The sequence below is a fragment of the Streptomyces sp. NPDC111744 genome (genome assembly GCF_055634995.1).
Window position 1 is genome coordinate 170,490 of the sequence record NZ_JBVKCG010000003.1, and the last position, 56,093, is coordinate 226,582.

The 56,093-nt window shown below is 70.3% G+C and carries 53 protein-coding genes, 2 pseudogenes and 1 riboswitch (3 of these 56 running past the window's edge); of the genes and pseudogenes, 17 read left to right on the forward strand and 38 right to left on the reverse strand.

Features of this window, described 5'->3' with window-relative positions; all coding sequences use genetic code 11:
* A pseudogene (locus tag ACZ7OO_RS07995) lies at window positions 1-20 on the forward strand (DUF4396 domain-containing protein) (its annotated part extends 256 nt beyond the left edge of the window); the annotation flags it as partial.
* Here the strand turns inward: ACZ7OO_RS07995 and ACZ7OO_RS08000 are convergent.
* On the reverse strand, window positions 1-616 hold the 5' portion of the coding sequence (locus ACZ7OO_RS08000; protein WP_352226300.1) for a sulfite oxidase-like oxidoreductase. Its footprint begins 17 nt before the window's first position; the window shows 616 of its 633 coding nt (coding positions 1-616); the start codon lies at window positions 614-616; its stop codon lies beyond the left edge, outside the window. The pseudogene ACZ7OO_RS07995 and the gene ACZ7OO_RS08000 sit on opposite strands and share 37 nt — an antisense overlap.
* A gap of 210 nt (window positions 617-826) precedes the next feature.
* On the opposite strand from ACZ7OO_RS08000, the gene bfr reads away from it, so the two are divergent.
* On the forward strand, window positions 827-1,309 hold the full coding sequence (gene bfr / locus ACZ7OO_RS08005) for a bacterioferritin (RefSeq protein WP_352226299.1): 483 nt from the start codon (window positions 827-829) through the stop codon (window positions 1,307-1,309).
* 211 nt (window positions 1,310-1,520) lie between these two features.
* Here bfr and ACZ7OO_RS08010 read toward each other — a convergent pair whose 3' ends face one another.
* Both ACZ7OO_RS08010 and ACZ7OO_RS08015 read right to left on the reverse strand, forming a co-directional pair.
* A complete protein-coding gene (locus ACZ7OO_RS08010; protein WP_471502656.1) occupies window positions 1,521-1,745 on the reverse strand; it encodes a (2Fe-2S)-binding protein in 225 nt (74 codons plus the stop codon).
* Window positions 1,746-1,903: 158 nt separating this feature from the next.
* The gene (locus ACZ7OO_RS08015; protein WP_471502658.1) at window positions 1,904-3,256 is read right to left on the reverse strand and encodes a class II 3-deoxy-7-phosphoheptulonate synthase; all 1,353 of its coding nucleotides are present in this window, start codon (window positions 3,254-3,256) and stop codon (window positions 1,904-1,906) included.
* A 106-nt stretch (window positions 3,257-3,362) separates the two neighbouring features.
* Here ACZ7OO_RS08015 and ACZ7OO_RS08020 point away from each other — a divergent pair, with 106 nt between their 5' ends.
* Complete coding sequence (locus ACZ7OO_RS08020; protein ID WP_471503386.1) at window positions 3,363-3,419, forward strand: trp operon leader peptide; 57 nt, start codon at window positions 3,363-3,365, stop codon at window positions 3,417-3,419.
* A gap of 89 nt (window positions 3,420-3,508) precedes the next feature.
* Window positions 3,509-5,389: an anthranilate synthase family protein gene (locus ACZ7OO_RS08025; RefSeq protein ID WP_471502660.1), complete on the forward strand. Its 1,881-nt coding sequence runs from the start codon at window positions 3,509-3,511 to the stop codon at window positions 5,387-5,389.
* Here the strand turns inward: ACZ7OO_RS08025 and ACZ7OO_RS08030 are convergent.
* From ACZ7OO_RS08030 to ACZ7OO_RS08050, 5 genes are all read right to left on the reverse strand, one after another.
* The gene (locus ACZ7OO_RS08030) at window positions 5,341-6,339 is read right to left on the reverse strand and encodes a 2-hydroxyacid dehydrogenase (protein WP_471502662.1); all 999 of its coding nucleotides are present in this window, start codon (window positions 6,337-6,339) and stop codon (window positions 5,341-5,343) included. The genes ACZ7OO_RS08025 and ACZ7OO_RS08030 overlap by 49 nt on opposite strands.
* A 121-nt stretch (window positions 6,340-6,460) precedes the next feature.
* Window positions 6,461-7,489, reverse strand: a complete 1,029-nt coding sequence (locus tag ACZ7OO_RS08035) for a 6-phosphofructokinase (protein ID WP_471502664.1) — start codon at window positions 7,487-7,489, stop codon at window positions 6,461-6,463.
* 134 nt (window positions 7,490-7,623) lie between these two features.
* Window positions 7,624-8,286 (reverse strand): response regulator, encoded by a 663-nt coding sequence (locus ACZ7OO_RS08040; RefSeq protein WP_471502666.1) that lies wholly within the window; start codon window positions 8,284-8,286, stop codon window positions 7,624-7,626.
* Window positions 8,283-9,497 (reverse strand): MacS family sensor histidine kinase, encoded by a 1,215-nt coding sequence (gene macS, locus ACZ7OO_RS08045; RefSeq protein ID WP_471502668.1) that lies wholly within the window; start codon window positions 9,495-9,497, stop codon window positions 8,283-8,285. The genes ACZ7OO_RS08040 and macS overlap by 4 nt, the downstream gene beginning before the upstream one ends.
* Before the next feature lie 32 nt (window positions 9,498-9,529).
* Window positions 9,530-10,264 (reverse strand): lysophospholipid acyltransferase family protein, encoded by a 735-nt coding sequence (locus tag ACZ7OO_RS08050; RefSeq protein ID WP_471502670.1) that lies wholly within the window; start codon window positions 10,262-10,264, stop codon window positions 9,530-9,532.
* A 198-nt stretch (window positions 10,265-10,462) separates the two neighbouring features.
* On the opposite strand from ACZ7OO_RS08050, the gene ACZ7OO_RS08055 reads away from it, so the two are divergent.
* Window positions 10,463-11,242, forward strand: coding sequence for an alpha/beta hydrolase (locus ACZ7OO_RS08055; RefSeq protein ID WP_352223422.1), 780 nt, complete (start codon window positions 10,463-10,465; stop codon window positions 11,240-11,242).
* Window positions 11,235-11,798, forward strand: a complete 564-nt coding sequence (locus ACZ7OO_RS08060; protein ID WP_471502673.1) for a hypothetical protein — start codon at window positions 11,235-11,237, stop codon at window positions 11,796-11,798. The genes ACZ7OO_RS08055 and ACZ7OO_RS08060 overlap by 8 nt, the downstream gene beginning before the upstream one ends.
* A gap of 7 nt (window positions 11,799-11,805) precedes the next feature.
* On the opposite strand, the gene ACZ7OO_RS08065 is transcribed toward ACZ7OO_RS08060, so the two are convergent.
* From ACZ7OO_RS08065 to ACZ7OO_RS08090, 6 genes are all read right to left on the reverse strand, one after another.
* A complete protein-coding gene (locus tag ACZ7OO_RS08065; RefSeq protein WP_471502675.1) occupies window positions 11,806-12,552 on the reverse strand; it encodes an endonuclease/exonuclease/phosphatase family protein in 747 nt (248 codons plus the stop codon).
* A 145-nt stretch (window positions 12,553-12,697) separates the two neighbouring features.
* On the reverse strand, window positions 12,698-13,651 hold the full coding sequence (locus ACZ7OO_RS08070; protein WP_352223418.1) for an ROK family glucokinase: 954 nt from the start codon (window positions 13,649-13,651) through the stop codon (window positions 12,698-12,700).
* A 137-nt stretch (window positions 13,652-13,788) separates the two neighbouring features.
* On the reverse strand, window positions 13,789-14,250 hold the full coding sequence (locus ACZ7OO_RS08075; RefSeq protein ID WP_471502677.1) for a DUF5304 domain-containing protein: 462 nt from the start codon (window positions 14,248-14,250) through the stop codon (window positions 13,789-13,791).
* Between the two features lie 63 nt (window positions 14,251-14,313).
* Window positions 14,314-15,468: an ArsA family ATPase gene (locus ACZ7OO_RS08080; protein ID WP_471502679.1), complete on the reverse strand. Its 1,155-nt coding sequence runs from the start codon at window positions 15,466-15,468 to the stop codon at window positions 14,314-14,316.
* 188 nt (window positions 15,469-15,656) lie between these two features.
* Window positions 15,657-16,097, reverse strand: a complete 441-nt coding sequence (locus ACZ7OO_RS08085) for an SRPBCC family protein (RefSeq protein WP_471502681.1) — start codon at window positions 16,095-16,097, stop codon at window positions 15,657-15,659.
* 134 nt (window positions 16,098-16,231) lie between these two features.
* Window positions 16,232-17,029, reverse strand: coding sequence for a metallophosphoesterase family protein (locus tag ACZ7OO_RS08090; RefSeq protein ID WP_471502683.1), 798 nt, complete (start codon window positions 17,027-17,029; stop codon window positions 16,232-16,234).
* A gap of 316 nt (window positions 17,030-17,345) precedes the next feature.
* On the opposite strand from ACZ7OO_RS08090, the gene ACZ7OO_RS08095 reads away from it, so the two are divergent.
* Entirely contained in the window at window positions 17,346-19,142 is a 1,797-nt protein-coding gene (locus ACZ7OO_RS08095) for an AMP-dependent synthetase/ligase (protein WP_471502685.1), read from the forward strand.
* Window positions 19,143-19,179: 37 nt separating this feature from the next.
* Here the strand turns inward: ACZ7OO_RS08095 and ACZ7OO_RS08100 are convergent, their stop codons facing one another.
* Complete coding sequence (locus tag ACZ7OO_RS08100; protein ID WP_471502687.1) at window positions 19,180-20,814, reverse strand: GMC oxidoreductase; 1,635 nt, start codon at window positions 20,812-20,814, stop codon at window positions 19,180-19,182.
* Window positions 20,815-20,905: 91 nt separating this feature from the next.
* Window positions 20,906-22,048, reverse strand: a complete 1,143-nt coding sequence (locus tag ACZ7OO_RS08105) for a glycosyltransferase family 4 protein (protein WP_471502689.1) — start codon at window positions 22,046-22,048, stop codon at window positions 20,906-20,908.
* A 111-nt stretch (window positions 22,049-22,159) separates the two neighbouring features.
* Between ACZ7OO_RS08105 and ACZ7OO_RS08110 the strand changes: the two genes are divergently transcribed.
* Together ACZ7OO_RS08110 and ACZ7OO_RS08115 are read left to right on the forward strand one after the other, a co-directional pair.
* Entirely contained in the window at window positions 22,160-23,395 is a 1,236-nt protein-coding gene (locus ACZ7OO_RS08110; RefSeq protein ID WP_471502691.1) for a glycosyltransferase 87 family protein, read from the forward strand.
* Window positions 23,396-23,416: 21 nt separating this feature from the next.
* A pseudogene (locus ACZ7OO_RS08115) lies at window positions 23,417-23,671 on the forward strand (PadR family transcriptional regulator); the annotation flags it as partial.
* On the opposite strand, the gene ACZ7OO_RS08120 reads toward ACZ7OO_RS08115, so the two are convergent.
* From ACZ7OO_RS08120 to ACZ7OO_RS08140, 5 genes are all read right to left on the reverse strand, one after another.
* On the reverse strand, window positions 23,656-24,852 hold the full coding sequence (locus tag ACZ7OO_RS08120; RefSeq protein WP_471502693.1) for a hypothetical protein: 1,197 nt from the start codon (window positions 24,850-24,852) through the stop codon (window positions 23,656-23,658). The pseudogene ACZ7OO_RS08115 and the gene ACZ7OO_RS08120 sit on opposite strands and share 16 nt — an antisense overlap.
* A 30-nt stretch (window positions 24,853-24,882) precedes the next feature.
* On the reverse strand, window positions 24,883-25,899 hold the full coding sequence (locus ACZ7OO_RS08125; protein WP_471502695.1) for a C40 family peptidase: 1,017 nt from the start codon (window positions 25,897-25,899) through the stop codon (window positions 24,883-24,885).
* Between the two features lie 433 nt (window positions 25,900-26,332).
* A complete protein-coding gene (locus ACZ7OO_RS08130; RefSeq protein ID WP_471502697.1) occupies window positions 26,333-27,367 on the reverse strand; it encodes a C40 family peptidase in 1,035 nt (344 codons plus the stop codon).
* Window positions 27,368-27,577: 210 nt separating this feature from the next.
* Window positions 27,578-28,921, reverse strand: a complete 1,344-nt coding sequence (locus ACZ7OO_RS08135; RefSeq protein ID WP_471502699.1) for an NYN domain-containing protein — start codon at window positions 28,919-28,921, stop codon at window positions 27,578-27,580.
* 40 nt (window positions 28,922-28,961) lie between these two features.
* On the reverse strand, window positions 28,962-29,201 hold the full coding sequence (locus tag ACZ7OO_RS08140; RefSeq protein WP_352223406.1) for a hypothetical protein: 240 nt from the start codon (window positions 29,199-29,201) through the stop codon (window positions 28,962-28,964).
* 152 nt (window positions 29,202-29,353) lie between these two features.
* Between ACZ7OO_RS08140 and ACZ7OO_RS08145 the strand changes: the two genes are divergently transcribed.
* Both ACZ7OO_RS08145 and ACZ7OO_RS08150 read left to right on the forward strand, forming a co-directional pair.
* Window positions 29,354-30,097 (forward strand): rhomboid family intramembrane serine protease, encoded by a 744-nt coding sequence (locus ACZ7OO_RS08145; protein WP_471502701.1) that lies wholly within the window; start codon window positions 29,354-29,356, stop codon window positions 30,095-30,097.
* A complete protein-coding gene (locus tag ACZ7OO_RS08150; protein ID WP_024882613.1) occupies window positions 30,094-30,375 on the forward strand; it encodes an Lrp/AsnC family transcriptional regulator in 282 nt (93 codons plus the stop codon). Before ACZ7OO_RS08145 ends, ACZ7OO_RS08150 begins: the two co-directional genes overlap by 4 nt.
* A 190-nt stretch (window positions 30,376-30,565) precedes the next feature.
* Here the strand turns inward: ACZ7OO_RS08150 and ACZ7OO_RS08155 are convergent, their stop codons facing one another.
* The 6 genes from ACZ7OO_RS08155 to ctaE form a co-directional block, all read right to left on the reverse strand.
* Window positions 30,566-31,927, reverse strand: coding sequence for an aminotransferase class V-fold PLP-dependent enzyme (locus ACZ7OO_RS08155; protein WP_471502703.1), 1,362 nt, complete (start codon window positions 31,925-31,927; stop codon window positions 30,566-30,568).
* A gap of 126 nt (window positions 31,928-32,053) precedes the next feature.
* Window positions 32,054-32,170, reverse strand: a riboswitch (SAM riboswitch).
* 122 nt (window positions 32,171-32,292) lie between these two features.
* Entirely contained in the window at window positions 32,293-33,357 is a 1,065-nt protein-coding gene (gene trpD / locus ACZ7OO_RS08160; protein WP_471502705.1) for an anthranilate phosphoribosyltransferase, read from the reverse strand.
* 132 nt (window positions 33,358-33,489) lie between these two features.
* Entirely contained in the window at window positions 33,490-35,127 is a 1,638-nt protein-coding gene (gene qcrB / locus ACZ7OO_RS08165) for a cytochrome bc1 complex cytochrome b subunit (protein ID WP_471502707.1), read from the reverse strand.
* A complete protein-coding gene (qcrA, locus tag ACZ7OO_RS08170; RefSeq protein ID WP_471502709.1) occupies window positions 35,124-36,182 on the reverse strand; it encodes a cytochrome bc1 complex Rieske iron-sulfur subunit in 1,059 nt (352 codons plus the stop codon). The genes qcrB and qcrA overlap by 4 nt, the downstream gene beginning before the upstream one ends.
* Window positions 36,179-36,991, reverse strand: coding sequence for a cytochrome bc1 complex diheme cytochrome c subunit (gene qcrC, locus ACZ7OO_RS08175; RefSeq protein ID WP_471502711.1), 813 nt, complete (start codon window positions 36,989-36,991; stop codon window positions 36,179-36,181). The genes qcrA and qcrC overlap by 4 nt, the downstream gene beginning before the upstream one ends.
* 77 nt (window positions 36,992-37,068) lie before the next feature.
* On the reverse strand, window positions 37,069-37,689 hold the full coding sequence (gene ctaE, locus ACZ7OO_RS08180; RefSeq protein ID WP_358921101.1) for an aa3-type cytochrome oxidase subunit III: 621 nt from the start codon (window positions 37,687-37,689) through the stop codon (window positions 37,069-37,071).
* Between the two features lie 187 nt (window positions 37,690-37,876).
* Between ctaE and ACZ7OO_RS08185 the strand changes: the two genes are divergently transcribed.
* Window positions 37,877-38,278 carry a response regulator gene (locus ACZ7OO_RS08185; RefSeq protein ID WP_471502713.1) on the forward strand — a complete coding sequence of 134 codons (402 nt, stop codon included), beginning with the start codon at window positions 37,877-37,879 and terminating at the stop codon, window positions 38,276-38,278.
* A gap of 77 nt (window positions 38,279-38,355) precedes the next feature.
* Here the strand turns inward: ACZ7OO_RS08185 and ACZ7OO_RS08190 are convergent, their stop codons facing one another.
* The 4 genes from ACZ7OO_RS08190 to ctaC all read right to left on the reverse strand — a co-directional run bounded on the left by ACZ7OO_RS08190 (window position 38,356) and on the right by ctaC (window position 42,851).
* A complete protein-coding gene (locus ACZ7OO_RS08190) occupies window positions 38,356-39,618 on the reverse strand; it encodes a L,D-transpeptidase (RefSeq protein ID WP_471502716.1) in 1,263 nt (420 codons plus the stop codon).
* A 148-nt stretch (window positions 39,619-39,766) separates the two neighbouring features.
* A complete protein-coding gene (locus tag ACZ7OO_RS08195; protein ID WP_352223397.1) occupies window positions 39,767-40,165 on the reverse strand; it encodes a cytochrome c oxidase subunit 4 in 399 nt (132 codons plus the stop codon).
* The gene (gene ctaD / locus ACZ7OO_RS08200) at window positions 40,162-41,892 is read right to left on the reverse strand and encodes an aa3-type cytochrome oxidase subunit I (protein ID WP_471502719.1); all 1,731 of its coding nucleotides are present in this window, start codon (window positions 41,890-41,892) and stop codon (window positions 40,162-40,164) included. The genes ACZ7OO_RS08195 and ctaD overlap by 4 nt, the downstream gene beginning before the upstream one ends.
* A complete protein-coding gene (gene ctaC / locus ACZ7OO_RS08205) occupies window positions 41,889-42,851 on the reverse strand; it encodes an aa3-type cytochrome oxidase subunit II (RefSeq protein WP_471502721.1) in 963 nt (320 codons plus the stop codon). Before ctaC ends, ctaD begins: the two co-directional genes overlap by 4 nt.
* 304 nt (window positions 42,852-43,155) lie before the next feature.
* Here ctaC and ACZ7OO_RS08210 point away from each other — a divergent pair, with 304 nt between their 5' ends.
* Complete coding sequence (locus ACZ7OO_RS08210; RefSeq protein ID WP_471502723.1) at window positions 43,156-44,532, forward strand: aminotransferase class V-fold PLP-dependent enzyme; 1,377 nt, start codon at window positions 43,156-43,158, stop codon at window positions 44,530-44,532.
* Between the two features lie 86 nt (window positions 44,533-44,618).
* Here ACZ7OO_RS08210 and ACZ7OO_RS08215 read toward each other — a convergent pair whose 3' ends face one another.
* Window positions 44,619-45,593, reverse strand: a complete 975-nt coding sequence (locus tag ACZ7OO_RS08215; RefSeq protein WP_471502725.1) for a carbohydrate kinase family protein — start codon at window positions 45,591-45,593, stop codon at window positions 44,619-44,621.
* Between the two features lie 133 nt (window positions 45,594-45,726).
* Here ACZ7OO_RS08215 and ACZ7OO_RS08220 point away from each other — a divergent pair, with 133 nt between their 5' ends.
* Complete coding sequence (locus tag ACZ7OO_RS08220) at window positions 45,727-45,936, forward strand: hypothetical protein (RefSeq protein WP_471502727.1); 210 nt, start codon at window positions 45,727-45,729, stop codon at window positions 45,934-45,936.
* A 105-nt stretch (window positions 45,937-46,041) separates the two neighbouring features.
* The gene (locus ACZ7OO_RS08225) at window positions 46,042-48,096 is read left to right on the forward strand and encodes a hypothetical protein (RefSeq protein WP_471502729.1); all 2,055 of its coding nucleotides are present in this window, start codon (window positions 46,042-46,044) and stop codon (window positions 48,094-48,096) included.
* A 65-nt stretch (window positions 48,097-48,161) separates the two neighbouring features.
* Here the strand turns inward: ACZ7OO_RS08225 and ACZ7OO_RS08230 are convergent, their stop codons facing one another.
* Window positions 48,162-48,518: an iron-sulfur cluster assembly accessory protein gene (locus ACZ7OO_RS08230; RefSeq protein ID WP_030951236.1), complete on the reverse strand. Its 357-nt coding sequence runs from the start codon at window positions 48,516-48,518 to the stop codon at window positions 48,162-48,164.
* A gap of 240 nt (window positions 48,519-48,758) precedes the next feature.
* On the opposite strand from ACZ7OO_RS08230, the gene nadA reads away from it, so the two are divergent.
* On the forward strand, window positions 48,759-49,955 hold the full coding sequence (nadA, locus tag ACZ7OO_RS08235; protein WP_471502731.1) for a quinolinate synthase NadA: 1,197 nt from the start codon (window positions 48,759-48,761) through the stop codon (window positions 49,953-49,955).
* 15 nt (window positions 49,956-49,970) lie between these two features.
* Here nadA and ACZ7OO_RS08240 read toward each other — a convergent pair whose 3' ends face one another.
* The 5 genes from ACZ7OO_RS08240 to ACZ7OO_RS08260 all read right to left on the reverse strand — a co-directional run bounded on the left by ACZ7OO_RS08240 (window position 49,971) and on the right by ACZ7OO_RS08260 (window position 55,775).
* Window positions 49,971-52,187, reverse strand: a complete 2,217-nt coding sequence (locus tag ACZ7OO_RS08240; RefSeq protein WP_471502733.1) for a protein kinase domain-containing protein — start codon at window positions 52,185-52,187, stop codon at window positions 49,971-49,973.
* 277 nt (window positions 52,188-52,464) lie between these two features.
* On the reverse strand, window positions 52,465-53,148 hold the full coding sequence (locus ACZ7OO_RS08245) for a response regulator (RefSeq protein WP_471502735.1): 684 nt from the start codon (window positions 53,146-53,148) through the stop codon (window positions 52,465-52,467).
* On the reverse strand, window positions 53,145-54,389 hold the full coding sequence (locus ACZ7OO_RS08250) for a sensor histidine kinase (protein ID WP_471502737.1): 1,245 nt from the start codon (window positions 54,387-54,389) through the stop codon (window positions 53,145-53,147). Before ACZ7OO_RS08250 ends, ACZ7OO_RS08245 begins: the two co-directional genes overlap by 4 nt.
* Before the next feature lie 287 nt (window positions 54,390-54,676).
* Complete coding sequence (gene pspAA / locus ACZ7OO_RS08255; RefSeq protein WP_471503388.1) at window positions 54,677-54,955, reverse strand: PspA-associated protein PspAA; 279 nt, start codon at window positions 54,953-54,955, stop codon at window positions 54,677-54,679.
* A 28-nt stretch (window positions 54,956-54,983) separates the two neighbouring features.
* Window positions 54,984-55,775 (reverse strand): PspA/IM30 family protein, encoded by a 792-nt coding sequence (locus tag ACZ7OO_RS08260; protein WP_471502739.1) that lies wholly within the window; start codon window positions 55,773-55,775, stop codon window positions 54,984-54,986.
* A 284-nt stretch (window positions 55,776-56,059) separates the two neighbouring features.
* Between ACZ7OO_RS08260 and ACZ7OO_RS08265 the strand changes: the two genes are divergently transcribed.
* Window positions 56,060-56,093: the 5' end (the start) of a DUF3043 domain-containing protein gene (locus ACZ7OO_RS08265; protein WP_471502741.1), read on the forward strand. Its footprint extends 641 nt past the window's final position; the window shows 34 of its 675 coding nt (coding positions 1-34); it begins with the start codon at window positions 56,060-56,062; its stop codon lies off the right edge, out of view.

Below are 56,093 nucleotides of genomic sequence, written 5' to 3' on the forward strand. Positions count from 1 at the left end.
CCCCCGGCCCCTCCTGGTAGGAGTAGCGCTGTTCCTTCCAGGGATCGCCGAGGTTGTGGTAGCCGCGCTCCTCCCAGAAGCCGCGGCGGTCGGCGGTCATGTACTCGATGCCGCGGACCCACTTGGGGCCCTTCCAGGCGTACAGATGGGGGACGACGAGACGCACCGGGAAGCCGTGCTCGGCGGTGAGGAGCTCGCCGTCCTTGTGGGTGGCGAAGATCGTGCGCTCGGCGGCGAAGTCCGTGAGACGCAGGTTCGAGCTGAAGCCGTACTCCGCCCAGACCATCACATGGGTGACGTCGGGGGCGGGGGGAGCGAGCTCCAGGACGGTCCGCGCCGGGATCCCGCCCCACTCCGCGCCCAGCATGCTGAACTTCGTCACGCAGTGCAGATCGGCGACCACGGTGGTGTACGGCAGGGCCGTGAACTGCTCGTGGTTCCAGGTGTGCGCGCCCGCGTCGGCGGTGGCGCCGAAGACCCTGAACTCCCAGCGCTCGGGACGGAACTTGGGCACCGGACCGTAGTGGGTGACCGGCCAGCCGCGCTGGAGTCGCTGTCCCGGCGGAAGCTCGGACCCTGCAGCTTCTCTGGACGCGCGCTCCACCGGATGACCCATGCTTTCCATCCTGACAGACCGCGGGTGGTGCGCCGGACCAGGCAAACCCTCCGAAGATCGCCAAAACGAACAACCGGCATCAAGCGTGCCCTTCCCTACTAAGTCCTCACTTACTGGACGATCTTCTATGCCGGTGCAATCATGCGCCGCAAACATCCCCGTCCGTCCCGTACGGAACCCGACGGCACCCATGCGGAAGGAGCCTCTGCGATGCAGGGCGACCCCGAGGTCATCGAATTCCTCAACGAGCAGCTCACCGGTGAGCTCACCGCGATCAACCAGTACTTCCTGCACGCGAAGATGCAGGAGAACTTCGGCTGGTACAAGCTCGCGAAGTACACCCGGCACGAGTCGTTCGACGAGATGAAGCACGCCGAGGTGCTCACCGACCGGATTCTGTTCCTGGAGGGGCTGCCCAACTACCAGCGGCTCTTCCATGTGCGGGTGGGTCAGACCGTCAAGGAGATGTTCGAGGCGGACAAACAGGTCGAGGTGGAGGCCATCGACCGCCTCAAGCGCGGGATCAAGGTGATGCGCGAGAAGGGCGACATCACGTCCGCGAACATCTTCGAGACCATCCTGGAGGACGAGGAGCACCACATCGACTACCTCGACACCCAGCTGGACCTGGTGGAGAAGCTCGGCGAGGCGCTCTACATCTCGCAGATCATCAACCAGCCCGAGAGCAGCTGAACCGGGCAGCCTGGTCCAGGGCTGCGGATCAAGTCGCAGGACATCAGCGGTGACTCATCGACGCTGGTGAGCGGGGTGTGGTGCGTGCGGTTGCAAGGCGGAGGAGGCGTGGACATCAGCCGCCGTCGCGACGGGCGGCGCGGTGGGGGCACCCCTCTGGGGGAGCGCGTGCCACACCCGGCGTCTGCGGCATGATCCGCCGGACAGGCCCCTAGGCCGCCTCGTCCAGTGCGGAGAGGACCGGGCGGCCCTGGTCGGCCAGCTCTCGGCGGGGGCAGTTGCCGCGGCCGAGGATCGCCTGGATACGGCGGACACACGACCCGCAGTCCGTCCCCGCCTTGCAGGCGGACGCTATCTGGCGAGGGGTGCAGGCCCCGTCCTCCGCGTGCTGCTTGACCTGCGCTTCGGTCACACCGAAACAGCTGCAGACGTACACGCGGATTCACCTCCCGCCCGATCGATCAGTGGTGCCGTCCCGATTGATCGGTGAGGCAAACCTAACCTTACCCATCCCACGCAGGTCGCAAAAGTGGAGGAGGCGTGGATCGTCTGTGATCCACGCCCCACTTCACGTCGCCGTAACAGCCGGACCCGTCACTGGTCCCGGTACATCTCCGCGACCAGGAACGCCAGGTCGAGGGACTGGCTGCGGTTCAGACGCGGGTCACAGGCCGTCTCGTAGCGCTGGTGCAGGTCGTCGACGAAGATCTCGTCGCCGCCGCCCACACACTCGGTGACATCGTCACCGGTGAGCTCGACATGGATGCCGCCCGGGTGGGTGCCGAGGGTCTTGTGGACCTCGAAGAAGCCCTTGACCTCGTCGAGCACGTCGTCGAAGCGGCGGGTCTTGTGGCCCGAGGCCGCCTCGAAGGTGTTGCCGTGCATCGGGTCGGTCACCCAGGCCACGGTGGCGCCCGAGGCGGTGACCTTCTCGACCAGCTCGGGGAGCTTGTCGCGGACCTTGTCGGCGCCCATCCGGACGACGAAGGTCAGCCGGCCCGGCTCGCGGTCCGGGTCGAGGCGGTCGACGTACCTCAGCGCCTCCTCGGCCGTGGTCGTCGGGCCGAGCTTGAGGCCGATCGGGTTGCGGATCTTCGAGGCGAACTCGATGTGCGCCCCGTCCAGCTGCCGGGTGCGCTCACCGATCCACACCATGTGCGCCGAGACGTCGTACAGCTTGCCGGTGCGGGAGTCGACCCTGGTCAGGGCGGACTCGTAGTCCAGCAGCAGCGCCTCGTGCGAGGAGAAGAACTCGACCGTCTTGAACTCCTCGGGCTCGGCGCCGCAGGCCCGCATGAAGTTCAGCGCGTTGTCGATCTCGCGGGCGAGCTGCTCGTAGCGCTGGCCCGACGGGGAGGACTTCACGAAGTCCTGGTTCCAGGCGTGCACCTGGCGCAGGTCCGCGTAGCCGCCGGTGGTGAAGGCGCGCACCAGGTTGAGCGTGGAGGCGGACGCGTTGTACATCCGCTTCAGCCGCTCGGGGTCCGGGACGCGGGAGGCCTCGTCGAACGCGAAGCCGTTGACGGAGTCGCCCCGGTAGGTCGGCAGCGTCAACCCGTCGCGGGTCTCGGTCGGCTTGGAGCGCGGCTTGGAGTACTGGCCGGCGATCCGGCCCACCTTCACCACGGGCACCGACGCCGCGTAGGTCAGCACGGCGCCCATCTGGAGGAGGGTCTTGAGCTTGTTGCGGATCTGGTCGGCCGACACCGCGTCGAAGGCCTCGGCACAGTCGCCGCCCTGGAGGAGGAACGCCTCTCCCTTGGCGACCGCCGCCATCCGGGCGCGCAGCTGGTCGCACTCGCCCGCGAAGACGAGCGGCGGATACGACTCGAGGTCCGCGATCACTGCGCGCAGAGCCTCGGGGTCGGGGTACTCGGGCTGCTGCGCCGCGGGCAGGTCTCGCCAGGTGTTGCCGGCGCTCGGGCCGGTCTTAGCGTTCACCGTCACCTCGTAAACATTACGGGGTCGTGTCCACGGTTTTTTCCCCTGGCTCGACTGGTGAGACGGAGAGATTGTCCTGTGGACGGAGAGTGGGGTGCGGTAGGGTTTCCGCATGTTCGCGCTTTCGAACCAGAACTGGTGGTGGACCGCTTCCCAGGCGGCCCACTGACTGCGCGTACGCAAGACTTCGCGAAGGCCGCCCGAGGGGCGGCCTTCGGCGTTTCCGGGGTCGTTCCTCCTTCATCAGGCAGAGGAACCATGGACCTGACCCAGCTGCTCCACGACGACCGCCCGTTCGCCCTGCTCCGCCGCCGTACCCCCGGCCACGACGAGAGCACGGTGGAGGTGCTGCTCGGCCCGGTCACCGCGTGTGACCGGCTCGCCGGCCTGCCCGAGGTGGGGCTCGCCCTGGTTCCCTTCCGGCAGATCCGCGAGCGCGGCTTCGACGTCCGTGACGACGGGACGCCCCTGCTGGTCCTCAGCCCCGAGGAGGCCCACACCCTGCCCCTGGCGGACGCCCTGGCCCAGCTGCCCGCGCACCCGGTGCGGGTCCAGGACGGCGGCTTCGACGTCGACGACGAGGAGTACGCCGAGATCGTCGGCCGGGTGCTGCGCGAGGAGATCGGCCGGGGCGAGGGCGCCAACTTCGTGATCCGGCGGACGTACCAGGGCCGGATCCCGGGCTTCGGCCGGGCCGACGCGCTCGCGCTGTTCAGGCGGCTCCTGGAGGGCGAGCGGGGCGCCTACTGGACGTTCGTGGTGCACACCGGGGACCGGACCCTGGTCGGCGCCAGTCCGGAGGTGCACGTCAGGATGGCCGGCGGCACGGTGGTCATGAACCCGATCAGCGGGACGTACCGCTACCCGGCCGAGGGGCCCACCCCGGAGCATCTGCTCGGCTTCCTCGCCGACGGCAAGGAGATCGAGGAGCTGTCGATGGTCGTCGACGAGGAGCTCAAGATGATGTGCACGGTCGGCGACATGGGGGGCGTGGTGGTGGGGCCCCGGCTCAAGGAGATGGCCCACCTCGCGCACACCGAGTACGAGCTGCGTGGCCGGTCCTCGCTGGATGTGCGGGAGGTCCTCAAGGAGACCATGTTCGCGGCGACCGTCACGGGCTCGCCGGTGCAGAACGCCTGCCGGGTGATCGAGCGCCACGAGGTCGGTGGGCGCGGCTACTACGCCGGTGCGCTGGCCCTGCTCGGCCGGGACTCCGGTGGCGCCCAGTCCCTGGACTCGCCCATCCTGATCCGCACCGCGGACATCGACGCGGACGGGCGGCTGCGGGTGCCTGTCGGCGCCACGCTGGTGCGCGGCTCGGACCCGGTGAGCGAGGTCGCGGAGACACATGCGAAGGCGGCGGGGGTACTCGCGGCCCTCGGGGTACGGCCGTCACGGCCGCGTGCGGAGGGGACGCGGCCCCGGCTTGCCGACGACCCCCGGGTGCGGGCCGCGCTGGACGGGCGCCGGGCCGCGCTGGCGCCGTTCTGGCTGCGGATGCAGGAGCGGACCGGGGAGCTGGCCGGGCACGCGCTGGTGGTGGACGGCGAGGACAGGTTCACGGCGATGCTCGCGCATGTGCTGCGGGCGGCCGGGCTCGACGTGACCGTCCGGCGCTACGACCAGCCGGGGCTGCGGGCGGCGGTGCTCGCGCACGAGGGGCCGGTCGTGCTGGGCCCGGGGCCCGGTGACCCGTCCGACCTGGACGATCCGAAGATGCGGTTCCTGCGCCGGCTGACGGCGACCGTGATCCGGGAACACCGGCACGGAGTACTGGGGGTCTGCCTCGGGCACGAGCTGATCGCGGCCGAACTGGGCCTGGACATCGTACGGAAGGAGGTGCCGTACCAGGGGGCGCAGACGACCGTGGACCTGTTCGGGCGTCCGGAGACCGTCGGCTTCTACAACAGCTTCGTGGCCCGCTGCGACGAGGACGCGGCACGGGAGCTGGCGGCGCGCGGCGTGGAGGTGTGCCGGGCGGCGAACGACGAGGTGCACGCCGTACGGGGGCAAGGGTTCGCCGGGGTGCAGTTCCACCCCGAGTCGGTCCTCACGCTGAACGGTGCCGCCGTGGTGCGCGAGCTGATCGGTCAGCTGCGCGGCACCAGCACGTTCCCCGAGCGGCGGCCGGCCCGGTAGTCCAGGACGTTGCGCACCGTGGCGTCGACGATCTGTCCGACGGCGTCCTCGGTGTAGTACGCCTGGTGGGAGCTGACCAGGACGTTCGGGAAGGTGACCAGGCGGGCCAGGATGTCGTCCTCGATGGCCTCCAGCGACTTGTCGAGGAAGAACAGGCCCGCCTCCGACTCGTACACGTCCAGACCGACACCGGTGAACCGGCCGGCGCGGAGTTCGTCGACGAGGGCCGCGGTGTCGATCAGGCCGCCGCGGCTGGAGTTGACCAGGATGGCGTCGTCCTTCATCGCCTTCAGCGCGCCGGCGTCGATCAGGCGCTGGGTCTCGGGCGTCAGCGGGACGTGCAGGCTGACCAGGTCGGACTCGGCGAGCAGCTGCTCCTTGGCGACGTACTTCATGCCCAGCTCGACGCAGGCCGGGTTCTCGGCGATGTCCCAGCCGAGCAGCTTCATGCCGAAGCCGTGGGCGATCCGGGTGAAGGCCTCGCCGATCTTTCCGGTGCCGAGGACGCCGACGGTACGGCCGTGCAGGTCGCGGCCCATCAGGCCGTCCAGGCGGAAGTCGAAGTCCCGGGTGCGGGTGGCCGCGCGCACCACCCGGCGGTTCACCGCCATGGCCAGGGTCCAGGCGAACTCGGCGACGGAGTACGGGGAGTAGGCCGAGACGCGGGCGACGGTGAGGCCGAGGCGTTCGGCGGCCGTGAGGTCGATGTTGTTGTAGCCGGTGCTGCGCTGGGCGATCATCCGCGTGCCGCCGGCCGCGAGGGCCTCCAGGACGGGGGCGGCGAGGTCGGCGTTGACGCTGGTGGAGACGGCTTCGTAACCGGTGGCGATGGGGGCGGTGTCCTGGTTCAGGAAGACGTCGAGGCACCGGATGCCGTGTGGGGTGGGGCGGAAGGCGCGTTCGAAGAGGGGCTTCTCGTCGGACTGGACGCCGAAGGCCAGAAGGTCCATAGGGGGACTATAGGGTTGAATTGCCCGCAGACGCCGCGCGCCGTCACGGTGACCGTGACGGCGCGCGGACGGCCTTACAACCGGCTGTGCAACTGCCCGCGCGGGGGACGGGATCCGGCGGTCAGCCGAAGAACACCCCGACCTCCTCGTACAGCTTGGGGTCGACGGTCTTCAGCTTGGCCGTGGCCTCCGCGATCGGCACCCGGACGATGTCGGTGCCGCGCAGCGCGACCATCTTGCCGAAGTCCCCGTCGCGGACGGCGTCGATGGCGTGCAGGCCGAATCGGGTGGCCAGCCAGCGGTCGAAGGCGCTGGGTGTGCCGCCGCGCTGGATGTGCCCGAGCACGGTGGTCCTGGCCTCCTTGCCGGTGCGCCTCTCCAGCTCCTTGGCCAGCCACTCGCCGACCCCGGAGAGCCGGACGTGCCCGAAGGAGTCCCGCGACTCGTCCTTGAGCACCATGTCGCCGTCCTTCGGCATGGCGCCCTCGGCGACGACCACGATCGGGGCGTACGACGCCTTGAAGCGGGAGGTGACCCAGGCGCACACCTGGTCGACGTCGAAGCGCTGCTCGGGGATGAGGATGACGTTGGCGCCGCCGGCGAGCCCGGAGTGCAGGGCGATCCAGCCGGTGTGCCGGCCCATCACCTCGCAGACCAGGATCCGCATGTGCGACTCGGCGGTGGTGTGCAGCCGGTCGATCGCCTCGGTGGCGATCCCGACCGCGGTGTCGAAGCCGAAGGTGTAGTCGGTGGCGGACAGGTCGTTGTCGATGGTCTTCGGTACACCGACGACGGGCACGCCGTACTCGTCGGTGAGGCGCGCGGCCACCCCCAGGGTGTCCTCGCCGCCGATCGCGATGAGGGCCTCGACCTCCTGCTTGGCGAGGTTGTCCTTGATCCGGCGGATGCCGTCCTCCTGCTTCAGCGGGTTGGTCCGCGAGGAGCCGAGGATGGTGCCGCCGCGGGGCAGGATGCCGCGCACGGCGGGGATGTCGAGGCGGACGGTGTCGCCCTCGAGGGGTCCGCGCCAGCCGTCCCGGAAGCCGACGAAGTCATAGCCGTACTCCTGCACGCCCTTGCGGACGATGCCCCGGATGACGGCGTTGAGCCCGGGGCAGTCGCCGCCTCCGGTCAGTACTCCGACCCGCATGGAAATGTCCCTTCGCCGCGGTTGCCTGGTGGGGCTCACGCTAGTGGTGATCCAGGTCACACAGGGATGGGCGCGGAAGGGCAATTCCGGTGAATTGTCGGGCGGTTGGTTTACGCGCCGCCCTGAAGATCACATCACTCGTCGTCCAGGCCGCGCTCTATCGCGTATCGGACCAGCTCCACCCGGTTGTGCAGCTGGAGCTTGCCGAGGGTGTTCTGGACGTGGTTCTGGACCGTGCGGTGGGAGATGACCAGGCGCTCGGCGATCTGCTTGTAGCTCAGGCCCTTGGCGACCAGTCGCAGCACCTCCGTCTCACGGTCGGTGAGCCGGGGCGCGTCGGGCCCGCCGGCGTCCGCGGCCGGCGCCGGATCGGAGGCCAGCCGGCGGTACTCGCCGAGCACCAGACCGGCGAGGCCGGGCGTGAACACCGGGTCGCCGACGGCGGTACGGCGGACCGCGTCCAGGAGTTCCTCGGTCGAGGCCGACTTCAGAAGGTAACCGGTCGCGCCGGACTTCACCGCCTCCAGGACGTCGGCGTGCTCCCCGCTCGCCGAGAGCACCAGCACGCGCAACGCCGGGTTGTGGCCCACGAGTTCCTTGCAGACCTGGACGCCGGGCCTGGCGGGCAGGTTGAGGTCCAGGACGAGGACGTCCGGCGCGGCGGCCTTGGCGCGGCGCACCGCCTGCTCGCCGTCCCCGGCGGTGGCGACCACCTCGAAACCGGCCTCGGTCAGGTCCCGGGCGACCGCGTCGCGCCACATGGGGTGGTCGTCGACCACCATGACCCTGATGCTCATCGCCGCTCCGCCTTCTCCAGGGAGACCTTCGGTACCTTCAGCTCTACTTCCGTGCCCTGCCCGGGAGTCGAGAACAGCTCGGCGCTGCCGCCGAGGTCGCGCAGCCGCCCCCGGATCGACTGGGCCACCCCGAGCCGCCCCTCCCCCTCGGCCTGGGCGAGCCGGCCCTCCGGGATGCCGGGGCCGTCGTCCCGTACGGTCACCACGATCTCGTCGGGCTCGTCCTCGACCAGGATCCAGGCCCGCGCCCCGGCCCCCGCGTGGCTGCGCACATTGTCCAGGGCGGCACCGACGGCGGCGGCGAGCTCACGTGCGGCAGCCGGCGGCAGCTCCACCGGCGCCCCGGGCTCGGCCAGGCTCACCCGCGCTCCGGCGTACGGCGCGAGCAGCGTGCGCAGGTCGACGGGACCGGAGTCGTCCGGCTCCTCGACCAGGCGTACGACCGCGCCCTCGGCCGCGTCCTCTGAGGCCCGGGAGGGCGGCACCAGGCCGCCGGAGACCAGGGTGCGCAGCGCCACCTGCTGCTCCCCCGCCAGCCGGCCCAGTTCGGCCGCCTCGCCGCCGAGGACCGCGCCGCGCCGCTGCACCATCGCCAGCACCTGGAGCACGCTGTCGTGGATGTCCCGGGCCAGCCGCTCCCGCTCCCGGGTCGCCGCCTCGATCTCCAGGGCGCGGGCGAGGGTGCGCTCTGAGGCGCGGGCCACCTCGACGACGTACCCGATGGCGATGGAGGCGACCCAGACCAGGATCACGTTGTGGACGGTGTCACGGGCCGGGTGGCCGCGCTCCACCAGGTTGGCGGCGGCGACCGGCGTGGAGGCGAACGCGGCCCAGCGCCAGCCGCCCTTGAGGGCGTAGGCGAGGACCGAGCCGGCGGTCCATATCGACGGCAGGGTCGGGCCGCCGCGGTCGATGTGGCCCTGGGTGACCACCCAGGGGGTCAGCACGATGCCGGTGAGCGCGACCGCGAGGTCGACGGCGAGGAAACGCTTGGTACAGGCCGCCGCGTTGTGGACGCGGGGCAGGGTCGCCAGGGTCCAGACGGTCAGGACGGCGTAGTAGGCGATAGCGACGCCCGAGCGGTCGTAGTCGTCGTAGGCGGAGGCGAACAGGCCGATCGCGTAGAGCAGGGTCAGTACACGGTAGCCGCTCAGCGCACGCCACAGGGGCTGCTCGACCGACATCCGTACGACGCGTTCCCGCTTGGTCATGTCCCCCCAGTCCCCCAGTCCCCCTTGCCGGTCTAGGACTCGACGGCCTTCTTCTCGGCCTTCGCCGCCTCCTTCTCGGCCTTGGCGGCCTCCGCGATCTGCCGCTTGGCGGCGGTCGCGTAGATGTCGACGTACTCCTGGCCGGAGAGCTTCATGATCTCGTACATGACCTCGTCGGTCACCGCGCGCAGCACGAACCGGTCGTGCTCCATGCCCTGGTAGCGGCTGAAGTCCAGCGGCTTGCCGATCCGGATGCCCGGGCGCATCAGCTTGGGCATCACCTGCCCCGGCGGCTGGATCTTCTCCGTGTCGATCATGGCGACCGGCACGACCGGGGCGCCGGTGGCGAGCGCCACGCGGGCGAGACCGCCGGGCTTGCCCCGGTAGAGGCGCCCGTCGGGGGAGCGGGTGCCCTCCGGGTAGATGCCGAACAACTCACCACGCTCCAGCACCTCTATGCCGCTCTGCACCGCCGCCTCGCCGGCGCCACGCGCACCGGAGCGGTCCACCGGCAACTGGCCGACGCCCTTGAAGAAGGCGGCCGTGAGGCGGCCCTTCACACCGGGGGTGGTGAAGTACTCGGCCTTCGCGATGAAGGTGACCTTGCGGTCCAGCACCGCGGGCAGGAAAAACGAGTCCGAGAAGGACAGGTGGTTACTCGCCAGGATGGCCGGGCCCTCGGCCGGGACGTTCTCCAGGCCCTCCACCCAAGGCCTGAAGGCGACCTTCAACGGTCCCCCGATGGCGACCTTCATCGCGCCGTACAACAACCGAGTGCCTCCTGTTTCCGTCGATGAGACCTTAACCCGGAGCGCCGGGAATGGCCCCGACGACCCTGGTCGGTGTCAGTGCCGTCGCGTACGGTGAAGCACATCCGAAGTCGTCGTTTCCGAAGTCGTCGTTTCTGAAGTCGTCGTTCGTGCCTCTCTCAGTTCCTGCCCCCTCTCATGAATTGGAGACCGAAGGTGCCGGTTCTCCCCGGAGCCGAGCCGTACCGCCATGACGGCGGGGAGGCCGGTGTCCTGCTCTGCCACGGTTTCACCGGCTCGCCCCAGTCGCTGCGCCCCTGGGCGGAGCACCACGCGGCACACGGCCTGACCGTTTCCGTGCCCCTGCTGCCCGGGCACGGCACCCGCTGGGAGAACATGCAGGTCACCGGCTGGCAGGACTGGTACGCGGAGGTGGACCGCGAACTGCGTCTGCTGCGCGAGCGCTGCGCACAGGTGTTCGTGGCGGGTCTGTCCATGGGCGGCACCCTGGCGTTGCGGCTGGCCGCCAAGAACGGGACGGGTGTGGACGGCGTGGTGATCGTCAACCCGGCGAACAGGGTGCACGGTCTGTCGGCGTACGCCCTTCCGGTGGCCCGGCACCTGGTGCGCACGACCAGGGGAATCGCCAGCGACATCGCCAAGCCGGGCGCGGCGGAGGTGGGGTACGACCGGGTGCCGCTTCATGCCGCGCACTCGCTGCGGAACTTCTTCCGCCGGGTGGACGGCGAGCTTCCGCAGGTGACCCAGCCGCTGCTGCTTCTGCGCAGCACCCAGGACCATGTGGTTCCGGCGGTCGATTCGGCCCGGATCCTGAGCCGGGTGTCGTCCACGGACGTAACGGAGGTAGTGCTGGAACAGAGTTACCACGTGGCGACGTTGGACCACGATGCGGACCGGATCTTCGAGGAGAGCCTCGCCTTCATCGGCCGGCTCGCACCCAGTGTCGGCAAGGAAGGGACGGCCGCAGTTGGCTGAGCACGACTCCGACCGCGAGGACCGCGAGCCGGACGAGAAGGGGGTGCCCTTCGACGAGGCCGCCGCCTGGGCGGCGATCGTCGCGGGGTACGGCGACGAGCCGCTGGACCCGCCGGGCGCGAAGCCCTACAAGCCGGTGGAGGACCTGGCGCTGCCGGCCATGGAAGAGGACACCGCCGCCGACGCGGGGGCGACCGAGGAGAAGCGGCCCGTGCAGCCCCTGGGCAGCTCCATCTCCTTCGCGCCCGGGGTGGGCCCACGGGACTACACGGCGCCGGAGCCGTCCGAGGACGACTTCGACGATGACGACGAGGGGCACTTCGTGCCGCCTGAGCCGCCGCCGCTGGGGGACGCCGACACCACGTCGAAGTTCGCCTGGCTGGGGGTGGTGGGCGGTCCGATCCTGCTGCTGCTCGCGGTGCTGCTCGGCTGGGACATGACCTGGTGGCTGGCGACGCTGGGGATCGGCGGGTTCCTCGGCGGGTTCGTCACGCTGGTGACACGGATGAAGACGGACGACGACGAGGACGACCCGGGGCGCGGTGCCGTGGTCTGAAGCCCTGCTAGGACGCCGGGATTCTGAGGGCGGCCAGGACCGGAAGGTGATCCGTGGCCGCCCTCACGTCTGCGCCGGTGACGCCGGGCTGGTCCTCCGGGACGCCGCAGCCGAGCACCTCGATGCCCTTCGTCGCGAAGATCGCGTCGATGCGCTGATGGGGGTCGGTGGACCAGGAGGTGAACTCGCCGCCCCAGGGCGAGGTGGTACGGCAGTCCTGGAGGGCGTCGGCCAGGCGGCGGAAGGTGCGGCCGTCGGGGCGGTCGTTGAGGTCGCCGCCGGCGATGGCGTGCTCCACGCCCATGCCGGCGAGCCGGTCGAGCAGCATGCCGCCCTGCTCGTAGCGCTCGTCCTGCTGGAGGCTGAGGTGGAAGCTGGTGACGCCGAGGCGGGCGCCGCCGAAGCGGACGACGGCGGTCGCGAAGCCGCGGCGGTGGAGGCCGGGCGTGAGGGGCAGGAGGACGTCCTCGGTGCGCTCCACGGTGGCCCGGAGGTCGCAGAGGATGGCCGGGCCGGCGGCGGTCGCTCCCCCGGTGAGGATCACCAGGTCTGAGGCGGCGGCCAGGCGGGCCAGCTTCTTGCGCCAGCGGAAGAACCGGGGCGCCTCCTGGATCAGGACCAGGTCGGGGGCGCAGGCCTTGATGACACGGGCCAGGGCCCGGGTGTCGTCCCGCATCGAGCGGATGTTGTAGCTGAGGACGCGGATGACGGCGGAACCGTCGGGCTCCGTGTGGGAGTTGGGGAGCGGCGCCATGTGGATCAATCTACGCCCACTGGGTGGGGGCGCGCGGCGGGTGGGCGACTGCCGGGTCGTCATGGCTGGTCGCGCCCGCGCGGCGGTAGCCGCATATCGACTACCGCCTCGCGCCCTGACAGCAGGTGGGACCGGTGAGAGGCGCTTACATGATCGGGTCGGGCTCTCGCGCCAGGTCCGCCGCGCCCACCAGGCCGGCCTCGTTGCCCAGCTGGGCCGCGATGACGTCTGCCACCGGGCGCCAGTTGCCGCCCACCAGCCAGCGCTTGTAGGACTTGCGGATCGGGTCGAGGACCAGTTCGCCCTCGTCCGAGAGGCCGCCCCCGACGATGAAGGCGGAGGGGTCGAAGAGGGAGGCCAGATCGGCGAGGCCCGCGCCGGCCCAGCGGGCGAGCTCGCGGTAGGAGTCGACGGCGACCGGGTCGCCCTGGCGGGCGGCCATGGAGATGTGCTTGCCCTCGATGCCGTCGGGGCTGCCGTCGCCGAGGCCGAGCAGGATCTCCGCGTTCTCCGGGGTGGCGTTGGCGCGCTGCTTGGCGTAGCGGACCAGGGCGCGGCCGGAGGCGTACTGCTCCCAGCAGCCCTGCGAGCCGCAGCCGCACAGCAGCCCGTCCGGGACCATGCGGATGTGACCGAACTCGGCGGCGACGCCGAAGTGCCCGCGGCGCAGCTTGTTGCCGATGATGATGCCGCCACCGAGGCCGGTGCCGAGCGTGATGCAGATGACGTTGCGGTGGCCCTTGCCGGCGCCGAACCTGTACTCGCCCCAGGCTGCGGCGTTGGCGTCGTTCTCCACGACCACGGGGAGGCCGACGCGGGCCTCGACCTTCTCCTTCAACGGCTCCTGGCGCCAGTCGATGTTGGGCGCGAAGTAGACCGTGGAGCGCTGCCGGTTCACATAGCCGGCGGCACCGATGCCCACGCCGACGATCTCGTGCCCGGCGCGCGCACCCTCTACGGCGGAAGCAATGGCGTCCACGATGCCCTCGGGCGTGCCCGGGGTCGGCACCTTGTGGGTCGAGAGGATGTTGCCTTCCTCATCGACCACGCCGGCCGCGATCTTGGTGCCGCCGATGTCGACGCCGATGGTGAGTCCCATGAATCCCTCAGTTTCGGTCGAGCCCCGCTACGGCCAACCGTACCCGAGGCCCTGCCCTCGGGTTCCCGTCGTCCGCCTGCAGGGACGGGCCCGGCGGCGTCTGGGACGACAACGCGGGGGCGCCGGGCAGGGGGCTGTCAGTCGAGATCGATGCGTTCGCCGGGGCCGGGGTCCTCGCCCTTGTCGTGGCCGCCTGAGGTCCAGCGGGTCTCCTGGGCCTGGACCGCGGAGCGGTAGGCGGCGAGGAGTTCGCTGCCGGCCGCGGCCAGGTGGTCGAAGACGTCCGGGTTGCGCTCTATGACGGGCTCGACGGCGTTCTTCGCCTGCTGTACGACCTGCCGGACCACCTGCTGGGCGGCGGGCCCGGCGACCGCCCCGAGGAGCGGGGTCTGGATGCCGGAGAGCTTGTTGGCGACGGCGTCGACGAGCTTGCGCAGTTCCTCGGCGGCCGACCCCGGGGGCTGGCCGTACTGGGCGCGGCGGCGGGCCTTCTCCGCCTCCAGGTCCTCGGCACAGGCCGTGGCCCAGGCGTCGGCGTCCGTCGCCCGTACCTCGTCCGGTGCCTCAAAGGCGTCAGCTGTGGGGCGCTCTTCGCTCATGACCGACTCCTGACTACGGTTCGCTCTTACGACGTTACCCGAACGGGCGTGCCGGATTCACCGTCAGCGCGGCCACAGATCCGGGTCCGGCGCGAAGCGCAGCCGCAGCTCGCCGTCGCGCAGCGCGGCCCCGGCGACGGTGCAGCGGCGCAGCGCCGACGGCAGTGCGACGATCCGGCGGAAGCCGCCGACGGTGATCACCACTTCGTCGCCGCGCCGGACGAGGTCGAGGCCGTCCCGTATCGCGCCGGGCAGCGGGATGTGCCAGACGAGGACGCCGTCCTCCTCGATCCGGTCGACGACGGGCCACTCGACCGGTGCGGGCGCGGTGTTGACGCCGGGCACGGCGAGCGCGGCGAGGTCCTCGGTGCCGCGCGGGTCGTGCCCGAGGTGGGGGACGGCGGTGACGTCGAACGTCTCCGCCCAGTCGGCGAGGGCCTTGCGCTGCTGGGCGACGAGACCGTGCAGGGGCGTGGCCTCGGGCAGCGCCTGGTTGGCGACCAGGGCCTCGGTGCCCAGGCCGCGCAGAGCGAGGCCGAGGCGAGTGCTACGGACGGCGTCCGCACCGGCCGGGCCGGGTTCGGCGACCAGGCGTACGGAGGTGTGGCGGTCGGCGAATACGGCCTCCACGGCGGCCAGCTCGACGTCCCAGCGGGCGGCCGTCTCGTAGAGCCAGTCCGCGGGCATGGGGACGCCGGCGAGCCGGCCGAGGACGGGGCGCAGGGCGCGGGCCGCCTGCCGCTCGGGCGGGAGGAGGCGGCGCAGATAGCGGCGCAGCTTCTCGGGGAGGGCCAGCAGGTCCAGGGCCTGCGGGGCGGGCGGGAGGTCCACGACGAGCAGCTCGTAGCGCTCGGAGAGGGCGGCGTCGCGCAGGGCGCGCAGACAGGACAGCTCCTCGGCGCCGGGGAGGGGGGTGAGTTCCTCGGCGTCCAGGCGGGAGGCGCCCAGGAGGTCGAGGACGTTCGCGGCGCGGGTCTGGAAGGCGGTGAGGTCCTCGCGGAACCGGGCGGCCGCGTCGGGGCGCCAGGCGGTGAGGGTGGGGATGACGCGGGTCGGCGCCGGTCCTGTCGCCGTGCCCAGGGCCGCGCCGAGGGTGTCCGTGCGGTCGGCGCTGAGCACGAGGGTCGGGGTGCCCTCGCCTGCGGCGCGCAGAGCGGTGGCCGCGGCGACGGTCGTACGGCCGCTGCCGCCGGGTCCGGTGATCAGGATGGTGCGCATGGGGGTGAACCGTAACCGAAGCGGGTCTCGCCTGACGGTGCCCGGCGCTGGGGCCGGCCGCGGGGGCGTCGCTTACCGGCGTTTGGCAGGGTGCCGCTGCGCCCACCCGTGCCGCGCCAGCGGCACGCCGGCCCGCTGCTGCGAGCCCCCTTCGAGAAGGCGAACGGGCGGGTGGGTGGGCGGGCGAACTAGTGGTCCGACTCCACCCGCTTCTTCAGCCCAGCCAGTGCCCGGTCGATGATGACCTTCTCCGCCTTGCGCTTGATCATCCCGAGCATCGGGATCTTCACGTCCACCGTCAGTGAGTAGGTGACCTCGGTCGCCCCGGCCCCCGCCGGCTTCAGCAGGTACGAGCCGTCCAGCGACCGCAGCATCTGCGACTTCACCAGCGTCCAGGACACCTCGTTGTCAGCGGTCCAGGTGTAGCCGAGGGTCTGGTCGTCCTTGATCGCACCGGCGTCCATCACCAGACGGACCTGCTCGGCCCGGCCTCGCGCGTCGGTCTTCAGCACCTCCGCCTCCTTCACCTCACCGGTCCAGTCCGGATAGCGGGCGAAGTCGGCGATCACCGCCATGACGTCGGCCGGGGCCGCCTCGATCGTGATGCTCGAGCTGGTGTGTTCCGCCATCGCCGTGGCTCCTCCAGATGCGGGCCGGTGAGACCGGTACAAGGGGTCGCCGTGCGCGAGCGTGCGCACGCGTGTGCAGCGTGAAGGCTACCGCGCGTCCGACCAGCCGACCTCACCCCCGTCCGGGGCCGTCGTCACCATTCCAGCGCCCAGGGCCGGCCGGTACCGGCGAAGTGCCCGACGTTCACGCACTCGGTGGCCCCGATCCGCATCCGCTTCACCAGCGGCTGGTGGACATGTCCGAAGAGCGAATAACGCGGCCTGGTGCGCCGGATGGCGTCGAGGAGTGCCAGGCTGCCCCGTTCGAAACGGCGCGCCACCGTGTCGTACACCAACTCCGGCACCTCCGGCGGGATGTGCGTGCACAGCACGTCGACCTCGCCGAGCGCCTCGATCTTCGCCGCGTACTCCTCGTCGGAGATCTCGTAGGGCGTGCGCATCGCGGTCCGCAGGCCGCCGCCCACGAAGCCGAAGACCCGGCCCCCGATCTCCACCCGCTCCCCGTCGAGGATCGTGGTGCCCGGTCCCGCGTACTCCGGCCAGAGCGGCGGCATGTCGACATTGCCGTAGGTCGCGTACGTCGGTGCCGGGAACGCCGCGAACATCTCGGCGTACTGCTTGCGCACCGCCTTCTCGATGGCGGTCGCCCGGTCCATGCCGATCCCGCCCCACAGCCGGGCCCCCAGCTCCCGCGCCTCCTCGAAGCGGCGGGCGGTGCGGAGTTCTACGAGACGGTCGGCGTTCTCGACGCCGAACAGGTCGGGGAAGATGCCGCGGGAGTGGTCGGCGTAGTCGAGGAAGAGGACCAGGTCGCCGAGGCAGATCAGGGCGTCGGCGCCGTCGCCGGCCCTGGCCAGGTCACGGACGTTGCCGTGCACGTCGCTGACCACGTGGACGCGGGTCCTTCGGTTGCCGGAGGGTGTGGCTGCCATGGTGATCAAGCGTAGGCCTGTGCGGCAAACGTGAACAGGCGATGGCCGGGCCTGCGGTTACTGGTCAGTCACTAAAGGCGTGGACTACCGTACGCGAAGGAACACCAACCTGTGTGACGCACCGAACATCTCGCCGGGACCCCCTGTCGAAGAAGCCATACCGGCGGGTAACGTCCGGGCAGTCCAGTCGTGCTCAGGAATTCAACCAACGGATCATGTGGCCCGTGGCGAAGCCCTGAGTACCTGCCCGAGCCTTGGACCGCACCGTCGCATCGCACAACGTCGTGGCGCCGGCGCCCTATGAGGAGCAGCAGTCTTGCGCGAGTTCAGCCTTCCGGCTTTGTACGAGGTCCCCGCGGACGGCAATCTGACCGACATCGTCCGCAGAAACGCCGCGCAGCATCCGGATGTCGCCGTCATGGCCCGCAAGGTCGGCGGTGCCTGGCAGGACGTGACCGCCACCGCCTTCCTGACCGAGGTGCACGCGGCTGCCAAGGGTCTCATCGCCTCCGGCATCCAGCCGGGCGACCGGGTCGGCCTGATGTCCCGCACCCGCTACGAGTGGACGCTCCTCGACTTCGCGATCTGGTGCGCCGGCGCGGTCACCGTGCCGGTGTACGAGACCAGCTCGCCGGAGCAGGTGCAGTGGATCCTCAGCGACTCCGGCGCGACCGCCTGCATCGTCGAACTCGACAACCACGTGGCCGCCGTCGAGTCGGTGCGCGAGACGCTGCCGGCCCTCAAGCAGGTCTGGCAGATCGAGGCCGGCGGCCTGGAGGAACTGGGCCGGCTCGGCCAGGGCGTCACGGACGCGACCGTCGAGGAGCGCAGCTCGCAGGCGAAGGCGGACGACCCGGCGACCATCGTCTACACCTCGGGCACGACGGGCCGTCCCAAGGGGTGCGTGCTCACCCACCGCAACTTCTTCGCCGAGTGCGGCAACATCGTGGAGCGCCTGCGCCCGCTGTTCCGCACCGGCGAGTGCAGTGTGCTGCTCTTCCTCCCGCTCGCGCACGTCTTCGGCCGCCTCGTCCAGATCGCCCCGATGATGGCGCCGATCAAGCTGGGCTGCGTCCCGGACATCAAGAACCTCACCGACGAACTGGCCGCGTTCCGGCCGACGCTGGTCCTCGGCGTCCCGCGGGTCTTCGAGAAGGTCTACAACTCGGCGCGGGCCAAGGCGCAGGCGGACGGCAAGGGCAGGATCTTCGACAAGGCCGCGGACACCGCGATCACGTACAGCAAGGCGCTGGACACGCCGTCGGGAGCATCCCTCGGCCTGAAGATCAAACACAGGACGTTCGACAAACTCGTCTACAGCAAGCTGCGCGCGGTGCTCGGTGGCAAGGGCGAGTACGCCATTTCCGGCGGCGCCCCGCTTGGCGAGCGCCTGGGTCACTTCTTCCGCGGCATCGGCTTCACGGTCCTGGAGGGCTACGGCCTCACCGAGTCCTGTGCGGCGACCGCGTTCAACCCCTGGGACCGGCAGAAGATCGGCACGGTCGGTCAGCCGCTGCCCGGCTCGGTGATCCGTATCGCGGACGACGGCGAGGTGCTGCTGCACGGCGAGCACCTGTTCAAGGGCTACTGGAACAACGAGGCCGCGACCGCCGAGGCGCTGGCCGACGGCTGGTTCCACACCGGCGACATCGGCACCCTGGACGAGGACGGCTACCTCAGGATCACCGGCCGCAAGAAGGAGATCATCGTCACCGCGGGTGGCAAGAACGTCGCCCCGGCCGTGATCGAGGACCGTATCCGCGCGCACGCCCTGGTCGCGGAGTGCATGGTGGTGGGCGACGGGCGGCCGTTCGTGGGTGCGCTGGTCACCATCGACGAGGAGTTCCTGGGCCGCTGGGCGGCCGACCAGGGCAAGCCGGCGGGTGCCACCGCGGCGTCGCTGCGTGACGACCCGGATCTGATCGCGGCGATCCAGGCCGCTGTCGACGACGGCAACGCCGCGGTGTCGAAGGCGGAATCGGTGCGGAAGTTCCGCATTCTGTCCTCCCAGTTCTCGGAGGAGTCGGGCCACCTGACGCCGTCACTGAAGCTCAAGCGCAATGTGGTGGCGAAGGACTACTCGGACGAGATCGAGGCCATCTACCAGAAGTAGAGCGGCACTTGACTCACATGTCCGCTCACATGTGCCCTCACATGTCCTCGGCGAGAACCCGTTCCATCGTCCGCTCGGCGAGCGCGGTGATGGTCACGAACGGGTTCACGCCGATGTTCCCGGGCACGAGCGAGCCGTCCGTGACGTACAGCTTCGAATAGCCCTTGACCCGCCCGAAGTCGTCGGTCGCCTTGCCCAGCACACAGCCGCCCAGCGGGTGGTAGCAGAAGTCGTCCGCGAACACCTTGCCGGCCGAGCCGAACAGGTCGTACCGGTAGATCGTGGCGTTGGCCAGGTTGATCCGGTCGAACAGTTTCTTGGCCATGGCGACCGAGACCGCGCTCTGGGCGGCGGTCCAGCCCAGCTTCACCCCGTCGCTCGCGGAGTCGTAGGTGAAGGACGCCCGTTGCGGGTTCCTGGTGATCGCCAGGTACAGGCTGACCCAGGTCTCGAACCCGATGGGCAGCGGGGCGATCTCCGCGAAGACCGGGTTGTCGGTGTTGGCCCAGTCGTCGATGCCCATCACCGGCATGGTCGCCTGGTTGGCGCCGGTGGTGTCCCAGATGTGGTTGGCGCGCCCGAGCATGGTGTTGCCGTTGGTGCTCCACCCGGCGCCGACACTGGAGTTGAGCGCGGGCAGCGCCCCGGTGTCCCGCGCCCGCACGAGCAGTTCGCTGGTCCCGAGGCTCCCGCCACCGAGGAACAGGTAGGTACAGCTGTACTGCTTGCTCTCGACGACGGCCCCGGTCACGTCGATCCGGTCGACGCCGAGCAGCCAGCTCCCGTCGCTCGCCCGGCTGACGGACCTCACCTTCTCCATGGTGTGGATGGTGAGGTTGCCGGTGCCGAGGGCGGCGGCGAGATAGGTCTTGTCGAGGCTCTTCTTGCCGTAGTTGTTGCCGTAGATGACCTCCTGGGCGAGCGCGGACCTGGTGGCGGTGCCGGCGGCTTCCTTCTGCATGTACCCGAAGTCGTAGACGTTGGGTACGAAGGTGGTCCTGAGGCCGGTGTTGGCGGCGGCCTTTCTGGAGGTCCGGGTGAACTGGTACCACTCGGTCGACTCGAACCAGGTGGCGTCGACGGTGTTGACCCCGAGCATGGAACGGGCGCGCGGGTAGTACGTGTCGTACATCGCGCTCGCGTCCACGGTCGGGAACTGCTCGGCGAAGTACGACTGGACCGGGGTCACCGCCATCCCCCCGTTGACCAGCGATCCTCCACCCACACCACGGCCGACGTACACGGACATGTTGTCGTAGTGCACCCGGTCCAGGACGCCGGGATAGGGGGTGATGTCCTTGTTGACGACGTCCAGCCAGAGGAAGCTGGCGAGCGGCGCCTCCGTGCGGGACCTGAACCACATGGACCTCTTGTCCGGAGCCGCGGTGGAGCAGAAGACCCTGCCGTCGGAGCCGGCCGTGTTCCACAGCTGCCCCATCTCGATCATCAGGGTCCGCACCCCGGCCTGCCCGAGCCGGAGCGCGGCCACGGCCCCGCCGTACCCGGAACCGACCACGATCGCGGGCGCGTTGTCGACGGCGGCCGCCTCCTCGGCGGCCTGCGCCGACTGGAGCCCGACACGGGTGAGACCGGCCGCTGCGGCGGTCTGGAGGGCGATCATGCCCAGGATGTGACGTCTCGTCAGCTGATGCTGCATCAGTTTTGCTGTCATGCGCGAAGCATGTGCGGATTTTCCGGTTCCGCCTAGAGCCGCGGCAGAGTCGACCCGGTCCCTTGAAGCAGACTTTTCCCCGGGTGGCGGCTCACAACAACGTCTTGAGCTTCTCCGCAAGCAGGTCCCATCGCCACCGCTCCTCGACCCACAGCCGCCCCCGCTCCCCCATCCGCCGCCGCAGCCCCGCATCCCCCAGCAGCACGACGATCCGCTCGGCGGCCTCCTCCACCGACCCACCCCGCACCACCCACCCGGTCTCCCCGTCGAGCACCGCGTCCGGCGCCCCGCCGGAGTCCCCCGCCACCACCGGCAGCCCGGTGGCCGAGGCCTCCAGGTACACGATCCCCAGCCCCTCCACATCCAGCCCGCCCCGCCGTGTCCGGCAGGGCATCGCGAACACGTCACCCGCGCCGAAGTGGGCCGGCAGCTCGGCCCACGGCACAGCCCCCGTGAACCGCACCGACGCCTCGACCCCCGTCTCCCGCGCCAGCCGCCGCAGCTCCTTCTCGTACGGCCCGCCGCCCACGATCAGCAGCACCGCGTCCGGCTGGGCGGCCAGGATCAGCGGCATCGCGAGGATCAGCGTGTCCTGCCCCTTCCGTGGCACCAGCCGCGACACGCACACGACCACCGGCCGGTCGCTCAGCCCCAGCCGCGCCCGCACCTCGGCACCCCCGGACCCGGGGTGGAACGTCTTCTCGTCCACCCCCGGAGGCAGCTGCACCATCCGCCCGGCCGCGGCCGGACCGAGCGCCGTCGCGATCCGCGAGCGCGTGTACTCGCCGAGGTAGGTGAGCGTGTCGGTCGCCTCGCCGATCCGGCCGAGCAGCTGCCGGGCGGCGGGCAGCTGGGCCCAGCCGGCCTCGTGCCCGTGGGTGGTGGCGACCAGCCGCTCCGCCCCGGCCCTGCGCAGCGCGGGTGCCATCAGCCCGAGCGGCGCCGCCGCCCCGAACCACACGGACGTGCACCCGTGCTCCCGGAGCAGCCCGACCGCCGTCCGGGTCGCCCCGGGCGTGGGCAGCAGCATCGTCGTACGATCGCGTACGACGGTGAAGGGCTGCTCCGCGTCGAAAGCGGCGGTGGCCTCGACACCCTCCCGGCTCCGCTTCCACGTGGACGCGTAGACGACGAGCCGCTCCGGGTCCAGCCGCACGGCCATGTTGTGCAGAAAGGCCTGGATGCCGCCCGGCCGGGGCGGGAAGTCATTCGTCACGATGAGGGTCTTGTGCATCGCGGCCGACCTTACCCGCACGATGTGTTCGGCCGTGCTTCATGGCCCCCGCACAGGCCGGCGGGAGATCATGTGGCGCACTCCAAGGCAGGGCGAAGGACAGGGGCTCAGGTGGACAGGACGGGCGAGAGGCGTGCCCTGGTGTTGTTGCTGGTCGTCTGGGGTGCCACCCGGCTGTTGCTGCTGCTGTCCGTGCTGAAGGTGTTCGTGTTCCCGGGCGCGGACGTCACGACCGACGTGTCCGTGATCTACCAGGGGTGGTACGAGGTCCTCCGGCACGGAACGTTTCCCCTGGACGACGTCACCTGGCAGTACCCGCCCGCGGCCGCCCTGGCGATCCTCGCCCCCGGCCTCCTGCCCTTCCTGGACTACCCGACCGCCTTCTTCGTGCTGGCCTTCCTGGCCGACCTGGTGGTGCTGTCCCTCCTCCTCTACACGGGCCTGCGCCCCGGCCGCACCCTGCGCGGCGCCTGGGCCTGGGTACTCGGCGTCCCGCTCCTCGGCCCGACCGTCTACTCCCGCTACGACCTGATGGTCACCGCGGTCGCCGTCGCCGCGCTGCTCGCCGGGGCCCGGCACCCCCGGCTGATGGGCGCGCTGGCCGGCTTCGGCGCGATGGTCAAGGTATGGCCGGCGCTGCTGCTGGTGGGTGCCGTACGGCGACGGGCCTGGGCGTCGGCGGCGGTCACGGCGGGCGTGGTCGGGGCGCTGTTCGCGGTGGCCATGCCCGGCGCGTTCGCCTTCCTGACCTTCCAGCGGGACCGGGGCACCGAGGTGGAGTCCCTTGGCGCACTGGTCCTCCATGTCGCCCGGCACTACGGCTGGCAGGGCGAGGTGCTGCTGAACTACGGCTCGATCGAGTTCCTGGGCCCGCAGGTGAAGGCGGTCAGCGCGGCGGCCCTGGGGCTGACCGCCTGCGCCTTCGGCTGGCTGCTGCTGTGGCGGCTGTGCGCGGCCCGCTTCCGGTCCCACACGCTCGCGGACGCCGCCTTCACCGCCGTCCTGATGTTCACGGTCACCAGCCGGGTGATCAGCCCGCAGTACATGGTGTGGCTGGTGGGCCTGGCCGCCGTCTGTCTCTGTTTCCGGGCCGGCCGGATGACTCTGCCGGCGGTGCTGGTCCTGCTGGCGACCTTCGTGACGGTCCTGGAGTTCCCGGTCGGTTTCTCGCACGTCGTGGTGAGCGACTGGTACGGCATCACCCTGCTGGCCCTGCGCAACGTCCTGCTGGTCGCGGCGACGGTCACGGCGGCCCGGCAGCTGTGGCGCTCCACGGTGACCAAGGCCCCGACCGCTCCCCTGCCCTTTCGGGCCGCCCGCGCGAAGGAGACCTCGGTCCCCTCCTGAGCCCGGGCCGGCAACAGCCAGGTCCGTTTCAACACCGTTCTGGCCTTTCTGCGTCATCTCGGCGACCCGACGGCACAGGCGGCCGTACTGCGCCGCAGGCTGGACTTCCTGGAGACCCCGTCGAGCTTCTTCCACCGGGACGGCGAGCCAGTGCGGGCCGAGGAGAGCGGGGATCTCTTCCAGGAAGGCATGCTGCGGGTGGCGCGGGCGACGGGGAAGGCCGAGCGGGCCTGGCTGAAGGAGGCGATCGAGCGGCCGGCTCAGTCGCCGAGCTGAGCCGTCAGATAGTCCCGCCAGCGCGCGGTGAAGTCCGGCAGGGTCGTGCCGAGTTCCTTCCGCAGCGCGTCCTCGACCGCGCCCGTACGGCCCTGGTGGGCGCCGACGGCCCGGTAGAAGGCGCCGAGCCTCTCCTCGCCCCAGTGGGCGGCGATCATCCGGCAGGCCAGCCAGCCGCCCTCGTAGGCCTCGGCCAGCTTGGTGGGATCGTCGGTGAAGCCGAAGTCCTTGTCCACCGGGAGGTCCTCGGGAATGTCGCCGGCCTGGACGGCGCGGGCCAGTTCCGGTGCGGCCTCGGTGGGCGTACGGCCGGTGTCGAGATAGCCGATCCAGTCGGCGTACCCCTCGGAGAGCCAGAGCGGGGTGGCGGCCGAGGTGTGGGTGCGGGTGGCGACATGGGTCGTCTCGTGGGTGAGGACCACCTTTTTGCCGACCGGGCCGAGCTCGGCGTACGCCTCCGGGTTGAGGATGACCCGGTCCGCCGGCGCCTGACCGGCGCCGCCCACCTCGCCGGTGGTGACGGCGGCGATGCCCCGGTAGTTGGAGGCCGGGGCACCCAGCAGGGCCGCCATGCCGTTCAGCGACCTGGGTACGAGCAGGACCACCCGCCGGGTCCAGTCCGTGCCCCAGGCCTTCGAGACCTCCGGGACGGCGGTGTCGGCGAGGCCGGCGTAGTCCCGCAGGGTGTCTTTGGGCCGGCCGACCCCGAGAACCAGGCTGTGTGCGCCCTTGACGGCCGTCACCGTGCCCTGGTCCCAGAGCTGCTGCCCGGCCTTCTTCGCGGGTTGGTCGGCGGCGACGTACCAGTGGCCGTCGGCGGTGCGGCTGAGGGTCAGGGTGCGGTCGGTGGTGACCGGGGCCCTGTCGTAGCCCTGGATGCGGTAGCGGAGCTGGGCGTCGGCGGTGGCCTCGGCGCCGTCGGGGTGCAGGGCGGTCAGCCGGTAGCTCCAGTCCGCGAGGGGTACGGCCCGCAGGTTCGTGTACGAGTTCCGGGTGCCGGTCTCGGCGTAGGCGCCCTCGTCATGGCCGAGGACGGCGGCCGCCCGCCGGTCCAGGACCTGCTGCACCTCGGCCATCGCCGAGCCGGTCGGCGCCTGTCCGCCGCCGCAGCCCGTCAGCGGCAGGAGCAGCAGACACAGCCCCACCGCTCCCGAGCGCCACGCCCGTCTGCCACCAGCCACTTTCAGATCGTACGGGTCGGGGCCCGAAAGTCAGGGCCGGGTGACGGAGGAGATGGGCATCATCCCGACCGGGTCGTAGCGGACCGGGGCGCCCGGGTAGGGGGCGTGGATGACCTGTCCGTTGCCGACGTACATCCCCACATGGCTGGCGTCGGAGCGGTAGACGACCAGGTCACCGGGGCGCGCCTGGGAGAGTGGGACCTGGTGGCCGGCGTAGCGCTGCTCCTGCGAGGTGCGCGGCAGATGGATCCCGGCGTGCGCGTACGACCACTGCATCAGGCCCGAGCAGTCGAAGCCGGTGGGGCCGCTGGCGCCCCACACGTACGGCTTGCCGAGGGCGGCGCGGGCGGCGGCCACCGCGGCGGCGGCGCGGCCGTCGGGGGCGGCGACGCCGGAGATGTCGGGCAGGTCGGCGCGGTCGTCGCCCCGGGAGGCGTGCTCGAAGGCGGCGCGGTCGGCGGCAGGCATCGCGTTGAGCAGTCGCCGGGCCCTGGCGAGCTTCTCTTCCACGGTGGCCTTGTGGGAGGCGACCGCCTTGCGGCTGCGCTCCAGCTCGGCGAGGTCGCCGGCGGCCTCGGCGCGCTCCTGGGCGAGTTCACGCATCGCCGCCTGGAGATCCTTGAGCTGCCCGGCCTGGCGGACGTCGATGCGGTCGAGGAGGGACGCCCGGTCGAGGTAGTCCTCGGGGTCGTCGGAGAACAGCAGGGCGACGGTGGGGTCGATACCGCCGGAGCGGTACTGGGCGCCTGCGAGCGATCCGAGCGCCTCCCGCATGACGTTGATGCGCTGCTGCTGGCGGGCGATGCGGTCCTGGGAGTCGTTGACCGCGCGGCGCAGCGCACCGGCCCGCTCGTCGGCCTTGTTGTAGGCCTCGGTCGCCTCCTCGGCCTGCCGGTACAGCCGGTCCACCTCGGCGCGGGTGTTCCCCTGCGGGGCCGCGCTCGCGGGTACGGCGCCGAGCCCGGCTGCCGCGGCCGACAGCACACAGAGGGCGGCACCGGCGCCCCGGTTGAACCCGGACGATGCGAGACGGCGATGAGACCCCACAGGAAACCGCGCTCCTTCCGTTTGTCGGACGCCGACGGTCTCCCCGGGTACACGGGAAAACGCGCCGGACTTTGACGCCCTCCCCCGCCCGAGGGCAGGGGATTCCGGTCCGCACCGCACAGCGCGGCGCCACCACGGGTTCCTGTTTCAAGGCCGCCGCCAACCCGTGTGGGCTGGTCCTACGCGGCCTCCGCAGGCGTGACTTCCCGCCCGTCCGGCGGTAGGTCCGACAACTCTGTCGCCGAACGCGGCGATGCTAGCCATACGACCGGTCCACGGCCAAAGACCTCTGCGGGCCCACAACACGACGCCCCGCCGCTGACGCAGGTCACCGGCGGGGCGTGGAGTCATCTTCGGTTGTCGTGATTCGCCCGTTCGGGCGTCACCTTGTGTTGATCTTGGGCCGTACGGGTGTCGTCGTAACCCGGTGGGGTCAGATCCGGACGCCGAACTCGAACGTCATGTTGCCGATCGACTCGTAGCGCACCACAGCACCGGTGTGCGGGGCGTGCAGCACCTGGCCGTTGCCCGCGTAGAGGCCGACGTGGTGGTAGTCGCCGTAGAAGATGACCAGGTCGCCGACCTTGAGGTCGCTCTCGCTGTAGATGCGGGTGCCGGCGTTGGCCTGCGCCTCGGAGGTGCGCGGGATGGTGACGCCGGCCTGGGCGTAGGCCCAGGAGGTCAGGCCCGAGCAGTCGAAGGAGGACGGTCCGGAGGCGCCGTATACGTACGGCGAGCCGATCACGGACTGGGCGGCGGAGAAGGCGGCGGCGGCCCGGCCGGAGGCGGAGCCGGTGTTGCCGAGGTTCACGCGGGAGGAGGCGCGGCTGGCGGCCTGGGCCTGCTCCGCGTCCAGGGCGGCCTTCTCCTTGGCCGTCAGGGTGTTGAGGAGCTTCTGCGCGTCGGCGAGCTTGGACTGGACGGCGCTCTTCTGCTTGGCCAGCTCGGTGCGGGTGGCGGAGAGGTTCTTGAGCTTGTCCGCGGCCTCTGCCCGCTCCTGGGCCAGTTCGCGCTGTTTGTCCTGAATCTTCTTCAGGGCCTCGACCTGCTGGCTGCTCAACTGGTCGAGCGTGGACGCCTTGTCGAGGTAGTCGTCCGGGTTGGACGAGAGGAAGAGCTGGACGGAGGGGTCTATGCCGCCGGAGCGGTACTGCGCGGTGGCCAGCGAACCGAGGCTGTCGCGCAGCTTGTTGAGGTCCTCCTGACCACGGGCCACATTGTCCTGGATCGTGGAGATTTCCTTCTGCAGCTTCTGCTGCTTCTCCTTGGCGCCGTCCAGCTTCTCGGTGGCCTGCTCGGCCTCCTGGTAGAGCTTGTCGACCTTTGCCTTGACCTCGTCCTTGCTCAGCTTCTCGCTGGGCGCCGCGTTGGCGGCGTTGGCGCTGAGGACGACAGCAGCGGCGGCTGCGGTGGTCAGCACGGTCACGCGCGCGCGACTCGGCTGCTTGGGTCGACGATGGGACGCCACGGAGACGGGCTCCTTCGTTTGAGTGATCACCCGTATGGAGGTTCGAGGCCTGACCCTAGTGACCTCCCTGTGATCAGTTCAAACCCAACAGCGAAAAAACTGGTCACGCAACGCACTCTTTGCACATAACTCACGTGCCGTGATGCTCGATTGACGCTACGTTGCGTGACGGTTCGGTCAATTCGGGCATTACATATGTCCGTTGAACCTTCAGGACAGTCGCTTCAGAAGCATCGCAGAAGCCACCGGACGGGCACCCGCCTTCGCGACCCCGTCGGCGACCTCACGGTCGGTCGAGGCGACGATCACCGGACGGCCCGGCGGCTCGGCACGCACCAGCTGGCGGATCAGCTCGTCCGCGGTGACACCGGGCTTGGAGAAGAGGACCCTGACCCCGCGCGGCGGGGCCAGCAGCACCGGCGCGGCCAGTTCGGCGCCGTCGAAGACACAGGTGACCTCGGCGCCGGTCTGCGCGGCGAGCTGGGAGAGCTGGCCGAGCAGCCGCAGCCGCTGCTTCTCCAGCGGCATCTGCGGATAGCCGGTCTTGGTCACGTTGTAGCCGTCGACGACCAAGTGCGCCTGAGGCAGGGCGAGTAGCTGATTGAGAATGGCCGGATCGTTCTCGGAAAGTGCTCGGGCCGCGATGTCCTTCGGGGTCATTCGTCCCGGTTCGACCGCATCCACGGTCTCGGCGGGCCGCACCGACACCGGCGGCAAAGCCAGTTCACGGCGCAGTCCCTGGGTCGCGTCCAGGACGGTGTCGAGCAGCAGCCGTACCCGCATGTCCTCGACACTGCGTCCCTCGCGGGCGGCGCGGCGGCTGGCCTCCAGGGCGGCCTCGACCTCGCCGAGCCGGGCCTTGAGCCGCCGGCCCTCGCTCTCGGCGGCGGACACCTGGACCTGCCCCTCGGTGCGCACCGCCTCCATCTCGCCCTGCAGCTTGCGCAGCGCGGCCTCGCCGCGCTTGACGTCACTGAGGGCGGCGCGCAGCTTGCGGTGCAGCGACTCCGCTTCCTTCTTCGCCGCGTCCAGCTCGACGCGCAGCCGCTCCGTCTCGGACCGGGTCAGCTCCCGGGCCCGGTCCAGCTCCTCGCGCAGCCGCTCCAGCTCGGCCCGGCTCTCCTCGTCGGCGCGCTCGGCATCGGCCCGCTGGGCCTCCTCACCGGCCGCCGTCACCAGCTTCACCCAGCCCGCGGGGCGCAGTACATAGGCCGCGGCCGCCACATCGAGCGGGTCCGCGGCCGGGGGCGGAGCGCCGGAGTCGAGCGCGCCGGCGAGTTGCGGCTGGGCCTCTCTGAGTTTCTCCCCGATCCGCTGCCGGAAGAGGGTGTCCGTCTCCAGCGCGGTCGCCATGGCGTTGCCGGCGAACTTGGCCCGCCGATTCGGGGCGAAACGAGCGTACTGTCTCAGCTGGGCGGGCAGTTCGGCGACGGTCAGCCCGCCGAAGCCGTCCGACACGATCTGTACGACACGCCGTCGCACGCCGTCGGGCAGCGGACGGTCAAGCACCTCAGCGGTGCCGTCGACCGGCCCCCCGCCTGTGGTCTCCACCATCCGTCACACCCCATCACCTGTGCGGGGCCGCCTCCCGGTCTCAGGAGTCGGCGCCCGGCCTGTCCACGAGTTCCACCTGGTCCACCGCGTTGCACCAGCGGCAGCGCACCGACTCGATGGTCTCACTGACCACCTCGCGCTCCTCGACCTTGGGCTCACCGGCCAGGTCGAGATGCACGTACTCCACGACCTTCGACGAGCGGGTCACGTCGAAGCGCGTGAGGTTGCCGCAGAGGGTGCAGCGCCACCGCGTCGTGGTGGTCGGCAGGGGAACCGTCATAGTGACTGTTCGCTTCCTTCTAGTGTCCGTGACGCGCCGTCCCGACGCGTGTGGCTCGTTACCCTACGGCCTGGCGAGTACTCGACGCCGCCCCCTCGGCGGCGGCGAGGCGATCTGCACCAGTGCATCCCGTTACGCCATGCTCTATGTCCATGATCGGCAACCGGAACACGACGGCCGCCCGGACCCTGCGGAGCCTGAGGGGCACGTCGGCGCCCATGACGTACACCCTGATCGCCGTCTGCTGCCTGATCTTCGTGCTCGGCCCGGCGTCCGGCTTCACCCCTTCCTACGGCACCGGGGACGCCCTGGCGGCCGCGCAGCGCGCGTACTTCCGGCGCTGGGGGGTCGTCCCCGCCGACCTGTTCGACGGTCCGGCCCGGGAGGCGCTCACCCCGGCCACGGCGCTGTTCATCCACGGCAGCTGGGTGCACCTGCTCGGCAACATGCTGTTCCTCTTCGTCTTCGGGGCGATGACCGAGGAGCGGATGGGCCGCCTGGAGTTCACTCTCTTCTACGTCGGCTGCGGCTATCTCGCACTGCTCGGCTACGCGGCCGCCAACGCCACGTCCCAGCAGTCGCTGGTGGGGGCGTCCGGGGCGATCTCGGCGGTCCTCGGGGCGTTCCTGTACCTGTTCCCCAGCGCCCGCGTGACCAGTCTTCTGCCTTTCCTCTTCTTCCTTCCGCTCCGGTTCCCGGCCTGGGTGGTGCTCCCCTTCTGGGCGGCCCTGCAGTGGCTGGCCCTGAAGCAGGCCCCCTCCGGCCCCGGCGTGGCCTACCTCGCCCACCTGGTCGGCTTCGGGCTCGGCCTCGGCTACGCGTGGGTGCGGTACGGCCGTGGGACTAAAGTGAAACCCGCCCCAGCTCCGGCACCCGAGGGAGAGAACCAGCCGTGATCACCGCGATCGTCCTCATCAAGACCAGCGTGGACCGGATCCCCGAGATCGCGGAACAGATCGCCGCGCTGGACAGCGTCAGCGAGGTCTTCTCCGTCACCGGTACGTATGACTTGATCGCCATGGTCCGGGTGCGGGAGCACGAGGACCTGGCCGAGGTGATCCCGGGGCGGATCAGCAAGATCCAGGGCGTGGAGGGGACGGACACGCACGTAGCGTTCCGTACCTATTCGCAGCACGACCTCGAGGCCGCGTTCGCGATCGGCCTGGACAGCTGAGAAACGTCGGCTGAGGTGCCCCGTAAGGGGCGCGGGGAACTGCGCGCTCGGCCGGGACGGACCCGCAGTGGACCACGACGCTTCGTGCCCGGCTGCGGGCCGGTGGGGGCCGATCGCGCCCACGCGGCGGTAGGCGCAAACTGACACAGCCCCGCGCCCCCTGGGACGTTGCCCCTGAGGTCGGTCCGAATCACACCGCCGGGACGCAGCGGCCTTCCTCCGTGCGGTACGTCCACTTGGCACCGTCGGCGACCAGTTCCTTCACGGCGCTGACGAACCGCTCCACGTGCTCGTCCGGCGTGCCCGCGCCGAAGCTCACCCGGATAGCGTTCAGGGACTTCTCGCCCGGTGCCGCCTCCGGCGCCCCGCACTCGCCCTGGGTCTGGGCGTCGGAGCCCAGCAGGGTCCTGACCAGGGGGTGGGCGCAGAAGAGGCCGTCGCGGACGCCGATGCCGTACTCGGCGGAGAGGGCCGCGGCGAAGTGGGAGCTGTTCCAGCCCTCCACGACGAAGGAGATCACACCGACGCGCGGGGCGTCGTCGCCGAAGAGGGAGAGGACACGGACCTCGGGCACCTCGGCCAGACCCGTCCGCACCTTCTCGATCAGGTGCCGCTCGCGGGCCACCAGCGTGTCGAAGCCGGCCTCGGTCAGCGCCTTGCAGGCGGCGGCGATCGAGTAGGCACCGATCACGTTGGGCGACCCGGCCTCATGGCGGGCGGCGCTCTCGTGCCACTCCACGGCCACTCCCCCGTCCTCGCGCCGGGTGACCTTGCGGCTGGCGCCGCCGCCCGCGAGGTACGGCTCGGCCGCCCGGAGCCAGTCGGCGCGGCCGGCGAGGACGCCGGAGCCGAAGGGGGCGTACAGCTTGTGGCCCGAGAAGGCGATCCAGTCGACGTCCAGGTCGCGGACGCTCACCGGGTGGTGCGGGGCCAGCTGGGCCGCGTCCAGGACGATCCGGGCGCCGTGCGCGTGGGCCGCCGCGGCCAGCTCCCGTACCGGCCACAGTTCGCCGGTGACGTTCGAGGCGCCGGTGACACAGACCAGGGCCGGCCCGTGGGGGTCACGGTCGGCGAGGGCCGTCTCCAGGGTCTCGACGGCCTGGCGCGGGGTGCGCGGGGCATCGAGGTAGGTGACCCGGGTGTCCTGCCAGGGCAGCAGGCTCGCGTGGTGCTCGGTCTCGAAGACGAAGACCTGGCAGTCGGCGGGGAGGGAGCGGGCCAGCAGGTTCAGGGAGTCCGTGGTCGAGCGGGTGAAGATCAGCTGGTCGTCAGGGCGGCAGTCGAGGAACTCGGCGACCGTCCTGCGGGCGTTCTCGAAGAGGTCCGTGGAGAGCTGGGAGAGGTAGCCGGCGCCTCGGTGGACGCTGCCGTAGTAGGGCGCGTAGGCGGCCACGTCGTCCCAGACCCGCTGGAGGGCGGGGGCGCTGGCCGCGTAGTCGAGGGCGGCGTAGGTGACCTCGCCGCCGGTGACGAGGGGGACGGTGACATCCCGGCCCAGAACGGGCAGCGGGGCACAAATGGACTGGGTGGAGACGGCGGTGGAGACGGACATGGCGGAACTCCCGTGAGAGGAAGGAAGAAAGAGAAGGTGGGTGTGCGGAGGCGGGGCTCGACGCCCTAGCGCATTCGCTTGCTCACGGGAGACTCCCTCGACGACCAGGATCCCTGGGGTCCGAGGGATCCGCGCTTGCCGTAGACCTCGCTGCCTACGGCCTGGTCTTCACCCGGGGCACCCCGCCACGGACGGAGGGTTGCCGGACAGTCGGCCGGGGCCTCATGACTGTCACTCATGACCTGGCAAAAAACCTAGATGAAGTGATCGCCGACGCGCAACTTCTGTCCGGATGACGGGACGAAGGCGCGCGTCGGCGCCGCTTTTTCCTTCCGTTCGGCCTCTACTGGCCGCCCGGCGCCCACTTACTTGTTCGTCGCCGCCGCCCAGCGCTCCAGCACCCGCTTGGCCGCGCCCGAGTCGATCGACTCCGCCGCCTTGTCCATGCCGGCGCGGATCTGCTCGGCCAGCGTGGTGGTGCCCGGGTCCAGGGCCACCAGCGCCGCCGCCGAGTTCAGCAGGACCGCGTCACGGACGGGGCCCGTCTCGCCGCCCAGGAGCCGGCGGGCGACCTCCGCGTTGTACGACGGGTCACCGCCGCGCAGCGCCTCCACCGGGACCAGCTCGATGCCGACGTCCCTCGGGTCGAAGCTCTCCTCGGTGACCTTGCCGTCCCGGACGATCCAGACGTGGGACGTGGAGGTGGTGGTCAGTTCGTCGAGGCCGTCGTCGCCGCGGAAGACCAGGGAGGAGTTGCCGCGTTCGGCGAAGACGCCCGCGACGACCGGTGCCATACGGGGGTCCGCGACACCGACCGCCTGCGCCCGCACCCGCGCGGGGTTGGTCAGCGGGCCGAGGATGTTGAACACCGTGCGGATGCCCAGCTGGCCGCGGGCCGCGCCCGCATGGCGCAGTGCCGGGTGGAACTTGACGGCGAAGCAGAAGGTGATGCCGGCCTCCTCGGCGACCTCGGCGACCCGCTGCGGGGTCAGGTCGAGGTTGACGCCGAGCTTCTCCAGCACGTCCGAGGCACCGGACGCGGAGGACGCGGCCCGGTTGCCGTGCTTGACGACCTTCGCCCCGGTGCCGGCCACCACCAGCGCGGACATCGTGGAGATGTTCACCGTCCTGGCGCCGTCGCCGCCGGTGCCGACGATGTCGACCGTGCGGCCGGGCACCTCGATGACGTTGGCGTGCTGGTACATCGTGCGGACGAGGCCGTTGATCTCGTCGACCGTCTCGCCCTTCGCCCGCAGCGCCACGACGAACCCGGCGATCTGGGCGTCGGTGGCCTGGCCGCGCATGATCTGGTCCATCGCCCAGGCCGTCGCGTCGGCGCTCTGGTCCTGGCCGTACAGCAGCGCGTTCAGTACCCCGGGCCAGGAACGGCCCGCCGCGGTGTCGCCTCCAGCGGGGGTCACAGCGCTCATAGGGCCGCTCCTGATCGTCGTACCGGCAAAAAGCAATGTCATGGCTACCCTATCCAGCCGCAGGCACGGCGAAGGGCCCCCGTCCGTACACCGGACGGGGGCCCTTCGGCCGTGGCGTGGCGACGCGGTCGATCAGTGGTGGCCGTGGCCGCTCGTGATCTCCTTGTACTCCTCGACGGTGGGCTTCGGGATCTGGTTGTCGTCGCCGTAGTAGGCGCTGCTCAGCTTGGCGCGGACCTTCTCGGTCCCCTTGATCTTGCGCTCGACACCGTTCTCGTCCACCGCCGCGCCGACCTGGGCCGGCTCGTACTGGTGGTGGGCCGTGAGGGTGTGCAGCTGCTCCTGGCTGAGCGGCTCGTGCACCTCGATGAACTCACCGTGCGGCAGCCGCTTGATGATGCCGGTCTCGCGACCGTGCAGCACCTTCTCGCGGTCCCGGCGCTGCAGGCCGAGGCAGATGCGCTTGGTGACGATGAACGCGATCACCGGTCCGGCGAAGAAGAAGATCCGGACGAACCAGGTCACGTCGTTGATCGACAGATGGAAGTGGGTGGCGATGAGGTCGTTGCCACCACCGACCAGGCCGATCATGTACACGGTCACCCAGGCGACACCGATCCCGGTGCGGGTCGGGGCGTTGCGCGGGCGGTCCAGGATGTGGTGCTCGCTCTTGTCACCGGTGACCCATGACTCGATGAACGGGTAGACCGCGATCGCGGTCAGGACCAGACCGAACAGGACCAGCGGGATGAAGACGCCCAGGACCAGGGTGTGGCCCCAGAAGTTGATCTCCCAGCCCGGCATGTAGCGGATCAGGCCTTCGGCGAAGCCCATGTACCAGTCGGGCTGGGCGCCGGTGGACACCTGGTCCGGACGGTAGGGGCCCATGGCCCAGATCGGGTTGATCTGGGTGGTCGCCGCGATGACCGCGACGACACCGAAGACCAGGAAGAAGAAGCCTCCGGCCTTGGCCATGTAGACCGGCAGCAGCGGCATGCCGACGACGTTCTTCTCGGACTTTCCGGGACCCGCGAACTGCGTGTGCTTGTGGTAGAAGACCAGGATCAGGTGGCCGACCACCAGGCCGAGCATGATGCCCGGCAGCAGCAGGATGTGGATCGAGTAGAACCGGGACACGAAGTCGTGGCCGGGGAACTCGCCGCCGAAGAGGAACATCGAGATGTACGTGCCGACGATCGGCATCGACAGGATCGCGCCCTCGGTGAAGCGGACACCGGTGCCGGAGAGCAGGTCGTCCGGGAGCGAGTAACCGGTGAAGCCGGTGAACATGCCCAGGACGAACAGCAGGAAGCCGAACAGCCAGTTGATCTCACGCGGCTTGCGGAACGCGCCGGTGAAGAACACGCGCATCATGTGCACGAACATGCCGGCGAGGAAGATCAGCGCGGCCCAGTGGTGGATCTGCCGGACGAGCAGACCACCGCGCACGTCGAAGGAGATGTGCAGGGTCGAGCTGAACGCCTCGGACATCAGCTGTCCCTGGAGCGGGACATAACTGCCGTGGTACTGCACCTCGTTCATCGACGGGTGGAAGAACAGCGTCAGATAGACACCCGTCAGGATGATGATGATGAAGCTGTACAGGCAGACTTCGCCCAACATGAACGACCAGTGGTCGGGGAAGATCTTGCGCATGTTGGACTTGGCCAGGGAGTAGATCCCGAGCCGTCCGTCGGCCCAGTCGGCGACACGCTCGCCGGCCGGTGCCTTCCCGCGCGCGCGGGACTCTGTGTTCTCTGTAGTGCTCATCCGCGCTCCCAGAAAGCAGGACCGACGGGCTCCTCGAAGTCGCCGAGCGCCTGGAGGTAGCCCTCCTCGCTCACACCGATGCGCAGCTGCGGCAGGGCGTGACCGGCCGGGCCGAAGATCACTCGGGCACCGTCGGAGAGGTCGAAGGTGGACTGGTGGCACGGGCAGAGCACATGGTGGGTCTGCTGCTCGTACAGGGAGATCGGGCAACCGACGTGGGTGCAGATCTTCGAGTAGGCCACGATGCCCTCGTGCGACCACTCGAGCTCGCGCTTGTCCTTGATGTTGTCCGGCTGCAGCCGGACGATCATCAGGGCCGCCTTGGCCATCTGGTTCTGGAACTCCTCGTCGGTCTCCTCCAGGCCCTCGGGCTTGGCGAAGGTCAGCGAGCCGACGGCGATGTCGGAGGGACGCAGCGGCTGGTTGGTGTTCATGTTGACGAGCAGCTTGCCCTTCGACCACAGCGTGTGGCGCAGCGAGGTGCCGGGCAGCGGGCCGAGGTCGCGCAGCAGCACGACGCCGGAGAGCGGGACCAGGGTCAGCGCGCCGAACATCGTGTTGCGGATCAGCTTGCGCCGGCCGAGCGCCGACTCCTTGGCGCCCTGCTTGAAGTCCGCGTGGACCTTGGCACGGACCTCGGGAGGGGCCTCGATCGGGTGCCGCTCGTCGGCGACCTCCACGTCGGACATCAGGGTGCGGGCCCAGTGGACCGCGCCCGCGCCGATGCAGAACAGCGCCACACCGAGGGTCAGGCCCAGCGCGAAGTTCAGCGCGCTGATGCGACCGAGCGGGAAGACGAAGATCGACTTGTCGTGCGGGATCGTCACGTACGAGGCGATGAAGCCGACGGTGGCCAGCATCGAGATCGTGAACAGCAGGGCCACGACGCGCTCGGACCGCTTGGCGGCCCGCTCGTCGATGTCCTGGATCCGGTGCTCGTGAGGCGGCAGTCCGGGGTCCGCGAACGGGTCCTTCTCGTCCGCGACGCTCACCGCGCCGTGCGCGTGGTCCTGCTCAGCGGGCAGGTTCTCTTCTGGAATCTCTTGGCTACTCATGACTTCTTGGCCTTTGCGGTCCGAGCGGCGACCCAGACGGCGACCGCGATCATGGCACCGAGACCGAAGATCCACGCGAACAGACCCTCGCTGACCGGCCCGATGCCGCCCAGGTTCAGACCGCCGGGGTTCTCCGTCTTGGGGCTGTTGACCGCGTCGAGGTACGCGATGATGTCCTTCTTGTTCTTCTCGGACAGCGTGGTGTCGGGGAAGGACGGCATGTTCTGCGGGCCCGTCTGCATGGCCTCGTAGATGTGCTTCGGGTCGACGCCTTCCAGGCTCGGCGCGAACTTGCCCTTGGTCAGCGCGCCACCCGCACCCACGAAGTTGTGGCACTGCGCGCAGTTGGTGCGGAAGAGCTCACCGCCCGCGGCGATGTCGGCACCGCCCGGGCCGTACTGCTCCTTGGTGGGCACCTCGGGACCGGCGCCCAGCGAGGCGATGTACGCCGCGAGCTGGTCGATCTGGGCCTGGCTGTAGATGTTCTTCTTCTTGAGGACCTGCGGACCGTCCGAGGTGGCGGCCGGCATACGGCCGGTGCCGACCTGGAAGTCGACCGCGGCGGCGCCCACGCCGACCAGGCTGGGACCGTCGGACGAGCCCTGACCGCCGGTGCCGTGGCAGCTGGCACAGCCGACCGAGTAGAGCTTCTTGCCCTCCTCAATGGTCAGGGACTGGGAGGCTACGTCGGCCTGCGCCTGGCCCGCGGGCGCGAGCGCGGCATACAGCCCCCCAGTGGCCGCCAGCGCAAAGAGTAGGACGACGACCGCCGCCAGCGGATGGCGTCGTCGTGCGGAGAGCTTTTTCACGGATTACCCCGGTGTCAGGATCTTCTGCGTCGATGCTTCTGGGTTGTGCGCTTCTGCAGCGCGTGGAGCCGGCCCGGCTACTTGATCAGGTAGATCGTGGCGAAGAGGCCGATCCAGACGACATCGACGAAGTGCCAGTAGTAGGACACGACGATGGCCGCGGTCGCCTGCTCGTGCGTGAACCGCTTCGCCGCGTAGGTGCGGCCGAGGACGAACAGGAAGGCGATGAGGCCGCCCGTCACGTGCATCCCGTGGAAGCCGGTGGTCAGGTAGAACACCGAGCCGTACGGGTCGGAGGAGAGGGAGATCCCGTCGTCCTTCACCAGGCTGGTGTACTCGTAGATCTGACCGCCGATGAAGATCGCGCCCATCACGAAGGTGACGATGAACCAGCCCCGGAGCTTCTTCACGTCCCCGCGCTCGGCGGCGAACACGCCGAGCTGGCAGGTGAGGGAGGAGAGCACCAGGATCGTGGTGTTGGTCGCGGAGAACGGAATGTTGAGATGGCTCGCCATCTCCTTCCAGTGATCCGGACCGGTCACCGATCGCAGGGTGAAGTACATCGCGAAGAGGGCCGCGAAGAACATCAGCTCGGAACTCAGCCAGATGATGGTTCCGACGCTGGTGAGGTTCGGCCGATTGACCGACGGGTGCGCGTGCCCGGTTTCTACTGTCGTTGCTGTCGCCACGACCGACATTATGTCGGTCGCTTATCTCGCGCTCACTCCGGGGGGTGCCGTTCGGGGTGTCCGCACCGTGTGTACTGCCCGGATGGCTCATCGAAGCGGTGTTCCAACAGGTGTTGACGAGGTGTCCGGGGGAGTAGCATCCGGCGCATCGGTCCTGTCCGTACGACGACTTCCGTCCCCGCGTATCGGAGGAACAATGCAGCCGACCGCCACGGTGCTGGTCTACAGCGACGACTCCAACACCCGCGAGCAGGTACGGCTGGCCGCCGGCCGGCGCCCGGCTCCCGATGTGCCGTTCGTCGAGTTCGTGGAGTGCGCGACGCCCCAGGCGGTCGTCACCGAACTCGACAAGGGCGGGATCGACGTCTGCGTGCTGGACGGCGAGGCCGTGCCGCTGGGGGGCATGGGGCTGTGCCGGCAGATCAAGGACGAGGTGTTCAACTGCCCTCCGGTCCTGTTGCTGATCGGGCGGCCGCAGGATGCCTGGCTCGCCACGTGGAGCCGCGCGGACGCGGCTGTGACGCTTCCGGTGGATCCGGTGGAGTTCGCCTCGGCACTGGCGTCTTTGTTGCGGCAGAGGAGGCTGCAGAGCGCCTGAGAGGGTGGGGCGCCGGGTGAGCGCGCGACTGAAGGCCGTGTGTGGCTGGTCGCGCAGTTCCCCGCGCCCCTGGTTTCTCACAGTGCGGCCGGCTGCACTCTCACCGCGTCCTGTGGCTTCGGGCCGTCCGGGGTGCCGTTGATCAGGGCGCTGCCGTTGCGCCAGTCCTTCCAGGCGATGTTCCAGTCGCCGAAGCCGTTGCCGAAGTGCTCCATCTCCTCGCCGTTGGAGTTGACGACCTTCACCAGGTCGCCCGGGTGGAAGGTGTCGAAGAACCACTCGGCGTTCGAGGTGTTCATGCCGGTGCAGCCGTGGCTGACGTTCTCGTACCCCTGGGAGCCCACCGACCAGGGGGCGGCGTGGACGTACTCGCCCGACCAGGTCACCCGGGTGGCGTAGTAGACCGGGAGGTCGTACGAGTCCGAGGTGCCCTCGGCGATGCCGACCGTGGCGCCGCGCATGCGTACGAAGTACTGCTTCTCCAGTACGACCTTGACACCGTTGCGGGTCTCGTAGCCGGACTTGCCCGTGGTGACGGGGATCTGGTTGATCTCCTTGTCGTTCCGGTACACCGTCAGCTGGTGGGCGGCGGCGTCCGTGACGGCGAGGAGCTTGTCGCCGGTGGTGAGCTTCAGGGGCTTGGCCGCGCCGCCCCACAGACGGTCACTGATCTTTACGCCCTCCAGGTTGCTGTGCACCTGGACGGTGGCGTGGGCGGGCCAGTAGTCCTTGGGCCGGTAGTGGAGTTCCTTGCCGCTCACCCAGTACCAGGACCCCTCGACGGCGGGGACGGAGTCGACCCTGAGGGCGCGCTCCACGATGGCGCGCTGGGCCTTGTCCTTGACCTCGTGGTCGAGCTGGGCGGTGACGGGCTGGCCCACGCCGTACTCACCCGCCTGGGGGCCGAAGGTGACCTTCAGCCGCTGCTGGGTGGTGGGCATGCTGGTGTCGAAGGTGAGGACCTTGCGGCCGGGCGCGCCGTCCCCGTCCTCGGTACTGACCTGGACCGTGTAGTGGGCGTTGGCGGCCAGCGGGGAGGTGCTGTGCCAGCGACGGCCGTCGGCGTCGAGTTCGCCCGCCACATGACGACCGGTGGCGTCCTGGGCGGTGACGTCCGTGATCCGGTCCTCGTCGCTCTTGGCGACGACCTCCAGCGGCTTGTCGGGGTCGGCCCGCTTCCCCGCGTCGGTAGGGGTGTTGAAGGAGACCTGGTCCGCCGCGTCGTACGGCTTGTCCGACAGCGGGTTGCCGTCCGATCCGCAGGCGGTGACGCCCGCGCCGAGGGCGGTCACCAGCAGGGTGCAGCTGACGACGGTGCGGGCGCACGGAGAGTGACTCATACGGTCACGCTATGAGGTGTTTTCCATACCGGCACGCCAGGTACTCCAGATGGGGGACCGGCACTGCACCGAAGGTGGGACGGCCGTAAAAGCGGGGGCCCGGACCCTCCTGACGGAGGGTCCGGGCTCCCGGTGCGCTCGCGTGTGCTTACTGGGTGCGGTTCTCACCGTGGTAGTACTCGAACACCCAGCCGAAGAGGCCGATCATGATGATGGGCACCGAGAAGTACAGCAGCCACCAGCCGACGGCGACACCGAGGAAGGCCAGCGCGCCACCGACGCCGAGGGCGAGCGGCTGCCAGCTGTGCGGGCTGAAGAAGCCCAGCTCGCCCGCCTCGTCCGCGACATCGGCCTCCTTGTTGTCCTGGGCACCGGCGTCCACCCGCGAGGCCGTGAAGCCCAGGTAGAAGCCGATCATGATGCACAGGCCGAAGGCCATGAAGAGCGCCGTGGTACCGGCCGCCTCCTTCGACCACACGCCATAGACGATCGCCATGGCGAGGACGAAGACGCTCAGCCACACGAACATGCGGCCCTGGATCTTCACTTGCCGGCCTCCTTGCTGCCCGCGACAGCGGCGACGGCCTGGCCGTGCTCCAGCTGCTCCAGGGCGGCGATCTCAGGGTGGTGCAGGTCGAACGCCGGGGATTCACTGCGGATCCGCGGCAGGGTGAGGAAGTTGTGCCGCGGCGGCGGGCAGGAGGTCGCCCACTCCAGCGAACGGCCGTAGCCCCACGGGTCGTCGACGCCGACCGGCTTGCCGTACTTGGCCGTCTTCCACACGTTGTAGAGGAACGGCAGGATCGACAGGCCGAGCAGGAAGGAGCTGATCGACGAGATCGTGTTCAGCGTGGTGAAGCCGTCGGCCGCCAGGTAGTCGGCGTAACGACGCGGCATGCCCTCGGCGCCCAGCCAGTGCTGGACCAGGAAGGTGCCGTGGAAGCCGACGAACAGCGTCCAGAAGGTGATCTTGCCGAGGCGCTCGTCGAGCATCTTGCCCGTCATCTTCGGCCACCAGAAGTGGAAGCCGGAGAACATCGCGAAGACGACCGTCCCGAAGACCACGTAGTGGAAGTGGGCCACCACGAAGTACGAGTCGGAGACGTGGAAGTCCATCGGGGGCGAGGCCAGGATGACACCGGTCAGACCACCGAAGGTGAAGGTGATCAGGAAGCCGGTGGCCCAGAGCATCGGGGTCTCGAAACTCAGTGACCCCTTCCACATCGTTCCGATCCAGTTGAAGAACTTCACGCCTGTCGGTACGGCGATGAGGAACGTCATGAAGGAGAAGAACGGCAGCAGCACACCGCCGGTGACGTACATGTGGTGCGCCCACACCGTCACGGACAGACCGGCGATCGCGATGGTCGCCGCGATCAGACCCATGTAGCCGAACATCGGCTTGCGGGAGAAGACCGGGATGACCTCGGAGATGATGCCGAAGAACGGCAGGGCGATGATGTACACCTCTGGATGGCCGAAGAACCAGAAGAGGTGTTGCCAGAGCAGGGCTCCGCCGTTCGCCGCGTCGAAGACATGTGCCCCGAATTTCCGATCCGCCTCCAGCGCGAACAGCGCGGCGGCGAGGACGGGGAAGGCGAGCAGGACCAGGACTGCGGTCAGCAGCACGTTCCACACGAAGATCGGCATGCGGAACATGGTCATGCCGGGGGCACGCATGCAGATGATCGTGGTGATGAAGTTGACCGCGCCGAGGATGGTGCCGAAGCCGGAGAAGGCCAGACCCATGATCCACATGTCGGCGCCGATGCCCGGCGAGCGGACCGCGTCGGACAGCGGGGAGTAGGCGAACCAGCCGAAGTCGGCCGCACCCTGCGGGGTGAGGAACCCGCCGACCGCGATGGTCGAACCGAACAGGTAGAGCCAGTAGGCGAACATGTTCAGCCGCGGGAAGGCGACGTCCGGCGCACCGATCTGGAGCGGCATGATCCAGTTGGTGAAGCCGGCGAACAGCGGCGTCGCGAACATCAGCAGCATGATCGTGCCGTGCATCGTGAACGCCTGGTTGAACTGCTCGTTCGACATGATCTGCAGACCGGGGCGAGCGAGTTCGGCGCGCATGAGCAGCGCCATCACGCCGCCGATCAGGAAGAACGCGAACGACGTGATCAGATACATCGTTCCGATGGTCTTGTGGTCGGTGGTCGTCAGCCACTTCACCACGACATTGCCGGGCTGCTTGCGCCTGACCGGCAGCTCGTCAGCGTACGAGCCTTCAGCCGCGGCACCCTGGGGTTCGTTGATGATGCTCACAGGACGTTCGTCTCCCGGTTCTTCTCGTGGCTCGTCTGCGCGATGCCGGCGGGAATGTAACCGGTCTGCCCCTTCTTGACGAGGTCCTTGAGGTGCTGCTGGTAGCGCTCAGGCGAGACGACCTTCACGTTGAACAGCATCCGGGAGTGGTCGACGCCGCAGAGCTCGGCGCACTTGCCGCGGAAGGTGCCCTCCTGGTTGGGAGTCACCTGGAACGCGTTGGTGCGACCCGGGATGACGTCCATCTTCATCAGGAACGGCAGCACCCAGAAGGAGTGGATGACATCACGCGAGGTGAGGACGAAGCGGACGGTCTCGCCCTTGGGGAGCCAGAGCGTCGGACCGGGGTTGCCGGTCTGGGGGTTCCTGGTGCCCGGCGTGCCGACGTCGTAGACGCCGCCGGCGGCGGCCGGGAACTCCTTCTTGAACCGGTCCGGAATGGCGTCCAGGTTCGCGTCGGTCTTCGCGTCGCCGGTGACACCGGAGACGGGCGTGATGTAGTTGAAGCCCCAGCTCCACTGGAAGCCGACCACGTTCACCGTGACGTCGGGCTTCTTGTCGGTGAGGCTGAGGATCTTCGTCTCGTCACGCGCGGTGAAGTAGAACAACACCGAGACGATGATGAGCGGAACCACCGTGTACAGCGCCTCGATCGGCATATTGTACCGGGTCTGGGCCGGAACCTCGATCTTGGTGCGGCTGCGCCGGTGGAAGATGGCGCTCCAGATGATCAGACCCCACACCAGCACGCCCACGGCGAGCGCGGCGGCCCAGGAGCCCTGCCACAGGGAGAGGATCCGCGGAGCCTCTTCCGTGGTCGGGGTGGGCATACCAAGGCGGGGGAAGTCCTTGTATGTGCAACCGGTAGCGGTCGCAAGGACCAGGCCCGCGGTCATTGCCTGCAGCAGCTTCCGCCGCATCGGGCGCCGCGGCGAGCGGTCGGAGCCGTTGGGACTCACGTAGCGCCTTCCCGAGAGTCTCGCCCGCGCGGTTGGCTGCGGCCTGCCTTCTCGCTGGTCGGTCGCCGCCCTGCGTCGGGCAGGGGTTTGGATGTTTATGCGGACCAAACCCTAGCCGACGCCCTCCGGGGGTTCGCGGGGAGGGGGGCATACGCGCCGCGGGTCACTCCGTCGGGGTGGGAAAGGGCGCCCAATAGCTCGGGTTGTCGCGGTTTGCGGTGCGGGTGCGGGTGCCTTGTGGCTTGTCATGCGGTTCCTCGCGCCCCCGGGTTCGTTGCACTTGAGGACGCCTTACCGTTGCTGTGTGCCCTACTTCGACGCCGCTTCCACCGCCCCTCTCCATCCCGTCGCCAGGCAGGCTCTGTTGGCCGCCCTCGAGGACGGGTGGGCGGATCCCGCGCGTCTGTACAAGGAAGGGCGCAGGGCCCGGATGCTGCTGGACGCCGCCCGGGAGGCGGCTGCCGAAGCCGTCGGGTGCCGGGCGGACGAACTGGTTTTCACCCCGTCCGGAACTCGCTCCGTCCACACGGGCATCGCCGGGGCGTTGGCCGGTCGCCGCCGGACGGGACATCACCTGATCGTGTCATCCGTCGAACACTCCTCGGTGCTCCGTTCGGCCGAGGTGTTCGAGGCGGACGGTGGCGAGGTGACCCGGGTCCCGGTGGACCGCACGGGCGAGGTGGACGTGTCGTCGTACGCGACGGCTCTGCGGCCGGACACCGCGCTCGCCTGCCTTCAGTCCGCCAACCACGAGGTGGGCACCGTGCAGCCGGTGGCGGCGGTGGCCGAGGTCTGCCGGGCGGCCGGGGTGCCGTTGCTGGTGGACGCGGCGCAGTCGCTGGGGTGGGAGCGCGTCGAGGGCGACTGGTCGCTGCTGACGGCGAGCGCGCACAAATGGGGCGGCCCGAGCGGGGTCGGGCTGCTGGTCGTGCGCAAGGGGGTGCGGTTCGCCGTCCAAGGGGCTTCGGACGAGCGGGAGTCGGGCCGTTCGCCCGGTTTCGAGAACCTCCCGGCGATCGTCGCGGCCGCCGCATCGCTGCGGGCCGTACGGGCGGAGGCCGAGCAGGAGGCCGTACGACTGCGGGGGCTGACGGCGCGGATCCGGGCGCGGGTGCCGGAGTTGGTGCCGGACGTGGAGGTGGTGGGCGCCCCGGAACGGCGGCTGCCGGGGATCGTCACCTTCTCCTGTCTCTATGTCGACGGAGAGACCCTGCTCCACGAACTCGACCGCGAGGGCTTCGCCGTGTCGTCCGGATCCTCCTGTACGAGCAGCACGCTGACGCCCAGCCATGTGCTGAAGGCGATGGGCGTACTCAGCGAGGGGAACGTGCGGGTGTCGCTGCCGGCGGGCGCGGCGGAGACGGACGTGGAACGGTTCCTGGGGGTGCTGCCGGGGGTGGTGGCCGGGGTGCGGGAGAAGCTGGGTGCACCGATGCCGGCGGCGACGGTCCAGGCGGCGGACGTGGTCGTCGACTCGCTCGGCAAACGGTGCCCGATCCCGGTCATCGAACTGGCGAAGGTGATCGGGAGCGTGCCGGTGGGCGGCACGGTCCGGGTCCTGTCGGACGACGAGGCGGCACGACTCGACATCCCCGCGTGGTGCGAGATGCGGGGACAGGAGTACGTCGGTGAGGAGAAGGCGGAGCGGGGAACGGCCTATCTGGTCCGCCGGGTGAGCTGAGCGCACCTTGGGGGCGCGGGGCTGTGCCGATGTGCGGCGACCGCCGCGTGGGCGCGCTCAGCCCCCACGCCCCGCACCCGACGGCGTCAGACCAGGTACCCCCGGACCTCCTCGGCGGCCTCGTCCCCGTACGCCTTGGTGAACCGCTCCATGAAGTGCCCCCGGCGCAGCTGGTACTCCTGCGTCCCCACCGTCTCGATGACGAGAGTCGCCAGCATGCAGCCCACCTGAGCCGCCCGCTCCAACGAGACGCCCCATGCGAGCCCGGACAGGAACCCGGCGCGGAACGCGTCGCCGACGCCCGTCGGGTCGGCCTTGCGCTCCTCGTCGGGGCAGCCGACCTCGATGGCGTCCTCGCCGGCCTTCTCGATCCGCACCCCGCGGGCGCCCAGCGTGGTGACCCGGTGGCCGACCTTCGCGAGGATCTCCTCGTCGCTCAAGCCGGTCTTGGTCTCGATCAGCCCCTTCTCGTACTCGTTGGAGAAGAGGTACGTCGCGCCGTCCAGCAGTATCCGGATCTCGTCGCCGTTCATCCGGGCGATCTGCTGGGAGAAGTCGGCGGCGAAGGGGATGGAACGGGTGCGGCACTCCTCCGTGTGGCGGAGCATGCCCTCGGGGTCGTCCGCGCCGATCAGGACCAGGTCGAGGCCGCCCACCCGGTCGGCGACGGTCTTCAGCTCGATCAGGCGGGCCTCGCTCATCGCGCCCGTGTAGAAGGAGCCGATCTGGTTGTGGTCGGAGTCGGTCGTGCACACGAAACGCGCGGTGTGCAGGGTCTCCGAGATACGGACGGAGTCGGTGTCGACGCCGTGCCGGTCGAGCCAGGCCCGGTAGTCGTCGAAGTCGAAGCCCGCTGCGCCGACCAGGATCGGCCGGGTGCCGAGCTGTCCCATGCCGAACGCGATGTTCGCGCCGACACCGCCCCGGCGCACGTCCAGGTTGTCGACCAGGAAGGACAGCGAGACCGTGTGCAACTGGTCCGCGACGAACTGGTCGGCGAAGCGGCCGGGGAAGGTCATGAGGTGGTCGGTGGCGATGGAGCCGGTGACTGCGATGCGCACGGCTTGGACTCTCCTGAGGGGGAGGCGTGATTGACAGTTAACGCTACCGGGTCCGGGTGGGCGCCCTGAAGGTGCCAAAACTACCCGATAGTAGATCTTTCTTCGCGGCGCCGGACGTGCATACCGTTCGGTCATGACGAATCTCAAGGTCCACGCCCCCGCTCCGGCAGACCTGGACGGCGACCTGGCGTCGCTGCGCGGTTACTGCGCGCGGATGGCCCCGCACTGGGCGGTTCCCGATCACAGCGATGCCCGGCCGGTGCCGCCGTCACTCATCCACGGGGTGACCGTGCCGAAGAAGTCGGCCAAGCTGCTGGACGCGATGTCCGACTACGGCGACTAGGCCTGTCCGGCGCGTTTCCAGGGAACCGCGCGCTCCCCTCCCGCGTCCCATCGCCGTCCCCCGTGAAGGGGAGGCGGGATACGACACGCGGCAAGGAGCGATGCGGTGAAGAGCGAGCGACCCGAGAACGGCGACGAGGCGCCCCCCGAGGCCCAGCAGACAACGGAGTCGCCGAACGCTGCCGAGCCCGACCCCCGGCCCACCGCGGGGCCCACCGAGAGCGCCGAACGCAAGACCCCGGAACGGGAGACGACCGCGGCCGAGCCGAACGCGGCCCACGAGCCGCCGGCGCCCTCTGCCGCAAAGGCGATCCCCGCGTCGGCTGCCGCCGAGGCTGAGGCCGAAGGACCCGAGCCGGATACGGCGGCCCCAGCCCCGGAACAGACCCGCGAGCCGACAGCGTCCCCCGCCGCAAAGGTCGCCCCAGAACCCGCAGAAAGCCCCCAGCAGGCCGGGACTTCCGCGGACAGGGCTCCCGCACCGGAAGCGACCCCGAACTCGGCGACAGCCACGGACCCGGAAGAGACCCCCGACCCGGCAGCGCCACGTGCCGCGGAGGCGGCCCCCGCGCCGGCTGCGGCTGACGCCCCCGACCCGCACGCGGCCCCAGAGCCTGAAGAGACCCCCGCCGCAAAGGCCGTCCCCGAACCCACACAAAGCCCCCAGCCCGCTGAGGTCCGCGCCGCCGACACGGCTTCCGGGCCCGAGGTGGCCTCGCTCTCCGGTGTTGCCGGGGGTTCCGAGTCCGGCGGCGGCCGGCCCGCCCGCCGCCGCTCCCCCGGCGCCGTCATCGCCTCCGTGGCCGCCGCTGTGCTCCTGATCGGTGGCGGTGGGGCCTATCTCGCCGCCGGCGGCGGCTCTGGCGGCGGTACCGGGACCGGGGCCTCCGGCGGCTCCACTCCTCCGCCGCTCGCCCTGGACGGTTACTCCGCCGGAGGCAACGGCATGGCCCCGGGCGAGCCCAACCCCTACGGCGTGACCTTCAAGGCGGACGGAAGGCTCCCCGACGGCCCCGGCTCGGCCGCGGTGTACCAGCCGGCCGGTGAGGTCTCCAAGGACCGTGTGGCCGCGTTGGCGAAGGCGCTCGGGGTCGACGGAACACCGGTCGCCGAGGGCCAGGTGTGGAAGGTCGGCACCGACAACGGCGGCTCCGGCGGGAGTCTCCAGGTGAACAGGGCCGCCCCGGGCCTCTGGACGTACAGCCGCTACGCCCCCGGCACCGACAACTGCGGGACCGGCCCGGTGTGCACGCAGGATCCGGCGGCGCCGGCCGGGGATCCGGTGAGCGTCTCCGTCGCGGAGAAGGCGGCGGCGCCCGTTCTCAAGGCCCTCGGCCAGGACGGCGCGAAAGTCGACGCGAGCCAGGTCATGGGCGCGCAGCGGGCGGTGAACGCCAATCCGGTGATCGGCGGGCTGCCGACGTACGGCTGGACGACCGGGCTGACCGTCAGCAGGCAGGGCGAGGTCGTCGGCGGCAACGGGATGCTGGCGACGCCGGCCAAGGGCGACACGTACCCGGTGCTGAGCGCAGCGAAGACGCTGGACCTGATGAACGCGGCGCCCCGCTCCGACCACCGGATGGGCATCGGCGGCTGCGCCAGTTCCGTACCGCTGAAGGACCGGCTGGAGCAGCCGTGCGCCGCGTCGACGCCGTCCGCTTCCTCCGCCGTCGTTCACAGCGCGGTGTTCGGGCTTGCCGCACAGTCCGTCTCCGGCCGGCAGGCGCTGGTGCCGTCCTGGCTGTTCCAGGTGCGCGGCGCGGCGGACTCGTACACCGTCACCCATCCGGCGGTGGACCCGGAGTACCTGGCCTCCGCCTCCTCGTCGACGGCGCCGACGGCGCCGACACCGAGTTCCTCCCCGAGGGCCCCGAAGGACGTGAAGGTGGACGGTTACACGGCCGACGACAGTGGTCTGACCGTCGCCTTCACCGGCGGGGTGTGCGCCGACTACAAGGCCTCCGTGGACGAGGGCTCGGAGCAGGTGGTGGTCAAGGTGACCGAGACGCCCTGGCCGGACAAGATCTGCATCATGATCGCCAAGCAGTACCACCAGACGGTGCACCTGGACGCACCGCTGGACGGCCGGAAGGTGGTCGGCACGGACGGCAAGGCGGTCCCGAAGGAGAAGGCGGTCACCCTCGACCCGCAGGTGCGCTGAGACACACGAAGGCGGCGGCCCCTCCAAGAGGGGCCGCCGCCTTCGTTCTGCTCTGCCGTACCGACTTAGCTGAAGGAGTCGCCGCAGGCGCAGGAGCCGGTCGCGTTCGGGTTGTCGATCGTGAAGCCCTGCTTCTCGATGGTGTCGACGAAGTCGATCGACGCGCCGCCCAGGTAGGGAGCGCTCATACGGTCGGTGACGACCTTGACCCCGCCGAAGTCCTTGACGACGTCACCGTCGAGGGAACGCTCGTCGAAGAAGAGCTGGTAGCGCAGGCCGGAGCAGCCACCGGGCTGGACGGCCACACGGAGGGCGAGGTCGTCGCGGCCTTCCTGGTCGAGCAGGGCCTTGACCTTGGCCGCGGCGGCGTCGCTCAGGATGATGCCGTCGGTGGCGGTGCTGGTCTCGTCCGATACGGACATCTACATCTCTCCCGGGTTGTACGGAGACTGCTTGCCGACGAGTGCAACCGGCGGGTCCGCTGTTTCATTCCGGGCCGGCGTTCGTCTTCTCGCGTTTTCGCTTGTTCTCTACCTCTTCATGCTCGCACATACCCGCGACCGGGATTCACGTCACATGGACGCAATGGGCATCGTCAAAGTGACGTGAAGCAGTTATGATAGATAACGTCAGAACGACGAAAAGTAGAAAGGGTGCGTGTCGTGACCACCGCCCAGACCACCGAGCTCGACGTACAGCCGACTCCGCTCGCCCTGCTGCTGCTCGGCCGTGAGGCCGACCCGAAGAGCGAGCGGGGCGTCGAGTGTCCCGGCGACCTGCCCTCGCCGTCCGACCCGGACCTGGTCGCGCGCGCCCGCGCGGCCAAGGAGAAGCTCGGCGACAAGGTCTTCGTGCTCGGCCACCACTACCAGCGTGACGAGGTCATCCAGTTCGCCGATGTCACGGGCGACTCCTTCAAGCTGGCCCGGGACGCGGCCGCCCGCCCGGAGGCCGAGTACATCGTCTTCTGCGGTGTGCACTTCATGGCCGAGTCCGCCGACATCTTGACCTCGGACGACCAGAAGGTGGTCCTCCCCGACCTGGCGGCCGGCTGCTCCATGGCCGACATGGCGACGGCCGAACAGGTCGCCGAGTGCTGGGACGTGCTGACGGAGGCCGGGATAGCCGAGCAGGTCGTCCCCGTCTCGTACATGAACTCGTCCGCGGACATCAAGGCGTTCACGGGCAAGCACGGCGGCACCATCTGCACCTCGTCCAACGCGAAGCGGGCCCTGGAGTGGGCCTTCCAGCAGGGCGAGCCCTCGGCGACGAAGGTGCTGTTCCTGCCGGACCAGCACCTTGGCCGCAACACCGCCGTCCGTGACCTGGGCATGTCCCTGGACGACTGCGTGGTCTACAACCCGCACAAGCCGAACGGCGGGCTCACGGCCGACGAGCTGCGGGCCGCGAAGATGATCCTGTGGCGCGGCCACTGCTCGGTCCACGGCCGTTTCAGCCTGGAGTCCGTGGCGGACGTACGCTCCCGTATCCCCGGGGTGAACGTCCTGGTCCACCCCGAGTGCAAACACGAGGTCGTGGCGGCGGCGGACTACGTCGGTTCGACCGAGTACATCATCAAGGCCCTGGAAGCGGCCCCGGCCGGCTCCAAGTGGGCGATCGGCACGGAGCTGAACCTGGTCCGCCGGCTGGCGAACCGTTTCGCCCCTGAGGGCAAGGAGATCGTCTTCCTCGACAAGACCGTCTGCTTCTGCTCCACCATGAACCGCATCGACCTCCCCCACCTGGTCTGGACCCTTGAGTCGCTGGCCGAGGGCAACCTGGTCAACCGCATCGAGGTCGACAAGGAGACGGAGGCGTTCGCCAAGCTGGCGCTGGAGCGGATGCTGGCGCTGCCGTAGCCGTACGACCGCGTGTCACCCCGGGTCGACGGGTTTCCGCCCGGGGTGCGCCGGGTCGACGGTGAAGATCGTGCCGTCGGAGGTCGAGAGGACCAGGGCGCCCCGGTTGAACCACACGGTCGGCAGCAGCCCGCTGTTGCCCAGGACCTCGGCGCGTGCGGAGGACTCCCACAGCCGGGTGCCCTTGGCCGCGTCGAGCGCGACCACCCGCCCGCTCGCGCCGGCCAGGTACACCGTGCGTCCGCTCGCGTCCACCGAGGCCTGGCCAGGCGACTCCAGGGTCGTGTGGCTGCTCCACAGCCGGACCCCGGTGGTGGGCGAGAAAGCGGTGACCAGGCCGCTGGAGGTGGCGAGGTAGAGGGTGCCGTGGGCCAGGGCGGGCACCCCGCCCCGGTAATGCTCGGGCAGGGAGGTCAGGGTGCGTTTGCCCGTGTCGGGGTCGACGCGCACGATGCGGGTGTAGATCAGGTCGGGGCCGTTGTCGACCTCCTTGTCGTCCGTCTCCAGGAAGACCAGCCGGCCGGAGAGCACGCCCACGAAGCCGGCCCGCTGGGCGGGGGACGTCAGGGTGCGGACCGGCCCGTCGGGGTCGACGACATAGAACTTCGTGGCGTGTGAGCCGTCCTCCTGGTCGGCGCACTCCACGTAGGGAAGGTCGTCGGCGGCCATCGCCGAGCAGAGGTAACCGGTGGGCACGGGGATCGTACGGCGCACTGTGCCGTCCTTCGCCGAGCGCACGGTCACCGTGCTGCCGTCGCCTTCCTCAGTGAGGGTCACCCCGTCGGCGTAGGCCGAGCCCAGGCTGTCGGTGCGTACCGCGTGGGACCAGAGCCTGGTGCCGCTCCCGGTGTCGAGCGCGAGGACGGACTGGGCCTGTCCCAGGCCGCCGCCGTCGGTGACGGTCAGCTCCACCAGCACCCGGCCCTCGTCCACGCCGAGGACGGTGGTGATGTAGCGGTCGGCCGGCACGCCCGCGGGTGCGATGCCGGCGCGCCAGAGGGTCCGGCCGGTGGTGGCGTCGACCCGGGTCGGGAGCAGGGCGGTGCCGCCGCAGTAGACGGAGCCGCCGTCGGACACACAGGTGGGCGAGGTGTCGCCTTCGTAGCCCGGTGCCTTCTTCACCCCGTCCTCGGCGGCCGCGGACACGGTGGTCTGCCAGGGCTGCCAGCCGGTGGGGAGGCTGCCCCAGCGGGAGGCCGAGGACCCGGCGGCACCGGTGTGGGCCTCGCCGTCGCCGTTCCACGGGCCCAGCAGGAGGAGGCCGGTCAGGGCGGCGGCCAGGACGCCGGGGACCACGAGCAGTGCGGGCCGGCGTGGGCGGCCGCCGGTGTCCTGGGCCGTGTCGGCGCCGAGGGCCGGAACTTCGGGCGCCACCGCGGAGGGCAGGCGCAGGGTCAGCGTCTCCGGTTCGCCGGGCCCCGGCTCCGGCAGGACCCGCTCGAACTCCGCCGCCAGTTCGTCGAGTCCGGGCCGGTCGGCGGGTGCCTTGGCCAGGCAGCGCTCCAGGACCGCGCGCAGCGGCCCGGTCACCCCGTCCAGGAAGGGCTCGTGGTGAACCACGCGATAGCCGGTCAGATAGGGGCTGTCGGCGTCGAAGGGACCGCGTCCGGTGACGCAGTACACCAGCAGCGCGCCGAGCGAGAAGACGTCCGAGGCGGGGCCGACCGTACGGGCGTCGGTGAACTGCTCCGGGGACATGAACGGCGGGGTGCCGACCATCTGCCCGGTCTCGGTGAGGGTGTTGTGGTTCTCGGCGGCCCGGGAGATGCCGAAGTCGATGACGCGGGGGCCGTCCTCGGCGATCAGGACGTTGGCCGGTTTCAGGTCGCGGTGCACGACCCCGGCCCTGTGGATGTCCCGCAGTGCCTCCACCAGCCCCAGCGCCAGGGGCCGCAGTTCGGTGACGCGCAGGGCGCCCCGGTGGCGGATGCGGGCGGCGAGCGACTGCCCGGGCACGTACTGGGTGGCCATCCAGGGCGGTTCGGCCTCCGGGTCGGCGTCCACCACGGCCGCGGTGAAGGCGCCGCTCACCCGCCGCGCGGCCTCGACCTCCTGCCGGAACCGGGCCCGGAAGACCGGGTCCTGGGCGTACTGGGCGTGCACCACCTTGACGGCGACCTCGCGCCCGGAGCGGGCCCTGCCCCGGTAGACGACGCCCATGCCGCCGGCTCCGAGCCGGTCGACGAGCCGGTGGCCGCCGATCGTCCTCGGGTCGTCCTTGTGCAGCGGCACCCCGAAACTCCCCTTCGCCGCATGGCAGTTCGATCCGACAGCATACGGAACCCACAACGCACCGACGGCCGGTTCCCGGGTGGGACCCGGGAACCGGCCGACGTTCAACAGGCCGTCACACGGCCGCGGGACTGTTCAGAACGGCCGTGGGACCGTCATACGGGCGCGGGCTCCGGTTCCTCGGCGGTCTTCGCCGGTTCGCCAGGGTCTCTTTTCGGTCCTGGGTGCCGTCCTTTTATCCGGCTCCTACTCCGGCCGCGGTACGCCCGGGTGGAGTTCACTCCGTCCTCGGACGGACCAGCCCCGACTCGTACGCGATCACCACGAGCTGTGCCCGGTCCCGGGCGCCCAGCTTGGCCATGGCCCGGTTGACGTGCGTCTTCACGGTCAGCGGGCTGACCTCCAGGCGCTCGGCGATCTCGTCGTTGGAGTGCCCGCCGGCGACCTGGACCAGGACCTCGCGCTCGCGTGAGGTGAGCGCGTCGAGCCGTTCGGCGCGGGCCGGGTCGCGGCCGTCGCCGCCGGCGTCGCCCTGGGCGAGGAAGCGGGCGATCAGCCCCTTGGTGGCGGTCGGGGAGAGCAGGGCCTCGCCGCCGGCGGCGACCCGGATGGCGCTCAGGAGTTCCTCGGGTTCGCTGCCCTTGCCGAGAAAGCCGGAGGCGCCCGCGCGCAGCGCCTGTACGACGTAGTCGTCGACCTCGAAGGTGGTCAGGATGACGACCCGGACCTGGGCGAGGGAAGGGTCCTCGCTGATGAGCCGGGTGGCTGCCAGCCCGTCCGTGCCGGGCATCCGGATGTCCATCAGGACGACGTCGGCCCGGGTCTCCCTGGTCAGCCGTACCGCGTCGGCGCCGTCGGAGGCCTCGCCGACCACCTCCATGTCGGGCTCGGAGTCGACGAGCACGCGGAACGCGCTGCGCAGCAGGGCCTGGTCGTCGGCGAGCAGGACACGGATCGTCATATGGAATCCCCCAGGGCGGCCGTGCGGTGGTTCGTACGGTCGTCGGTGTCGGTCTTGACCGGCAGGATGGCATGGACGCGGAAGCCGCCGCCGTAGCGGGGGCCGGTGGTGAGGGTGCCGCGCAGGGCGGTGACGCGCTCGCGCATGCCGAGCAGGCCGTGGCCGCCGCCTTCCTCGGGGACGGTGTCCTCGCCGGAGCCGTTGTCGAGGACGGTGACCTCGATGTGCGGTCCGACGCGTACGACGCTGACCTCGGCCTTGGCCTCGGGGCCTGCGTGCTTCTGCACGTTGGTCAGGGCCTCCTGGATGATCCGGTAGGCGGCGAGGTCCACGGCGGCGGGCAGGGTGGTGCCCTGGTCGGCGCGGGCCACCTCGACCTGGAGGCCGGCGTTGCGGAAGGTGTCGGCGAGCTCTTCGAGGAGGTGCAGGCCGGGGGCGGGTTCGGTGGGGGCCTCGGGGTCGCCGGACTGGCGGAGCAGACCGACGGTGGCGCGCAGTTCGTTGAGCGCGGAGCGGCTGGCCTCGCGGACGTGGGCGAGGGCCTCCTTGGCCTGGTCGGGCCGCTTGTCCATGACATGCGCGGCCACGCCCGCCTGCACATTGACCAGGGCGATGTGGTGGGCGACGACGTCGTGCAGATCGCGGGCGATGCGCAGCCGCTCCTCGGCGACCCGGCGGCGGGCCTCCTCCTCACGGGTGCGTTCGGCGCGCTCGGCGCGTTCGCGGATGGCCTGGACGACGGCCCGTCGGCTGCGGACCGCGTCCCCGGCGGTGGCGCCGATGCCGGTCCAGGCGAAGATCGCGAGGTTCTCCTGGGCGTACCACGGCAGGGGGCCCGCGGCCATCGCGGCGGTGGTCAGGACGGTCATGGTGAGCAGGCCGGCCCGCAGGGTGGTGCGGCGGTCGGTGGCGGCGGCGACGGTGAAGAGGGCGACGACGGCCGCCATCGCGACGGGGGCACGGGGGTCGCCGGTGACGCACTCGACGACGGAGGCCGCGCCGGTGACGGCCAGGACCGTCTTCGGGGCGTGCCGGCGGAAGACCAGGGCGACGGCGGCGAGCGTCATCAGGAGCAGGCTGAGGGTGTCCGGGGTGCGGATGCCCCAGGCGACGCCGTGCGCGCCGTGCGGGACGGCGAAAGAGCTGACGACCATGCACACGAGGGCGCCCGCGGCGATGACCGCGTCCACGGCGAGTGGATGGGCGCCGACTCTGCAGCGGGCTCTTTCGAAGGGGCTCACGTGTGAACAGTACGGGGGCTGCGTGCGGGCCGGAACCGAAGCGACCGCCGTACCGCCCACCGGGGGCACCGCCCCTGAAGGCTGCCGCCCCCGGCCCCCGCGTCGGCCTGAACGGCCTCGCCCTCGAACGCCGGACGGGCCGGACAGTGGGGGGTACCGCCCAGCCGGCGCTCGCGGACGCCGCACGGGCCGGAGCAAGCGCCGCCCGCCCTTCGAGCGCGGACTTCCGACAGCCGGGTGGGCGTGGGAATCGGCTGGGAGGGCGCGTGGACGGGGGTTCCGCGGGCTCAGCCCGGGATGAGGCCGTCGTCCCTCAGGAAGGCCCGGACCTCCTCCAGGGTGGCGTCCGGGGAGGGGAGGATCAGGTCCGAGGGTTCCAGGGCGTCGTCCGGGAGCGGGGTGCCCAGTTCGCGGACCTTGTCCAGGAGGGCGCCCAGGGTGCGGCGGAAGGCTGTCTCGTCGCCGGACTCCGTCTCCGCCAGGAGGTCGTCGTCCAGCTTGTTCAGTTCGGTGAGGTGGCTGTCGGCCAGCCTCACCTGGCCCTCCCCCATGATCCTTACGACCATGTCGGCCATGTCGCCCTCCAGGCGTCGGCTACTGCTTGTCGAAGCGCGGGGTGTCCTGCGGCTGCGGCGTCTGCCGGCCCTGGCCGGTGCCGCCCTCGATCGCCTGCTGCGGCTGGCCGCCGGCCAGCTCGGCCTTCATCCGCTGGAGTTCCAGCTCTACATCCGTACCACCGGAGAGGCGGTCCAGCTCGGCGGCGATGTCGTCCTTGGCCATACCGGACGGGTCGTCGAGGGCGCCGGAGGCGAGCAGTTCGTCGATGGCGCCGGCGCGGGCCTGGAGCTGCTGCGTCTTGTCCTCGGCGCGCTGGATGGCGAGGCCGACGTCGCCCATCTCCTCGGAGATGCCGGAGAAGGCCTCGCCGATGCGGGTCTGGGCCTGGGCGGCGGTGTAGGTGGCCTTGATGGTCTCCTTCTTCGTGCGGAAGGCGTCCACCTTGGCCTGGAGGCGCTGGGCCGCGAGGGTGAGCTTCTCCTCCTCGCCCTGGAGGGTGGAGTGCTGGGTCTCCAGGTCGGTCACCTGCTGCTGGAGGGCGGCGCGGCGGGACAGCGCCTCGCGGGCGAGGTCCTCACGGCCGAGCGCGAGCGCCTTGCGGCCCTGGTCCTCCAGCTTGGTGGACTGCTGCTGGAGCTGGTTCAGCTGGAGTTCGAGCCGCTTGCGGGAGGTGGCCACGTCGGCCACCCCGCGGCGCACCTTCTGGAGCAGCTCGAGCTGCTTCTGGTACGAGTAATCGAGGGTCTCGCGCGGGTCCTCGGCCCTGTCCAGGGCCTTGTTCGCCTTCGCGCGGAAGATCATCCCCATACGCTTCATGACACCGCTCATGGGCTTCGCGCGCCCCCTTCTGACGGACTCCAGCTCACAGATCCTGCGACAGAACCCACAGTACGGGCCCTGCCTCCATTACCGCACTGTTCGGGGACCGATGCGCTCATCCCCAAGGACGACTGCGGTCGCCTCCGCTCCGGCACAGGTAGTAGGTGGCCCCCCAGTTCTCCCGGGCGGCCCCCCGGTGAACCCGCGCGCAACCGCCGTACAACCCTCGTACAACGCCATACCAACGGCGTACGGCCCGAGCGAACCGTCTGCAACGTCCCCTCTGTCCCCTAATGGAGACGACTGACGTTGCGGGATCGTTCCCCG

Bases quoted from the DNA above. Each gene is read 5' to 3' on its own strand.
- bfr (WP_352226299.1), top strand. From the start codon at position 827: ATGCAGGGCGACCCCGAGGTCATCGAATTCCTCAACGAGCAGCTCACC.
- ACZ7OO_RS08025 (WP_471502660.1), top strand. From the start codon at position 3,509: ATGGACCTGACCCAGCTGCTCCACGACGACCGCCCGTTCGCCCTGCTC.
- ACZ7OO_RS08030 (WP_471502662.1), bottom strand. From the start codon at position 6,339: ATGGACCTTCTGGCCTTCGGCGTCCAGTCCGACGAGAAGCCCCTCTTC.
- ACZ7OO_RS08035 (WP_471502664.1), bottom strand. From the start codon at position 7,489: ATGCGGGTCGGAGTACTGACCGGAGGCGGCGACTGCCCCGGGCTCAAC.
- ACZ7OO_RS08040 (WP_471502666.1), bottom strand. From the start codon at position 8,286: ATGAGCATCAGGGTCATGGTGGTCGACGACCACCCCATGTGGCGCGAC.
- macS (WP_471502668.1), bottom strand. From the start codon at position 9,497: ATGACCAAGCGGGAACGCGTCGTACGGATGTCGGTCGAGCAGCCCCTG.
- ACZ7OO_RS08065 (WP_471502675.1), bottom strand. From the start codon at position 12,552: ATGGCGCCGCTCCCCAACTCCCACACGGAGCCCGACGGTTCCGCCGTC.
- ACZ7OO_RS08070 (WP_352223418.1), bottom strand. From the start codon at position 13,651: ATGGGACTCACCATCGGCGTCGACATCGGCGGCACCAAGATCGCGGCC.
- ACZ7OO_RS08075 (WP_471502677.1), bottom strand. From the start codon at position 14,250: ATGAGCGAAGAGCGCCCCACAGCTGACGCCTTTGAGGCACCGGACGAG.
- ACZ7OO_RS08080 (WP_471502679.1), bottom strand. From the start codon at position 15,468: ATGCGCACCATCCTGATCACCGGACCCGGCGGCAGCGGCCGTACGACC.
- ACZ7OO_RS08085 (WP_471502681.1), bottom strand. From the start codon at position 16,097: ATGGCGGAACACACCAGCTCGAGCATCACGATCGAGGCGGCCCCGGCC.
- ACZ7OO_RS08090 (WP_471502683.1), bottom strand. From the start codon at position 17,029: ATGGCAGCCACACCCTCCGGCAACCGAAGGACCCGCGTCCACGTGGTC.
- ACZ7OO_RS08100 (WP_471502687.1), bottom strand. From the start codon at position 20,814: ATGACAGCAAAACTGATGCAGCATCAGCTGACGAGACGTCACATCCTG.
- ACZ7OO_RS08105 (WP_471502689.1), bottom strand. From the start codon at position 22,048: ATGCACAAGACCCTCATCGTGACGAATGACTTCCCGCCCCGGCCGGGC.
- ACZ7OO_RS08135 (WP_471502699.1), bottom strand. From the start codon at position 28,921: ATGGTGGAGACCACAGGCGGGGGGCCGGTCGACGGCACCGCTGAGGTG.
- ACZ7OO_RS08140 (WP_352223406.1), bottom strand. From the start codon at position 29,201: ATGACGGTTCCCCTGCCGACCACCACGACGCGGTGGCGCTGCACCCTC.
- ACZ7OO_RS08145 (WP_471502701.1), top strand. From the start codon at position 29,354: ATGATCGGCAACCGGAACACGACGGCCGCCCGGACCCTGCGGAGCCTG.
- ACZ7OO_RS08155 (WP_471502703.1), bottom strand. From the start codon at position 31,927: ATGTCCGTCTCCACCGCCGTCTCCACCCAGTCCATTTGTGCCCCGCTG.
- trpD (WP_471502705.1), bottom strand. From the start codon at position 33,357: ATGAGCGCTGTGACCCCCGCTGGAGGCGACACCGCGGCGGGCCGTTCC.
- qcrB (WP_471502707.1), bottom strand. From the start codon at position 35,127: ATGAGCACTACAGAGAACACAGAGTCCCGCGCGCGCGGGAAGGCACCG.
- qcrA (WP_471502709.1), bottom strand. From the start codon at position 36,182: ATGAGTAGCCAAGAGATTCCAGAAGAGAACCTGCCCGCTGAGCAGGAC.
- ctaE (WP_358921101.1), bottom strand. From the start codon at position 37,689: ATGTCGGTCGTGGCGACAGCAACGACAGTAGAAACCGGGCACGCGCAC.
- ACZ7OO_RS08185 (WP_471502713.1), top strand. From the start codon at position 37,877: ATGCAGCCGACCGCCACGGTGCTGGTCTACAGCGACGACTCCAACACC.
- ACZ7OO_RS08190 (WP_471502716.1), bottom strand. From the start codon at position 39,618: ATGAGTCACTCTCCGTGCGCCCGCACCGTCGTCAGCTGCACCCTGCTG.
- ACZ7OO_RS08220 (WP_471502727.1), top strand. From the start codon at position 45,727: ATGACGAATCTCAAGGTCCACGCCCCCGCTCCGGCAGACCTGGACGGC.
- ACZ7OO_RS08230 (WP_030951236.1), bottom strand. From the start codon at position 48,518: ATGTCCGTATCGGACGAGACCAGCACCGCCACCGACGGCATCATCCTG.
- ACZ7OO_RS08245 (WP_471502735.1), bottom strand. From the start codon at position 53,148: ATGACGATCCGTGTCCTGCTCGCCGACGACCAGGCCCTGCTGCGCAGC.
- pspAA (WP_471503388.1), bottom strand. From the start codon at position 54,955: ATGGTCGTAAGGATCATGGGGGAGGGCCAGGTGAGGCTGGCCGACAGC.
- ACZ7OO_RS08260 (WP_471502739.1), bottom strand. From the start codon at position 55,775: ATGAGCGGTGTCATGAAGCGTATGGGGATGATCTTCCGCGCGAAGGCG.